Origin of the sequence: Pseudoduganella violacea, from assembly GCF_014191875.1 — a bacterium.
GTDB classification, from domain to species: domain Bacteria; phylum Pseudomonadota; class Gammaproteobacteria; order Burkholderiales; family Burkholderiaceae_D; genus Rugamonas; species Rugamonas violacea_A.
This window is the reverse complement of record NZ_JACHXD010000013.1, coordinates 1-57,671: the sequence shown is the minus strand read 5'-3', so window position 1 is coordinate 57,671 and position 57,671 is coordinate 1. Positions and strand designations below refer to the sequence as shown.

At 64.2% G+C, this 57,671-nt stretch carries 46 protein-coding genes and 2 tRNA genes (1 of these 48 running past the window's edge); 33 read left to right on the top strand and 15 right to left on the bottom strand.

Annotated elements, in window-relative coordinates; genetic code table 11:
* On the bottom strand, window positions 1–1,377 hold the 5' end (the start) of the coding sequence (locus FHS03_RS20475; RefSeq protein ID WP_229426319.1) for a TonB-dependent receptor. Its footprint begins 1,407 nt before the window's first position; the window shows 1,377 of its 2,784 coding nt (coding positions 1–1,377); its start codon is at window positions 1,375–1,377; its stop codon lies off the left edge, out of view.
* A gap of 427 nt (window positions 1,378–1,804) precedes the next feature.
* On the opposite strand from FHS03_RS20475, the gene FHS03_RS20470 reads away from it, so the two are divergent.
* From FHS03_RS20470 to FHS03_RS20450, 5 genes are all read left to right on the top strand, one after another.
* Complete coding sequence (locus FHS03_RS20470; RefSeq protein WP_183442789.1) at window positions 1,805–2,743, top strand: ABC transporter permease; 939 nt, start codon at window positions 1,805–1,807, stop codon at window positions 2,741–2,743.
* A gap of 2 nt (window positions 2,744–2,745) precedes the next feature.
* Window positions 2,746–3,768, top strand: a complete 1,023-nt coding sequence (locus FHS03_RS20465) for an ABC transporter permease (RefSeq protein ID WP_183442788.1) — start codon at window positions 2,746–2,748, stop codon at window positions 3,766–3,768.
* Window positions 3,768–5,483 (top strand): ABC transporter ATP-binding protein, encoded by a 1,716-nt coding sequence (locus FHS03_RS20460; RefSeq protein WP_183442862.1) that lies wholly within the window; start codon window positions 3,768–3,770, stop codon window positions 5,481–5,483. Before FHS03_RS20465 ends, FHS03_RS20460 begins: the two co-directional genes overlap by 1 nt.
* 24 nt (window positions 5,484–5,507) lie before the next feature.
* The gene (locus tag FHS03_RS20455) at window positions 5,508–6,455 is read left to right on the top strand and encodes a VTT domain-containing protein (protein ID WP_183442787.1); all 948 of its coding nucleotides are present in this window, start codon (window positions 5,508–5,510) and stop codon (window positions 6,453–6,455) included.
* A gap of 290 nt (window positions 6,456–6,745) precedes the next feature.
* The gene (locus tag FHS03_RS20450; RefSeq protein ID WP_183442786.1) at window positions 6,746–7,762 is read left to right on the top strand and encodes a glucokinase; all 1,017 of its coding nucleotides are present in this window, start codon (window positions 6,746–6,748) and stop codon (window positions 7,760–7,762) included.
* 10 nt (window positions 7,763–7,772) lie between these two features.
* Here FHS03_RS20450 and FHS03_RS20445 read toward each other — a convergent pair whose 3' ends face one another.
* Window positions 7,773–9,290 carry an MFS transporter gene (locus FHS03_RS20445; RefSeq protein ID WP_183442785.1) on the bottom strand — a complete coding sequence of 506 codons (1,518 nt, stop codon included), beginning with the start codon at window positions 9,288–9,290 and terminating at the stop codon, window positions 7,773–7,775.
* A 99-nt stretch (window positions 9,291–9,389) separates the two neighbouring features.
* Here FHS03_RS20445 and FHS03_RS20440 point away from each other — a divergent pair, with 99 nt between their 5' ends.
* From FHS03_RS20440 to truB, 8 genes are all read left to right on the top strand, one after another.
* Window positions 9,390–10,274 carry a LysR family transcriptional regulator gene (locus FHS03_RS20440; RefSeq protein ID WP_183442784.1) on the top strand — a complete coding sequence of 295 codons (885 nt, stop codon included), beginning with the start codon at window positions 9,390–9,392 and terminating at the stop codon, window positions 10,272–10,274.
* 181 nt (window positions 10,275–10,455) lie between these two features.
* The gene (scpB, locus tag FHS03_RS20435) at window positions 10,456–11,202 is read left to right on the top strand and encodes an SMC-Scp complex subunit ScpB (protein WP_183442783.1); all 747 of its coding nucleotides are present in this window, start codon (window positions 10,456–10,458) and stop codon (window positions 11,200–11,202) included.
* Window positions 11,189–13,267, top strand: coding sequence for a 23S rRNA pseudouridine(2605) synthase RluB (gene rluB, locus FHS03_RS20430; protein ID WP_183442782.1), 2,079 nt, complete (start codon window positions 11,189–11,191; stop codon window positions 13,265–13,267). The genes scpB and rluB overlap by 14 nt, the downstream gene beginning before the upstream one ends.
* 248 nt (window positions 13,268–13,515) lie before the next feature.
* Window positions 13,516–14,004 carry a ribosome maturation factor RimP gene (rimP, locus tag FHS03_RS20425; protein ID WP_183442781.1) on the top strand — a complete coding sequence of 163 codons (489 nt, stop codon included), beginning with the start codon at window positions 13,516–13,518 and terminating at the stop codon, window positions 14,002–14,004.
* On the top strand, window positions 14,001–15,566 hold the full coding sequence (gene nusA, locus FHS03_RS20420; protein ID WP_183442780.1) for a transcription termination factor NusA: 1,566 nt from the start codon (window positions 14,001–14,003) through the stop codon (window positions 15,564–15,566). The genes rimP and nusA overlap by 4 nt, the downstream gene beginning before the upstream one ends.
* 46 nt (window positions 15,567–15,612) lie before the next feature.
* Complete coding sequence (gene infB / locus FHS03_RS20415) at window positions 15,613–18,522, top strand: translation initiation factor IF-2 (RefSeq protein ID WP_183442779.1); 2,910 nt, start codon at window positions 15,613–15,615, stop codon at window positions 18,520–18,522.
* Between the two features lie 92 nt (window positions 18,523–18,614).
* Window positions 18,615–19,025 carry a 30S ribosome-binding factor RbfA gene (rbfA, locus tag FHS03_RS20410; protein WP_050409135.1) on the top strand — a complete coding sequence of 137 codons (411 nt, stop codon included), beginning with the start codon at window positions 18,615–18,617 and terminating at the stop codon, window positions 19,023–19,025.
* Window positions 19,026–19,027: 2 nt separating this feature from the next.
* Window positions 19,028–19,957, top strand: coding sequence for a tRNA pseudouridine(55) synthase TruB (gene truB, locus FHS03_RS20405; RefSeq protein ID WP_183442778.1), 930 nt, complete (start codon window positions 19,028–19,030; stop codon window positions 19,955–19,957).
* Window positions 19,958–19,969: 12 nt separating this feature from the next.
* On the opposite strand, the gene FHS03_RS20400 is transcribed toward truB, so the two are convergent.
* From FHS03_RS20400 to FHS03_RS20385, 4 genes are read right to left on the bottom strand one after another with little or no spacing between them, the layout of a single operon-like run.
* On the bottom strand, window positions 19,970–20,884 hold the full coding sequence (locus FHS03_RS20400) for a LysR family transcriptional regulator (protein ID WP_183442777.1): 915 nt from the start codon (window positions 20,882–20,884) through the stop codon (window positions 19,970–19,972).
* Window positions 20,885–20,906: 22 nt separating this feature from the next.
* On the bottom strand, window positions 20,907–22,457 hold the full coding sequence (locus FHS03_RS20395) for an efflux transporter outer membrane subunit (RefSeq protein WP_183442776.1): 1,551 nt from the start codon (window positions 22,455–22,457) through the stop codon (window positions 20,907–20,909).
* A complete protein-coding gene (locus tag FHS03_RS20390; protein ID WP_183442775.1) occupies window positions 22,454–23,515 on the bottom strand; it encodes an HlyD family secretion protein in 1,062 nt (353 codons plus the stop codon). Before FHS03_RS20390 ends, FHS03_RS20395 begins: the two co-directional genes overlap by 4 nt.
* 17 nt (window positions 23,516–23,532) lie before the next feature.
* Window positions 23,533–25,047 carry an MFS transporter gene (locus FHS03_RS20385; RefSeq protein WP_183442774.1) on the bottom strand — a complete coding sequence of 505 codons (1,515 nt, stop codon included), beginning with the start codon at window positions 25,045–25,047 and terminating at the stop codon, window positions 23,533–23,535.
* A 297-nt stretch (window positions 25,048–25,344) separates the two neighbouring features.
* Between FHS03_RS20385 and typA the strand changes: the two genes are divergently transcribed.
* The 12 genes from typA (at window position 25,345) to FHS03_RS20325 (ending at window position 38,249) form a co-directional block, all read left to right on the top strand.
* On the top strand, window positions 25,345–27,180 hold the full coding sequence (gene typA, locus FHS03_RS20380) for a translational GTPase TypA (RefSeq protein WP_050409130.1): 1,836 nt from the start codon (window positions 25,345–25,347) through the stop codon (window positions 27,178–27,180).
* Window positions 27,181–27,496: 316 nt separating this feature from the next.
* Window positions 27,497–29,761, top strand: a complete 2,265-nt coding sequence (locus FHS03_RS20375; protein ID WP_229426318.1) for a DUF3141 domain-containing protein — start codon at window positions 27,497–27,499, stop codon at window positions 29,759–29,761.
* Entirely contained in the window at window positions 29,758–30,711 is a 954-nt protein-coding gene (locus FHS03_RS20370; protein ID WP_183442773.1) for a phosphate acetyltransferase, read from the top strand. Before FHS03_RS20375 ends, FHS03_RS20370 begins: the two co-directional genes overlap by 4 nt.
* 2 nt (window positions 30,712–30,713) lie before the next feature.
* Window positions 30,714–31,925 (top strand): acetate/propionate family kinase, encoded by a 1,212-nt coding sequence (locus FHS03_RS20365; protein ID WP_183442772.1) that lies wholly within the window; start codon window positions 30,714–30,716, stop codon window positions 31,923–31,925.
* Entirely contained in the window at window positions 31,922–32,698 is a 777-nt protein-coding gene (gene fabI / locus FHS03_RS20360) for an enoyl-ACP reductase FabI (protein WP_183442771.1), read from the top strand. Before FHS03_RS20365 ends, fabI begins: the two co-directional genes overlap by 4 nt.
* Before the next feature lie 8 nt (window positions 32,699–32,706).
* Window positions 32,707–32,973, top strand: coding sequence for an RNA-binding protein (locus tag FHS03_RS20355; protein ID WP_183442770.1), 267 nt, complete (start codon window positions 32,707–32,709; stop codon window positions 32,971–32,973).
* Window positions 32,974–33,098: 125 nt separating this feature from the next.
* Entirely contained in the window at window positions 33,099–34,130 is a 1,032-nt protein-coding gene (gene dusA / locus FHS03_RS20350; protein WP_183442769.1) for a tRNA dihydrouridine(20/20a) synthase DusA, read from the top strand.
* 361 nt (window positions 34,131–34,491) lie between these two features.
* Window positions 34,492–36,225 (top strand): methyl-accepting chemotaxis protein, encoded by a 1,734-nt coding sequence (locus tag FHS03_RS20345; protein WP_229426317.1) that lies wholly within the window; start codon window positions 34,492–34,494, stop codon window positions 36,223–36,225.
* Window positions 36,226–36,291: 66 nt separating this feature from the next.
* Window positions 36,292–36,624 carry an energy transducer TonB gene (locus FHS03_RS20340; protein WP_183442768.1) on the top strand — a complete coding sequence of 111 codons (333 nt, stop codon included), beginning with the start codon at window positions 36,292–36,294 and terminating at the stop codon, window positions 36,622–36,624.
* 29 nt (window positions 36,625–36,653) lie between these two features.
* A complete protein-coding gene (locus tag FHS03_RS20335; protein ID WP_050409122.1) occupies window positions 36,654–37,001 on the top strand; it encodes an energy transducer TonB in 348 nt (115 codons plus the stop codon).
* A gap of 241 nt (window positions 37,002–37,242) precedes the next feature.
* Window positions 37,243–37,812 (top strand): hypothetical protein, encoded by a 570-nt coding sequence (locus FHS03_RS20330; protein ID WP_183442767.1) that lies wholly within the window; start codon window positions 37,243–37,245, stop codon window positions 37,810–37,812.
* 83 nt (window positions 37,813–37,895) lie between these two features.
* The gene (locus FHS03_RS20325; protein WP_183442766.1) at window positions 37,896–38,249 is read left to right on the top strand and encodes a hypothetical protein; all 354 of its coding nucleotides are present in this window, start codon (window positions 37,896–37,898) and stop codon (window positions 38,247–38,249) included.
* Window positions 38,250–38,499: 250 nt separating this feature from the next.
* On the opposite strand, the gene FHS03_RS20320 is transcribed toward FHS03_RS20325, so the two are convergent.
* The 4 genes from FHS03_RS20320 to FHS03_RS20305 all read right to left on the bottom strand — a co-directional run bounded on the left by FHS03_RS20320 (window position 38,500) and on the right by FHS03_RS20305 (window position 45,158).
* Entirely contained in the window at window positions 38,500–38,946 is a 447-nt protein-coding gene (locus tag FHS03_RS20320) for a hypothetical protein (protein ID WP_183442765.1), read from the bottom strand.
* Window positions 38,947–39,031: 85 nt separating this feature from the next.
* The gene (locus FHS03_RS20315; protein WP_183442764.1) at window positions 39,032–40,177 is read right to left on the bottom strand and encodes a sensor histidine kinase; all 1,146 of its coding nucleotides are present in this window, start codon (window positions 40,175–40,177) and stop codon (window positions 39,032–39,034) included.
* Between the two features lie 80 nt (window positions 40,178–40,257).
* Window positions 40,258–41,967 (bottom strand): chemotaxis protein CheB, encoded by a 1,710-nt coding sequence (locus FHS03_RS20310; RefSeq protein WP_183442763.1) that lies wholly within the window; start codon window positions 41,965–41,967, stop codon window positions 40,258–40,260.
* On the bottom strand, window positions 41,964–45,158 hold the full coding sequence (locus FHS03_RS20305) for an ATP-binding protein (protein WP_183442762.1): 3,195 nt from the start codon (window positions 45,156–45,158) through the stop codon (window positions 41,964–41,966). The genes FHS03_RS20310 and FHS03_RS20305 overlap by 4 nt, the downstream gene beginning before the upstream one ends.
* 397 nt (window positions 45,159–45,555) lie before the next feature.
* Between FHS03_RS20305 and FHS03_RS20300 the strand changes: the two genes are divergently transcribed.
* Together FHS03_RS20300 and FHS03_RS20295 are read left to right on the top strand one after the other, a co-directional pair.
* A complete protein-coding gene (locus FHS03_RS20300; protein WP_183442761.1) occupies window positions 45,556–47,763 on the top strand; it encodes a hybrid sensor histidine kinase/response regulator in 2,208 nt (735 codons plus the stop codon).
* Complete coding sequence (locus tag FHS03_RS20295; RefSeq protein ID WP_183442760.1) at window positions 47,747–48,226, top strand: hypothetical protein; 480 nt, start codon at window positions 47,747–47,749, stop codon at window positions 48,224–48,226. The genes FHS03_RS20300 and FHS03_RS20295 overlap by 17 nt, the downstream gene beginning before the upstream one ends.
* Before the next feature lie 114 nt (window positions 48,227–48,340).
* Here FHS03_RS20295 and FHS03_RS20290 read toward each other — a convergent pair.
* The 4 genes from FHS03_RS20290 to FHS03_RS20275 form a co-directional block, all read right to left on the bottom strand.
* Window positions 48,341–48,416 (bottom strand) — tRNA-His (locus FHS03_RS20290).
* A 128-nt stretch (window positions 48,417–48,544) separates the two neighbouring features.
* Window positions 48,545–49,387 (bottom strand): glutamate racemase, encoded by an 843-nt coding sequence (murI, locus tag FHS03_RS20285; RefSeq protein WP_183442759.1) that lies wholly within the window; start codon window positions 49,385–49,387, stop codon window positions 48,545–48,547.
* A 7-nt stretch (window positions 49,388–49,394) separates the two neighbouring features.
* Entirely contained in the window at window positions 49,395–50,921 is a 1,527-nt protein-coding gene (locus FHS03_RS20280; protein ID WP_183442758.1) for a fumarate hydratase, read from the bottom strand.
* A 24-nt stretch (window positions 50,922–50,945) separates the two neighbouring features.
* Window positions 50,946–51,554, bottom strand: coding sequence for a YqhA family protein (locus tag FHS03_RS20275; protein WP_176349585.1), 609 nt, complete (start codon window positions 51,552–51,554; stop codon window positions 50,946–50,948).
* Window positions 51,555–51,721: 167 nt separating this feature from the next.
* On the opposite strand from FHS03_RS20275, the gene FHS03_RS20270 reads away from it, so the two are divergent.
* The 6 genes from FHS03_RS20270 to FHS03_RS20245 all read left to right on the top strand — a co-directional run bounded on the left by FHS03_RS20270 (window position 51,722) and on the right by FHS03_RS20245 (window position 57,024).
* Window positions 51,722–52,873, top strand: coding sequence for an acyltransferase family protein (locus FHS03_RS20270; RefSeq protein WP_183442757.1), 1,152 nt, complete (start codon window positions 51,722–51,724; stop codon window positions 52,871–52,873).
* Window positions 52,874–52,996: 123 nt separating this feature from the next.
* Window positions 52,997–54,994 carry an acetate--CoA ligase gene (acs, locus tag FHS03_RS20265; protein WP_183442756.1) on the top strand — a complete coding sequence of 666 codons (1,998 nt, stop codon included), beginning with the start codon at window positions 52,997–52,999 and terminating at the stop codon, window positions 54,992–54,994.
* A 111-nt stretch (window positions 54,995–55,105) separates the two neighbouring features.
* A tRNA-Ser gene (locus FHS03_RS20260) sits at window positions 55,106–55,196 on the top strand.
* A 459-nt stretch (window positions 55,197–55,655) separates the two neighbouring features.
* Window positions 55,656–56,156, top strand: coding sequence for a Panacea domain-containing protein (locus FHS03_RS20255; RefSeq protein WP_183442755.1), 501 nt, complete (start codon window positions 55,656–55,658; stop codon window positions 56,154–56,156).
* Entirely contained in the window at window positions 56,153–56,656 is a 504-nt protein-coding gene (locus FHS03_RS20250) for a hypothetical protein (protein ID WP_183442754.1), read from the top strand. Before FHS03_RS20255 ends, FHS03_RS20250 begins: the two co-directional genes overlap by 4 nt.
* Before the next feature lie 11 nt (window positions 56,657–56,667).
* A complete protein-coding gene (locus FHS03_RS20245) occupies window positions 56,668–57,024 on the top strand; it encodes a hypothetical protein (RefSeq protein ID WP_183442753.1) in 357 nt (118 codons plus the stop codon).
* A gap of 22 nt (window positions 57,025–57,046) precedes the next feature.
* Here FHS03_RS20245 and FHS03_RS20240 read toward each other — a convergent pair whose 3' ends face one another.
* Window positions 57,047–57,433, bottom strand: a complete 387-nt coding sequence (locus FHS03_RS20240; protein ID WP_183442752.1) for a hypothetical protein — start codon at window positions 57,431–57,433, stop codon at window positions 57,047–57,049.
* Between the last annotated feature and the right edge of the window lie 238 nt (window positions 57,434–57,671).

Sequence of the window (57,671 nt, the reverse complement as noted above, 5' to 3'; positions counted from 1 at the left end):
ATCGCCCAGCGCGGCTTGCAGCACGCGCATATTCAGCATATTGCTCCATTCCAGGCCCAGTTTGGACTCGGAGTGGGTGAAGCCGGTTTCATAATCCCAGCCGGCGTACGTGCCTTTCAGGCCCACCACGAAGCGGGTGAACTTGTTCTCGGCGCTACGCGTGCTGGCGCCCACGTCCCAGGCCGAGTAGCGCACGCGCACTGGCACGCCATACGGATTCTGCGGGTGGTTGGCGGCCATGGTGATGGCGTTGCCGTAGTTGATCAGCTGGTTGGCGCCGCCGTTCTGGCCGGGGAACACCACGGTGCTCGAGGAGCCGCCCGGGGTCATGGTGAAGTCGGTATTGCGCTTCGAGTAGCCGATCTCGGTGTAAGCCTGGGTGTCGGCATTGATCTGCCAGGTGCCGCGGGTGTACAGATTGATCGAATCGATCTTCGGCTGCATGGCGCGGAACTGGTCGTGGTGCCAGAGGCAGGCGTTGGCCTGGTCTTGGCGCGAGGTCGAGAACTTGTCGCAGCCTGGCAGCGACACGTACTGGCCGGTGGCCGGATTCAGCAGCAGGCCGGTCGGCGCTGGGCTGCCGACGCCGTTGGTCAGCCAGCCGCCCGCGTACTGGGTGTTGTTGGCATAGCCCCAAGGACGCAGGTCGCCCTTGCCGATCCAGTCGCGGTCGCGGCGTTGGGACGCTTTCAGCTCGTCGGACTGGTTGAATTCGGCGTTGATCACCCAGTTGTATTTGTCCTCGTCCAGGGTGCCCTGGCCGTAGGTCAGGGAAGCCTTGTTCTGCTTGGCGTCGCTGTAGCGCGACGCGCCGGTTTCGCCGCGCACTTGCAGGCCGGTGAAGTCCTTGCGCAGGATGATGTTGACCACGCCGGCGATGGCGTCGGCGCCGTACAGCGAGGAAGCGCCATCCTTCAGCACCTCGATGCGCTCGACGATCTGCATCGGCACGGTGGACAGGTCGGTGAAGCTCTTCTGGCCGTCATCGGCACGGGCGAAAGGCGCCATGCGGCGGCCGTTCAGCAGCACCAGGGTCGACGTGGCGCCCAGGCCGCGCAGCGAGATCGCGGTGGAACCGGCGGCGAAGCCGGAGCCGAAACCAGTCGGCAGCGAGCCGGCGCCATCGACCGGCAGGGTTTGCAGGTACTCGGCCACGGTGGCCTTGCCCGATTTCAGCAGCTCGTCGCGGCCGATCACTTGGACGGGCGATGCGGTTTCCGCCGTCGCGCGCTTGATGCTCGAACCAGTGATTTCAACACGCTGAATGTTCGCGTCTTGCGCGAAGGCGGTCTGGCTCAGCATGCTCATGCCGATCACGGCCATGCCGCCGGAACAGATCATGCGTACGGAACGGGATAAAACCTTCTCCATCATCATTACTTCTACTCCTACTATGGGTGAATCAAGACGACGCATGACCGCTACTGCTCCTCCAAGGTGGCTGCGCCGACAGCTGATCCCGATTAGCCTGTGAGAAAAGGATATTCGGGATCAGCATGGAAACATTTCCACTTATTTTGTGTCAATCACAAACTGCTTAATCTTTGCGCAGATACAACAAGGTATTGTCGATTTAGTCACGGTTACAACTTTTACTGCTGCGCCGCAGCAAAGCAAAGTTTTTCCTGCTTGATAACTTGTTTATATGCGAAAAATGCAGAATAAAATGTCCTGACGATGCGGCAAAATAGGGAAATGTTGCGCTGCACTATAGAATAGGGCTTGCAGGGCGCAAGGCTTTCTGCCTGGGCCGGCAAGAATTGCGTTATCGTTACGCCTTTCCCGTCTTGCGAGTAGAAACCAATTGAGCGCCTATCTCCTGCGCCGCCTGTGGCAGATGCTGCCCACCATGCTCGGCGTGGTGCTGCTGGTCTTCCTGCTGTTTAACTGGGTGGGCGGCGACCCGGCCTATATCCTGGCCGGCAAGATGTCCAGCGCCGACAGCATTGCCAATATCCGCCGCCAGCTGGGCGTGGACCAGCCGTATTATGTTCAGCTCGGCATTTTCCTGAAGCAGGTGCTGACCTTCGATTTCGGCCAGAGCTGGGCCACGGGCGAGAGCGTGGCCAGCATCCTGGGCAGCCGGCTCGGTCCCTCGCTGACCGTGCTCTTGCCGCTGACCGTGCTGGAAACCGTGCTCGGCATTGCGCTGGCGCTGGCCGTGGCCTTCGTGCGCGGCTCGCTGGGCGACCGGGCCGTGATGGTGGTGTGCACCGTCGGCATGTCGGTCTCGATTCTGGTGTATATCATCGGCCTGCAATACGGGCTGGCGTATAAGCTGGGCTGGTTCCCGGTGCAGGGCTGGGGCGACAGCCTGGGCCAGAACCTGCTGCGCTACGCGGTCCTGCCCATCCTGATCGGCCTGGCCGTGTCGCTGGCGCCGACGCTGCGCCTGTACCGCAGCTTCATGCTCGACGAAGTGGGTCAGGACTATGTGCGCACGGCGCGCGCCAAGGGGCTGCGCGAGACGCACGTGATGTGGGTGCATGTGCTGCGCAATGCCGCCATTCCCGTCATCACCCATGTGATGGCCAGCCTGCCGGCCCTGCTGATCGGCGCCTTCCTGCTCGAACGCTTCTTCGGCATCCCCGGCATCGGGCGCGAAGTGATCCTGGCGGTCGAGCGCAGCGACTTCCCGGTGATCAAGGCCATCACCGTGTATGTGGCGGCCGCGACCATGCTGTTCAACCTGCTGGCCGACCTGCTGTACCAGGCGGTCGATCCGCGCGTGCAATTGAAATAAGGATGGCCATGCAGACTTCCTCCGCTTCGTCCGGCCTGTGGACGCTGGCCTGGCGCCGCCTGTGCGGCGATCGCATCGCCATGGCGGCGCTGGCCGTGGTGGCCGCCTTCCTGGCGCTGCTGGCGCTGTCGGCCGGCGGCCTGGTGGCGGCCGGCTGGGAACGCGAAGTGGGCGTCAATTACGCGCCGCCGAGCTTTGTCGCGCCAGCGCCGGCCGGTCCGGCCCGCGTGGTCGCCGTGGCTCCGGCGCCGGCCGCCGGCCAGAATGAATTCGACCCGCTGGCGGCCGATCTCGCCGCCCTGCGCGCCAGCCTCGGTGATAGTGAGCAGCAAGCGCTGGAGCGGCGCCTCAGCCTGCCGTTCGGCGCCGACAAATGGGGTCACGATATTCTGCTCAAAACCATCAAAGGCGGCGAAACCTCCGTCATCGTCGGCCTGGCGGCCGCGCTGTTGGCGGTCGGCCTGGGCACGCTGTTCGGCGCGCTGTCGGGTTATTACGGCGGTCTGGTGGACGATGCCTTCAACTGGTTTTACAGCGTGTTCACGGCCATTCCCGCGATCCTGATGATCCTGGCCGTGGCCGCCGTGCTGCAGCAGAAGGGCGTGCTGACCATCGTGCTGATCCTGGGCTTGACCGGCTGGACCGGCCCCTACCGCCTGATGCGCGCCGAATACCTGAAGCACAAGGCGCGCGAATACGTGCTGGCGGCCGACGCCATCGGCGCCTCGGCCTGGCGCAAGATGTTCGTGCATATCTTCCCCAACGTCAGCCATGTGGCCTTGGTCCAGCTCTCGATCCTCGTGGTCGGCTTCATCAAGGCGGAAGTCATCCTGAGCTTCCTCGGCTTTGGCGTGCCGGTCGGCGTGGTGTCGTGGGGATCGATGCTGAACGAAGCGCAAAATGAGCTGATCCTGGGTAAATGGTGGCAGATGACAGCCGCCGCCAGTGCCATGGCGCTGCTCGTCACTGCCTTCTCCCTGTTCGCCGACGGCTTGCGCGACGCGCTCGACCCGAAAATCAAATGATGTCCACCATGCCTTCTTCCGAACCGCTGCTCCAGGTGCGCGATCTGCGCATCGCCTTCCGTCTCGGCCGCCAGCAGCGCTTCGAGGCGCTCAAGGGGGTCTCCTTCGACGTGCCGCGCAATGCCACCGTGGCCCTGGTCGGCGAATCGGGCAGCGGCAAGTCGGTCAGCTCGCTGGCCGTGATGGGCCTGCTGCCCGAGCAGACCACCTTGACCGACCCGGCCAGCAGCATCCGCTTTGGCGGCCGCGAGCTGCTGCGCCTGTCGAAAGCCGAGCGGCGCGCCCTGTGCGGCAAGGACATCGCCATGATCTTCCAGGAGCCGATGTCCTCGCTGAACCCGGTGCTGACCGTGGGCTACCAGATCGGCGAAGTGCTGCGCCTGCACCTGGGCATGGACGCGCGCCAGGCGCGCGCGCGCACCTTGGCGCTGCTGGAGGAGGTTGGCATTCCCGATCCGGCCGCGCGCATCGACGCCTATCCGGGCCAGATGTCGGGCGGCCAGCAGCAGCGCGTGATGATCGCCATGGCCATCGCCTGCGAACCGCAACTGCTGATCGCCGACGAGCCGACCACGGCGCTCGATGTGACCATCCAGCAGCAGATCGTGCAACTGTTGCTGCGCCTGCAAAAGCAGCGCCAGATGTCCATGCTCTTCATCACCCACGACCTGGGCCTGGTGGCCGAGATCGCCGACGAGGTGATCGTCATGCGCCACGGTGAAATCCGCGAAGCGGGGCCGGCGGCGCGCGTGTTCGGCGCGCCCGAGGATGCTTACACGCGCGCCCTGTTGCATTGCCGTCCCACACTCGACGCCCGGCCGCTGCGCCTGCCGGTGATCGCCGATTATCTGGAGGGCAGGGTGGTGGCGCAGCCGCCGCAGCGCCAGCGCGGCTATGCCGCAGACGATGAAAACGTGCTGGTGGTGAAAAATCTGAGCAAGAGCTTCTGGCAGCGCGAAGGCTGGTTCGGCAAGCGCGAATTCAAGGCCGTGCGCGACGTCTCCTTTACCCTGCCGCGCGGCAAAACGCTGGGCGTGGTGGGCGAATCCGGTTCGGGCAAGACCACCATGGGCCTGACCCTGCTGCGCCTGCATGAAGCCAGCGGCGGCAGCGCCTTCTTCGACGGCCGGGATCTGCTGGCGCTGTCGGCGCGCGATTACCACGCGTATAAGCGGCGCATCCAGATCGTGTTCCAGAATCCCTATGCCTCGCTGAACCCGCGCTTCACGGTCGGCCAGATCCTGCTGGAACCCATGCGGTTGCACGGTATCGGCGCCAACGACGGCGAACGTGTCGCGATGGCGCTGCAACTCCTCGATAAAGTCGGTTTGCCGGCCGCAGCCTACCAGCGCTACCCGCACGAGTTTTCCGGCGGCCAGCGCCAGCGCATCGCCATCGCGCGCTGCCTGACCATGCGGCCCGAAGTGCTGGTCTGCGACGAATCGGTGTCGGCGCTCGACGTCTCGGTGCAAGCACAGGTGCTGAACCTGCTGCAGGATCTGCAGGATGAGTTCGGCCTGTCCTATATCTTCATTTCGCATGACCTGGCCGTGGTCAAATACATCGCCGACCAGGTGATGGTGATGCGACAGGGCGAGGTGGTGGAGCAGGCCAATGCCGACGAGCTGTACCGCAATCCCCGGCATCCCTACACGCGCAGCCTGCTGGCCGCGATTCCGCGCGGCGCGGGGCGGACTAGCTCCTTGGAAGCCTGAGTTTTGCGTTAAGATACAAGGATTATGGCGAATTTAATTTCTCTGCTTCACCAGTATGGCATCCTGATCGTGTTTGGCGTGGTCCTGATCGAACAAATGGGCTTGCCGATTCCCGCCTTCCCCATCCTGATCGTTTCCGGCGCCCTGGCCATGGAAGGCGGCACGCCGCTGCCGGTGGTGCTGGCGGTATCCATGCTGGCCTGCCTGCTGTCCGACCTGTTCTGGTTCCGCGCCGGCCGCCGCTACGGCAAGCGCATCCTCAAGCTGCTGTGCCGCATCTCGCTCTCGCCCGACTACTGCGTCAGCCAGACCGAAGACAACTTCAAGCGCTGGGGACCGAAAGCAATGGTGGTCGCCAAATTCATCCCCGGCTTCAACACCATCGCCCCGCCCATGGCCGGCGCCATGGGGACCGGCGTGCCGACCTTCCTCATCTTCGCCCTGCTGGGCGGCCTGGTCTGGAGCTCGGTCGGCATCGGCATCGGCGTCTACTTCCACTCCAGCGTCGACCAGGTGCTCGAGATCCTCTCTACCATGGGCAGCACGGCGTTGATGGTGCTCGGTAGCCTGCTGGCCCTGTTCGTCCTGTTCAAATACATCGAACGCAAGCGCTTCGAAAAAGCCACGCAAACCGAGCGCATCACCATCGACGAGCTGAAAGAGCTGCTCAGCACCGGCCAGGAGCATGTCCTGGTCGACGCCCGCAGCCTGACCGCCCAATCGCTGGAACCGGCCGTCCCCGGCGCCCTGCTGGCCAATGGCGACCCGGTGGCGGCCCTGGCCGCGCTGCCCAAAGACCGCATCATCATCGTCTACTGCAGCTGTCCCAACGACGTCACCGCCGCCCATGTCGCCAAACAGCTGCACACCCACGGCTACAAGCGCGCCCGCCCCCTGCATGGCGGCCTCGACGCCTGGAACACCGCCTTCCGTCCCTCCGACCCCAGCCTCACCCCCGCCCCCGGCCGCTAAACCCCGCGTTTGATCTTCCTCAACAAATGTCCCACCCTGGTGTCAGGCACCGGAGTAGGACATTCCTTGATAAAGATCAAAGAATGTCTAACCCTAGTGCCTGACACCAGGGTTGGACATTGTTTGATTTGGCGCAAACGGGATGGTAGTCATACTACCAATTTGTTTTGCTTGGTTTTGCGGCATTTGATGCGGTTATTTGTTGTTGTGTACTCAAACTACATTTATTTCCTTGCGTGGGCGATAAGAAATCCTTTAGGATAAGGGGGTCAATTTCTTTTCTGTCCGCCATGACTGTTCCGCTTTCTTCTGCTCCGTCCCCGACCTTTGCCGGCCCGCGTTTGCTGGCGGATGTGGGCGGTACCAATGCCCGCTTTGCGCTGGAGACGGCGCCTGGGAACATTGGCTTGGTGCATGTGCTGGCCTGCGCGGCGTATCCAACGCTGGCGGCGGCTTTGCAAGCCTATCTGGCGCTGCCGGATGTGGCGGCCGCGGCGGCGGGGCAGGGCATCCGCCATGGCGCGATTGCCATTGCCAATCCGGTCACGGGCGATCTGGTGCGCATGACCAACCATCACTGGGAGTTTTCGATCGAGGCGCTGCGGCGCGAGTGCGGCTTCGCGCTGCTGGCGGTGGTGAACGATTTCACGGCGCTGGCGCGCTCGCTGCCGTTGCTGTCGGACGCGCAAAAGCTGCAGGTCGGCGGCGGCACGGCGCTGGCGGGCGCGCCGCTGGGCTTGATCGGCGCGGGCACCGGGCTGGGTGTGTCGGGCTTGATTCCGTCGGCGGCGGGCTGGACGGCTTTGCTCAGCGAGGGCGGCCACGTCAGCTTCCCGCCCATGGATGAGACGGAAATCGCCATCCTGCGTTTCGCCTGGCGCGAGTTCGAGCATGTGTCGGCCGAGCGCCTGCTGTCGGGCGTCGGCATCGAACTGATTTACCGCGCGCTGGCCGAGCAGCGCGGCGTGGCGGCCGAACCGCTGCCGGCGCCGGAGATCGCGCGCCGCGCGCTGGCCGGCGAATGCGCGCTGTGCGATGCGGTGATCGAGGCGTTCTGCACTATGCTGGGCACGATCGCCGGCAATCTGGGCGTGACGCTGGGCGCCCAGGGCGGGATTTATATCGGCGGCGGCATCGTGCCGCGCCTGGGCGAACGCTTCGCCCGTTCCGGCTTCCGCGCCCGCTTCGAGGCCAAGGGCCGCTTCCGAAATTATCTGGCGGCGGTGCCGACCTTCATCATCACGGCCGAGTACCCGGCCTTCCTTGGCGTGTCGGCGATTCTGGCCGAGCGCCTGGCCGCCGCCTGAGCGCCCCCCTTTAGGCGGCCGGGTCCGCCACGCCGGCGGCGCTGGCCGCACCGCGTCCCATGAAATACCAGATCACGCCCGCCGTGGCCACCGTAATCGCCGCCAGGATGTGCAGCAGGCTGCGGAACGCCGCGCCATAAGCTTGCACTAGCGGCGCCGCCTGTTCGCGCCCCTGTCCCAGCAATTGCAGCGCCGAGTCGAGCTTGCCGACCGCCAGATGCTGGGCGGCCTGCATGGCCGGTTCCGGCGCCAGCCCGGCGTCGACGCCCAGGCTGTGCCGCGTCAGCGTCGCCAGCAGCGCGGCCACGATGGCCAGCGCCACGCCTTCGCCGGCCACGCGCGTCGTGCTGAAAATGCCGGCCGCCATGCCCGCTCTTTCCTTCGGCACCACGCTCACCGCTATGCCGTCCATCAAGCCCCAGGGCAGGCTGATGCCCGTGCCGATCAGTAGCATGGGCCATAGCATGGCGCCGGCCTGGCCCGGCGCGCAGCTACTCAACCAGAGCAGGCTGGCCGCCGTCGCCAGCAAGCCGCCGGCGGCCAGCCGCGCCGGCGCGATGCGGTGCGAGACCGAGGCGGCCAGAAACGGCAGCACCAGCAGCGGCGCCGACAGGCCCAGCATGGCCCATCCCGCGTCCAGCTCGCTCATGCCCTCGATGCCGATCAGCCGTTCCGGCAGCAGCACCAGCAGCACGACAAAGGAATAGGCCGGGGCGGCGGCCAGGAACTGCACGCCGGTAAACGCCGGATAGCGGAACAGGCTCAGATCCAGCATGGGCCGCGCCACCCGGCCTTCGATCCGGATGAAGACGGCCAGCAGCGCGCCCGCCGCCAGCAGCGCGCCGAGCGTGGGTAGGCTGGCCCAGCCATATTGCGGCGCCAGCAGGATGCCGCAGGTCAGCAGGCTGAGCGCGCCGGTAAAGCTCAGCAGTCCCGGCCAATCCAGGCGCCGCGCCTGGGGATCGCGCGATTCCCGCATGCGGGCCGCGCCCAGCAGCACGGCGCCCACACCGGCCAGGCCGGCGGCGTAGAACAGCGCCGGCCAGCCATGATGTTTGAGCAGATAGCCGCACAGCAGCGGGCCGAAGGCGAGGCCGACGCCGAAGGTGGTGCCGACCAGGCTGAAGGCGCGCGCCCGGCCGGGGCCGTCGAATTCCTGGGCCAGCGCGGCCATGCTGGAAGCCAGCGTCAGCGCGCCGGCCAAGCCCTGGGCGCCGCGCAGGCCATTGAAGGCCACGATGTCGGGCGCATGGGCCAGCGCCAGCGAGCACAGGGCGAAGGCGCTGGTGCCGAGCAGGAAGACGCGCTTGCGGCCGAAACGGTCGGCCAGGGTGCCGGCCAGCATCAGGCTGCTGCCGAAGGTGAGCATGAAGGCGTTGCTGATCCAGTTCATGGCCAGCGGTCCGCCGCCGAGCTCGCGGCCGATGGCGCCCATGGCCACGGCCGGGCCGGTGAAGCAGAGTGGAATCGCCAGCGCGGACAGGCAGACAGCGCCCAGCACCAGCAGTTTGTTGAAGGTTCGGTTCATGGTCCATCCGAAAGAGAAACGGATTTACATGATAGGATGGCCGTAATCGAAGAAAAACAAGGTAAAAATCCGCTTTTAGCGGACAAAAATTCCCTAATCATGGATGGTCTGAGCAGCATCGCCGCCTTCGTGCGCGCCGCCGAAACCCTGAGCTATGTGGCCGCCGGCCGCCAGCTCGGCATTTCCGCCTCGGCCGTGGGCAAGGGCGTGATGCGGCTCGAAGCGCGGCTCGGCGTGCGCCTCCTGCAGCGCAGCACGCGCCGCATCGGCCTGACCGACGCCGGCGCCCTGTTTTACGAGCGCTGCCAGCGCATCCTGGCCGACCTGGGCGAGGCCGAAGCCGAGATGCTGCACCTGATGGATGCGCCGCGCGGCAAGCTGCGCGTGAGCACGCCGGCCGTGTATTACCGCGTGCTACTGCCGCTACTGGCCGAGTTCATGCAGCGCTATCCCGAAATCGAGCTGGAGCTGGACTTCAACGACCGCCGCGTCGATGTCGTGGCCGATGGCTTCGACGTGGTGGTGCGCAGCGGCGAGCTGCACGATTCGGGCTTGACGGCGCGCCGCCTGAGCGGCTACCGCCACCTGATCGTGGCCGCGCCCGCCTATTTCGCACGCCACGGCCAGCCGCGCGCGCCCGCCGATTTGCTGGAGCACGCCTGCTTGCACTACCGTTTTCACGGCAATGGCAAGCTGCGCGAATGGCAGGTAGACGCCCCCGCGCCGCTGCCGGCCCTGCCGCAGACCCTGGTCTGCAACAATATCGAGGCGCTGATCGGCGCCGCCCTGCGCGGCCTGGGCCTGGCGTATCTGCCCGATTTCCTGGTCAACGATTATCTGCGCGATGGCCAGTTGCAAGCCGTGCTGGGCGAGCATGTGGACGATGGCGGCCAGTTCTGGCTGCTGTGGCCGTCGAGCCGCCAGATGGCGCCCAAGCTGCGCGTGTTTGTCGATTTTCTATGCGAGCGCCTGCAGGCCGGCTGAAGCCAAATTCGGCTTTTTGCGCTATTCGCGGTTTTATCAGGTACAATTGGTGTAGTTGGAAGAAACGGCACCCATCGTTTCACATGGCCGCGCGGTGTTCCCCACGAGACACTCACTCCATCTGTAATGCCCCAGCCCCGCCGCATCGGCCCCGGGCTCTGTCCCAAACACAAGAAAAGCTATGGATACAGCTGAGGCGAAAAAAGTCCTCGAAACTGCGCTGCTATGCGCGCGTGAGCCCCTATCGATACACAGTCTGAAAAAACTGTACGTGGAAGTCGATGAGCAAGGCCGTCCCCTGGGAACGGGCGTGGGCGCCGACACCATCAAGCAATTGCTGGAAGAGCTGCGCCAGGATTGGCAGGGACGCGGCATTGAAGTGGTGGGTTTGTCCAGTGGCTGGCGCTTCCAGAGCCGGCCGGAAATGAAGCAGTATCTGGATCGCCTGAGTCCGGAAAAGCCGCAGAAATACTCGCGGGCGACGCTGGAAACGCTGGCCATCATCGCGTACCGCCAGCCCGTGACGCGCGGCGATATCGAAGAAATCCGCGGCGTGGCCGTGAATTCGCAGACGATCAAGATGCTGGAAGACCGCGGCTGGGTCGACGCAGTCGGCTACCGCGATGTGCCGGGCCGTCCGGCCCTGCTTGGCACGACCAAGCAATTCCTGGACGACCTCGGCCTGAACGCGCTATCCCAGCTGCCGCCCCTGCAGCAGGTTGGCGATATGCAGGAAGCCAATTCGATGGAAGTGCTCGAAGCGGCCCTGCAAGAGAATTTTGACAAGGCAGCGCCTGGCGCCGCCCTGGCAGACAACGAAGACGAAGCAGCGCCTGGTCCAGAAGACGCAGCGCCTTTCGACGACCCCGCGCCCGACGTCATGGTTGACGCTGAGCCCAAGCAAGATACGAATAATGAACAATACTGATACCCCTGAGACCGTTGCCGCGACCGCGGCCGACGCCGTTGCCAAGCCAAAACGCCGTACCAAGGCGCAAATCGAGGCGGACAAAGCTGCTGCCGCCGCCGCGCCGGTCGACACGGCCGCAGCGGCCAAACCGAAGCGCAAGACCAAGCCTGCCGCCGACGCACCCGCCATCGAAGCGGGCGCCGATGCTGCCGTGCCGGCGAAAAAGCCGCGCGCCAAGCCGGCCGCCAAGGCCAAGGCCGACGCTGGTGCTGAAGCCGCCGCCGAAGCCGTCGCCCAGCCCCTTGCAGAGCGCAAGCCGGTGGCCCGCAAGCCGAAAGCTGCCGCAGGCGCCGCGCCGGCCGAGGCGCCTGCGGCCCGCGCCGTCGCCGAGACCGCCGCTGACGCCGCCGTGAGCGCCGAAGCCGGCGCCGAACGCAAGCAAGGCGGCTCGCGCACCCCGCGCGGCCCGCGCCAGATGCGCGAACAGCGCGCCCTGCGCCACGCCGAGAAGGCCGAGCGCGACGCGTCCCGTCCGGCCGGCGAGGTGCTTGAGACCGCCGCCGCCCCGGCGGCCGAAGCTGGTGACGCCGCCGGCCACGCCGCCGCGCCGCAGGAGCGCGCGCCGCACCAGGAAGGCCGCAACGGCAAGCAGGGCAAGCACAAAGGCAAGAACAAGGGCGGCAAGCCGCAAGGCCAGCCGGGCGGCCAGCAGCGCGTGCATGGCGCGTTCGGCAACCAGACCCGCATGTCGGACGCCGACGCCGTCTTCTCCTACGTGACCTCGGACGCTTTCGACAGCGACGAGCCGGGCAAGGGCAAGCAGGCGCAGAAAGCCGTGCGCCGCGACCTCACCGCCGACGATGACGCGCCCAAGCTGCACAAGGTGCTGGCCGAAGCCGGTCTCGGTTCGCGCCGCGATATGGAAGAGCTGATCGTCGCCGGCCGCGTCTCGGTCAACGGCGAGCCGGCCCATATCGGCCAGCGCATCCTGCCGACCGATGCCGTGCGCATCAACGGCAAACTGATTCAGCGCAAGGTGAGCAAGAAGCCGCCGCGCGTGCTGGTCTACCACAAGCCGGCCGGCGAGATCGTCAGCCACGACGATCCGGATGGCCGTCCTTCCGTGTTCGACCGCCTGCCGAACATGAAAGTGGGCAAATGGCTGGCCGTGGGCCGCCTCGACTTCAACACCGAAGGCTTGCTGCTGTTTACCACCTCCGGCGATCTGGCCAACCGCCTGATGCACCCGCGCTACAACATCGACCGTGAATACGCGGTGCGCACGCTGGGCGAGCTGGAAGAGGGCATGCGCCAGAAACTGCTGGCCGGCGTCGAGCTGGAAGACGGCCTGGCGCAGTTCTCCAAGATCGCCGACGGTGGCGGCGAGGGCATCAACAAATGGTATCGCGTGGTGATCGGCGAAGGCCGCAACCGCGAGGTGCGCCGCATGTTCGAAGCCATCGGCCTGACCGTGTCGCGCCTGATCCGTACCCGCTACGGCGCGATGACGCTGCCAAGCAGCCTGAAACGCGGCCGCTGGGAAGAGATGGAAGAGAACACCGTGCGCGACCTGATGGCCGCCTGCGGCATCGAGAAGAAACAGCCGGCCGGCGACGCCGCCGCCAAGGGCAAGGGCGGCGCAAAACAAGGCCAGGGCCAAGCCCAGGGTCAGGCTCAAGGTCGTGACCGCGAACGCGAACGCGAACCGAACGGCAACCGCATGGACTTCAGCAACAAGAACGCCGATCCGTTCCCGCAGCCGCAGCGCGGCGGACGTGGCGGCGCCGGCCAGGGCAATTACTTTGGCGCCGGTGCTGGCGGCTCCGGCCGTCCGGGCGCGGGTGGCCAGGGCCGCGGCGGTCGTCCGCAAGGCCAGGGCCAGGGCCAAGGCCAGGGCGGTTTCGGTGGCGGCCAGGGTGGCCGTGGCCAGCAGGGCAAGGGCGGTGGTGGCGCCGGACGCGGTCCGCGCCAGCCCGATCCGCTGCAAACGACTTTCGGCTTTGCCGGCGCTGCCCAACCGCGCCGCAGCCAGCCGCGCGGCGGCGCCATCGACCATGGCATGCCGCGCCGCCGCAAGGGTTGAGCCCCGGCTGCAGGCCTTGCGGACACTGTTGTAAGCGTGTCCACAAGGCCATGCGGCATTGCAGCGAAGTCAAGAAGGCGTTATAATGACCAGCCTAATAAAAGTTGTTCTTCGCAAGGTTTGTTTGCTGAGAGTGCTTTCATCTGGCTGGAATGACAAAAAGATGGGCAAATGCCCATTTTTTTTTTGGTGAACCGTTTTAAGCGGCCTGTGTCCATGGGATGCGGGCCAGGATCTGGAGATTTTCCTTGCAACTGCCGGAATTAATTGAGACGACCGTCACAGGTCTGGGCTACGAGCTGGTTGATTTCGAACGGGCCGAGCGCGGACTGCTGCGCGTATACATCGATTTCACGGCGGAAGACGCGGAAGAAAAAGGCCCGATCACCGTTGAAGACTGCGCCACGGTCAGCCATCAGCTGAGCCATGTGCTGACGGTCGAAAACGTGAATTACGAGCGCCTCGAGATCTCGTCGCCCGGCCTGGATCGCCCGCTGCGCAAGCTGGGCGACTTCGCCCGCTTCGCCGGCTGCGAAGTCATCGTCAAGCTGCGCATCGCCTTGCCCGGCACGGCCAACCGCCGCAGCTACCAGGGCTTGCTGCAAGCGCCCGAAGGCGATCAACTGGGTTTGGAATTTGAAGGTAAAGATGGTCCTGCGCTGCTGAATTTTACGCTCGCGGACGTGGATAAGGCCCGTTTGGTGCCACAGGTGGATTTTAGGAGTCGCAAAGCATGAGTCGCGAAGTTTTGTTATTGGTGGACGCGCTTGCGCGTGAAAAGAACGTCGACAAGGACGTGGTCTTCGGCGCGCTCGAATTCGCATTGGCGCAAGCCACGAAGAAGCGCTATGAAGGCGAAGTGGACATTCGCGTTTCGATCGACCGTGAGTCGGGCGAATTCGAGTCCTTCCGCCGCTGGCACGTGGTGCCTGACGAAGCCGGCCTGCAACTGCCCGACCAGGAAGTCCTGCTGTTCGAAGCCAAAGAGCAGATCCCCGATATCGAAGTCGATGAATACATCGAAGAGCCGATCGAATCCGTGGAATTCGGCCGCCGCTTCGCGCAGGACACCAAACAGGTCGTGCTGCAGCGCGTGCGCGACGCCGAGCGCGAACAGATCCTGGCCGACTTCCTCGAGCGCGGCGACTCGCTCGTGACCGGCACCATCAAGCGCATGGAACGCGGCGACGCCATCGTCGAATCGGGCAAGATCGAAGCGCGCCTGCCGCGCGACCAGATGATCCCGAAAGAAAATCTGCGTATCGGCGACCGCGTGCGCGCTTACATCCTGCGCGTGGACCGCAATATGCGCGGCCCGCAGGTGATCCTGTCGCGCACCGCGCCGGAATTCATCATGAAGCTGTTCGAGCTGGAAGTGCCGGAAATCGAACAAGGCATGCTGGAGATTAAATCGGCCGCCCGCGACGCCGGCGTGCGCGCCAAGATCGCCGTCTACACCGCCGACAAGCGCATCGATCCGATCGGCACCTGCGTCGGCATGCGCGGTTCGCGCGTGCAGGCCGTGACCGGCGAACTCGGTGGCGAGCGCGTGGACATCGTGCTGTGGTCGGAAGATCCGGCCCAATTCGTGATCGGCGCCCTGGCCCCGGCCAATGTGTCCTCGATCATGGTGGACGAAGAGAAGCACGCCATGGACGTGGTGGTGGATGAAGAGAACCTGGCGATCGCCATTGGCCGTTCCGGCCAGAACGTGCGCCTGGCTTCCGACCTGACCGGCTGGAAGATCAACATCATGACGGCCGAGGAATCGGCCGACAAGTCGGCCCAGGAAACGGCGGCAGTGCGCGCGCTGTTTATGGAGAAACTGGATGTGGACCAGGAAGTGGCCGACATCCTGGTGGAAGAAGGCTTCTCCAGCCTGGAAGAAATCGCCTACGTGCCGATTTCGGAAATGCTGGAAATCGACGCTTTCGACGAAGACACCGTCAACGAACTGCGCACCCGCGCCCGTGACGCCCTGGTCACCGAAGCCATCGCTTCGGAAGAAGGCCTGGAAGGCATGGACGAGGCGCTGGTTGGACTGGAAGGCATGGACCGCATCACCGCGGGCAAGCTGGGCCTGGCCGGCATCAAGACCGTCGAAGCATTTGCCGGTCTGGCGTATGACGAGTTTGGCGCGATCCTGGCCCTGCCGGCCGACCGCGCCCGTGAACTGATTAAAACTGAATTTGAAGATGTGACCGACGATGAGATGAAACTCGTCGATGCGAAGTACGACGACCGTGCCAAGGCGCTGCAAGCCAAGGCATGGACGGCGGCCGAATCCGCAAAGGCTTGATTTGAGCATCTTTATCATCTACGCGACACATAGAAAAGAGGACTGAATGGCGAGTAACAACGTAGCCCAATTTGCCACCGAACTGAAGATGCCTGCAGATTTGCTGCTGACGCAGCTGCGTTCTGCCGGCGTCGAGAAAAGTTCGACGTCAGATCCATTGTCGAAAGATGATAAGGACAAGCTGCTGGATCACCTGCGCCGCACCCACGGCGCGGGCGCGGATACGGAAAAGAAAAAGATCACCCTGACCCGCAAGGAAACCACGGAGATCAAACAGGCCGACGCCACCGGCAAGTCGCGCACCATCCAGGTGGAAGTGCGCAAGAAGCGCACCTTCGTCCAGCGCGACGATCTGGTGACCCCGGCCGCCGCCGCCAAGGCCGCGCCGGTGATCGATGAAGCCGAGCGCGCCCGCCGCGAGGAAGAGGCGCGCCGCCAGGCCGAGCTGATCGCCCGCCAGGAAGCGGAGTTGCGCGAGAAGCAGGAACGTCTGGCCAAGCTGGACGCTGAAAAAGAAGCCCAGGCGAAAGCCTCGGCCGCCGCCGAAGCGGAAGCGAAGAAAGCCGCCGAAGCCGAAGCGCAGAAGATCGCCGCTGAAAAAGCCGCCGAGAAAGCCGCCGCCGAGAAGGCCGCCGCTGCCGGCGCCGCCTCGGCCGCCGACGCCGCCGCCGCCGCCGAAGCCGCCGCCGCCGCCGAGAAAAAGCGCCAGGCCGACGCCGAAGAGAGCAAGAAGAAAAACGAAGCCGCCGCCAAGGAAGCCGCTGAACGCGCTGCCGCCACCGAGCGCGCGCGCCAGGCCGTGGCCGACGAAGTGGCGCAGATCAAGGCCATGATGAACGCGCCGCGCCGCGTGGTGAAGGCGCCGGAACCGGCTCCAGCCCCAGCGGCCAAGCCGAAAACCGCCGAAGGCACGCTGCATAAACCGGCTGACAAGAAGCCGGCAGCCGGCGCCGCGACGGACAAGAAAGACGACAAGAAACCAGGCGACAAGAAGTCGATCAAGTCGGCCAATGTTTCCTCCACCTGGCAGGACGACGCCAAGAAGCGCGGCGCGCCGGGCGGTGGTGCTGGCAACAATAAAGGCCGTGGCGGCAACGCCGGTGGCCGTGATGGCGGCTGGCGCAGCGGTGGCAAGGGCGGTCGCCGCTCTTCGCACCACGACGACCGCGAATCGAACTTCCAGGCGCCGACCGAGGCGATCATCAAGGAAGTGCACGTACCGGAAACCATCACCGTGGCCGAACTGGCGCACAAGATGTCGGTCAAGGCTTCCGAAGTCATTAAACAGCTGATGAAGCTGGGCCAGATGTGCACCATCAACCAGGTGCTGGACCAGGAAACCGCGATGATCGTGGTGGAAGAGATGGGCCACAAGGCCTTCCCTGCCGCCGTGGACGATCCGGAAGCGCTGCTGGCCGACCAGGGCGAACACGCCCACTTCGAAGCGACTCCGCGCGCACCGGTGGTGACCGTGATGGGTCACGTCGACCACGGTAAGACCTCGCTGCTGGACTACATCCGCCGCGCCAAAGTGGCGTCGGGCGAAGCCGGCGGCATTACCCAGCACATCGGCGCGTACCACGTGGACACCCCGCGCGGCACGATCACCTTCCTGGATACGCCGGGCCACGAGGCGTTCACCGCCATGCGTGCCCGCGGCGCGAAAGCGACCGACATCGTCATCCTGGTGGTGGCGGCCGACGACGGCGTGATGCCGCAGACGAAGGAAGCGATCGCCCACGCCAAAGCGGCCGGCGTGCCGCTGGTGGTGGCGATCAACAAGATCGACAAACCGGGCGGCAATCTGGAGCGCGTGACCCAGGAACTGATCGCCGAGCAGGTGGTGCCGGAAGAATACGGCGGCGATTCGCCGTTCGTGCCGGTGTCCGCCAAGACCGGCCAGGGCATCGACGCCCTGCTGGAAAACGTGCTGCTGCAGGCCGAAGTGCTGGAACTGAAAGCGCCGGCCGAAGCGCCTGCGCGCGGCCTGGTGGTGGAAGCCCGCCTGGACAAGGGCCGCGGCCCGGTCGCAACGATCCTGGTGCAATCCGGTACGCTCAAGCGCGGCGACGTGGTGCTGGCTGGTTCCTCCTATGGCCGCGTGCGCGCCATGCTGGACGAAAACGGCAAACCGATCACCGAAGCCGGTCCATCGATCCCGGTCGAAATCCAGGGTCTGACCGAAGTGCCGGCCGCCGGCGAAGAAGTGATGGTCATGGCCGACGAGCGCAAGGCGCGTGAAATCGGTCTGTTCCGTCAAGGTAAATTCCGCGACGTGAAGCTGGCCAAGCAGCAGGCCGCGAAACTGGAAAACATGTTCGACCAGATGGCCGAGGGCGAGGTGAAGAACCTGCCGCTGATCATCAAGACCGACGTGCAGGGTTCGCAGGAAGCGCTGGTTGGTTCGCTGCAGAAGCTGTCGACCTCCGAAGTGCGTGTGCAGATCGTGCACGCGGCGGTGGGCGGCATCTCGGAATCGGACGTCAATCTGGCGGTGGCCTCGAAAGCGGTCATCATCGGCTTCAACGCCCGTGCCGATGCACAGGCGCGCAAGCTGGCCGAAGCCAATGGCGTGGACATCCGCTACTACAACATCATTTACGACGCGATCGAAGAAGTCAAAGCGGCGCTGTCGGGCATGCTGGCGCCGGAGAAGCGCGAGCACGTCACCGGCCAGGTGGAAATCCGCCAGGTCATCCTGGTGTCGAAAGTGGGCGCGATTGCCGGCTGTCTGGTTACCGATGGTGTGGTCAAACGTTCTTCCTCGGTACGCCTGCTGCGCAACAACATCGTGGTGTGGACCGGCGAAATCGACTCGCTCAAACGCTTCAAGGACGACGCCAAGGAAGTGCGCGCCGGTCTGGAGTGCGGCCTGTCGCTCAAGGGCTACAACGACATCGAGGTGGGCGACCAGCTGGAAGTCTTCGAAGTACAGGAAATCGCCCGTACGCTGTAAGAGCGGCTGGCAGCGATACGTGGCGGGTGCTTCCCGCTCCGCGCATGGCGCGGGGCAGGTGCACCCGCCATACTTTTTATTGGTAACACATCATGGCAAAACACAGTAAATCCATCCCAGCGCGCGGCCTGCGCGTGGCCGATCAGATCCAGAAGGACTTGTCCGAGCTGATCGCCTTCGAACTGAAAGACCCGCGCGTCGGCATGATCACCCTGGCCGAAGTGCAGCTCACGCCGGACTACGCCCACGCCAAAATCTACTTCACCACGCTGAAGGATGACGCGGAGTCGGTGAAGAACACCCTGGCCGGCCTGAACGCGGCCGCCGGCTATCTGCGCAACCAGCTGGGCAAGCGCCTGCACATCCACACGCTGCCGCAGCTGCACTTCGTGCACGACACCTCGACCGCGCGCGGCATGGAAATGTCGGCCCTGATCGACAAGGCCAACGCCAGCCGCGCCGCCGACGCCGACGAAGACAGCGGCGAAGACGGTAAGAACTGAGCATGACGCAGCCAAAAGTAAAGCGCGTCCGCGATCTGGTGGACGGCGTGCTGCTGCTCGATAAGCCGGTCGGCCTGTCCAGCAACGATGCGCTGATCAAGACCAAGCGCGTGCTGAACGCGAAGAAGGCCGGCCACACCGGCACCCTCGATCCTTTCGCCACCGGCCTGCTGCCGCTGTGCTTCGGCGAGGCCACCAAGTTCTCGCAGGACTTGCTGGAGGCCGACAAGACCTATCTGACCACCGTGCATCTGGGCCAGCGCACCGATACCGGCGACACCGAGGGCGAAGTGATCGAAACGCGCGAGGTGAATGTTACGCGCGAACAGATCGAAGCGGTGCTGGCGCAGTTCCGTGGTCCGATCGCCCAGGTGCCGCCGATGTATTCGGCGCTCAAGCGCGACGGCAAGCCGCTGTACGAATACGCGCGTGCCGGCATCACGCTGGAACGCGAAGCGCGCAATGTGGTGATCCACAAGCTGGAACTGGTCGACTACGAGGCGCCTTTCCTCAAGCTGGAAGTCACCTGCAGCAAGGGCACGTATATCCGCGTGCTGGGCGAGGATATCGGCGCGGCCCTCGGCTGCGGCGCGCATTTGAACGCCTTGCGCCGCACCCAGGTTGGCGCGCTGACGGCTGAGCATATGATCACGCCGGAACAGTTGCTGGCGCATGCCGCGCCGCTGGAGCTGCTGTCGCCGGTCGATGCGCTGCTGTCGTCCTTTCCGGCCGTGCAACTGACGCCCGAACTGGCCAAGCGCTTCCTGCAAGGCCAGCGCCTGCCGCTGGGCAAGGAGCCGGCGGTGACGGTGCCGGCCGCGCCGGGCCGCGTGCGCGTCTATCTCGATGCGAAGCTGTTGGGGACGGGGCAGTTGCAGGAATACTCGATCCTGGCGCCCGAGCGCCTGATCGCCGCCGCCCAAGCCCAGTAAGCCCGGACGCGGCTACAAGGCGCGCTTGTCGCTGCTGCAGGTTTGCTTGATGGTTTGCCGCAGCCAGCGGTGGGCGTGGTCGTTGTCCAGGCGTGGATGCCAGGCCTGGACGATGGTGACGGGCGTGAGCGGCAGCGGCAATTCGAAATGCCGCAGCTTCATGCTCAGCTTCTCGATATTGTGCAGCATGGCGCGCGGCAGCAGCGGCAACACCAGGTCGGAATCGGCCAGCGCGAAAATCGCGGAGTGGAAGTTGGGTGCGATCAGCGCCACCCGCTGCTGCAGCTTGTGCTCGGCCAGCATGGCCGCCGTCGGTCCGTAAGCGCGGCCACGGCGCGAGACGCTGATATGGTCGTAAGCCACCAGCCGCGCCGCGTCGATGGGCGCGTCGAAGATGGCGTGATCCTCACGCGCCAATCCCACGAACGTCGTATTGAATAGCGTCTGCACCTTGATATCGGCGCCGAAATCGCGCGTCGCGCTGATGTAAAGGTCGATGCGGCCCTCGCGCAGCGCGCCGTCGTCGATATCGCCCTCCGGCACGAAACGCAGCACCGCATTCGGCGCCTTGGCACGCATCGCCTCGCGCAACTGGCCGCCGTAGGTGCCGACGAAGACATCGTTGGCGCGGATGCTGAAGGTACGCTCCAGCGTCGCCAGATCCACCTCCCGCCCCGCATGAAAGACGGCATGCGCCTGTTCCACCAGGCCGCGCACCTGGTCGCGCAGTTCCAGCGCGCGCGGCGTCGGCGTCAGGCCGCGCCCCGCGCGCACCAGCACCGGGTCGCCGATCGCTTCGCGCAGGCGCGACAGGGTGCGGCTCATGGCGGGTGCGCTCAGATGCATGCGCTGGGCGGCGCCCACGACGCTGCCTTCTTCCAGCAGGATGTCGAGGGCGACCAGCAGGTTCATATCGGGCATTTGCATGCCCCGCAGCTTATCATGCCGCTCATGGCCGCGCCGCTGCCGCCACGGTATTGCCTGTTGCGGGCTGGCCTGCCGTTTCGGCCCAGCTTTGCCAGCCGCCGCCCAAGGCCTTGTACAGATCGACCAGGGCCAGCGACACGGAAGCCGTGCTTTCGGCCAGCGCGGCTTCGTTGGCCAGCAGCGCATCCTGCACGCTCAACACATTCAGGAAGTCGACTGTGCCCGCCACGTACTGCTGCTGGGCGTTGTTCAGTGCGATGCGGCTTTGCGCCACGGCTTCGTGCAGGCGCTCGCGGCGCTCCTGTTGCGCGCGGCTGGCGGCCAGCGCATCGTCCACCTCATGCCAGGCGCGCAGCACGGTTTGCTGGTAGCCCAGCGCCGCTTCCTGCTGGCGCGCTTCGCTCAGTTTCAGCATGCCGCGCAGATGACCGCCGTCGAACAACGGCAGGCTGAAAGCCGGGCCAAAACTGAACTGGCGGCTGCTCCAGCTGCCGAAGTCGGATAGCTGCGTCGCCTGGAAGCCCAGGTTGCCGGCCAAGGTAATGCGCGGATAGAAGTCGGCCTTGGCCACGCCGATCGAGGCGGTGGCCGCATGCAGCAGGGCCGAGGCGCGGCGGATATCCGGCCTGCGCTGCGCCAGCTCGCTCGGCAGTCCCAGTGCGGCGACGGCCGGACCCGCCGGCACGGCGTAGGCGGACGCGCCCTGTTTCGCCGCGGCGCCGGTGTTGGTCTCCGCGTCCAGTTCCGCGCGCAGCGCCTGCGGCGGTTGCGCCAGCAGCAGGCCAAGCGCGTTGACGCCGGCCGCTTCGCGCTGGCGCAAGCCGGGCAGGCGCGCTTCGATGGCGGCCACCTGGGCGCTGGCGCGCGCCACGTCCAGCTCCGTCGCCACGCCTTCGCGGTTGCGGATGCGCGTCAGCTCCAGGCTACGGCGCGCGATGGACAAGTTCTGTTCCGTGATCGCCAGCAGGCTTTGCGTCGAGCGCAGGCGGATATAGTGCTGCGCCGTTTCCGCTGCAAGCGAGAGCAGGGCGGCGTGGCGCTGTTCCTGCGCCGCTTCGACCTGGGCGTCGGCCGCTTCCACCGTGCGCCGCACGCGGCCCCAGAAGTCCAGCTCCCAGGAAGCATTGAAGCCGCCTTGCGCCAGCGTATACGCCGACTCGCCCTTGCGGCCGGACGGATCGCCCAGCCCCACCTGGCTGGCGCGCGCCCGGCTGATGCCGCCCGCCGCGTTGAGCTGCGGCGTTTCGGCCGCACCCATGCTTCGGCGGATGGCGCGGCTTTGCTCCAGGCGGCTGGCGACGATCCGCAGATCGAGGTTGCCGGCCACGGCGCGCTGGATCAGGGCCGCCAGCTTCGGATCGTCAAAGCTGCCCCACCACGCCAGCTCCACCGCGCCCGGCGCGCTTTGTTCGTTCGCTAGCCACTGCTGCGGCAGGGCGGCTTGGGGCGCCTTGAAGTCGGGACCAAGCGCGGCGCACCCCGACAGCAGAAGGGGCGCCAGCAGCAGGGCTAAGGCGGACTTCCGCAACTGCTTGCCGCGCAATGACTGGCGGCCGATGGCATGGGCTTTCATCGTGCTTCTCCCACCTGTGCGATGCGCGGCTGCACCGAGGTATCGACGTTGGCCGTGACCGACATGCCCACGCGCAGCTTGCCGCGCAGCGGCTGGCCAGCATCGAACACGATGCGGGTCGGGATGCGTTGCACGACCTTGGTGAAATTGCCGGTGGCGTTGTCCGGCGCGATGGCCGAGAAGGTGGCGCCGGTGGCCGGCGCGATGCTTTCCACCTTGCCGCGCAACTGCTCGCCGGGCCAACCGTCGACCGTGATGCTGACCGGCTGGCCGGCACTCACATGGCTTAGTTGCGTCTCCTGGAAGTTGGCGACCACATAGGCCTGCTCCACCGGCACCACGGCCAGCAGGGCCGCGCCGGGCGCGACGTGGGCGCCGACGCGCACGCTGCGCCGCGCCACCACGCCATCGATGGGCGCGCGCAGCTGGGTGTGGGACAGGTCGAGTTCGGCCTGCTCCTGGCTGGCGCGCGCCTTTTGCAGCATGGCCTCGGCTACCGCGTGCTGGGCTTGCAGCACGGTGTTCTGCTTGACGGTGGCGCCCAGCGCGGCGCGGTTCTGTGCCTGGCGCGCCTGCAGGGTGTCGTGGCGCGCCTTGGCCTGCTGCGCGTTCTGCGCCGTGCCGGCGCCTTGGTCGGCCAGATTGGTATAGCGTTCCAGTTCGGCCTTGGCCAGCGTGAGGTCGGCGCGGTCGGCCATCGAGGTGGCTTCTGCCTGCTCGATCAGATAGCGCTGACGCTCCAGCGTGGCGGCGCTGTTGGCCACCTGGGCTTCGGCGTTGGCCACGCCGGCGCGTGCTGCTTCCAGCGCGGCCAGGAAATCGCGGTCGTCGATGCGCACCAGCAGCTGGCCGGCTTTCACCGCCTGGTTGTCGGCGGCCAGCACTTCGGCCACGATGCCGCCGACCTTGGGCGAGAGCAGCATGAAGTCGGCGGCGACGAAGGCGTCGTTGGTGCTTTGCGCTTCGGCGGCCACCAGCAGTTGGCGGCCGCCATAGGCGGCGCCGCACAGCAGCAGGGCGGTCATGGCGATGGCGGAATTACGGGACAGGTATTTCATATTCTTTTCCTTTATGGTTAAGCGGCGGCGCGCGGCGGATAGATGCGCTGCGCGACCAGCGGGATCAGGACGATCATGGCGGCGGCCATCACGGCCATTGCCAGGTAGAGATCGCGGGTGGTGAGGGTGGCCACCTGGTGCTGGAACTGGCGCGCCAGCAAGGCGGGCAGGGTGCCGCTCATGGTCAGCGGCGCATTGCCCAGATGGTCGGCCAGGGCTTGGGCGTGGAAGTGCGAACGCTCGCCGCCCATGAAATCGAGCACGCCCCCGGCCAGCACGGCGGCAAAGCCCTTGATCGTGTTGAACCAGGCCGAGGCGAAGGGACCGTCCTGCGGCGCCAGGCCGGAAGTGGCCAGCATCAGCAGCGGAATCACGGCCATGGGCTGGGCCAGGATCTGCAGCGATTGCAGCAGGTAGAAGTTCTCGCGCGTCCATTCCGGCGTGGCGGCGGCGCCCAGCAGCTTGGACACGGCCAGCAGAGCGAGGCCGCCCGCCAGCACCCAGCGGCAGTCGACGCGGCGGATATTGCACAGCGCCGCCACCAGCACCAGGGCCAGCAACTGCGGCAGGGCCACCATCAGCATCAGCGGCGCCGTTTGCAGCGGACGGTAGCCGTGCACCTGGGCCAGGAAGGACGAGGGCAGGCGCGTTGCCGCCACCAGCACGAATAGCACGCCGGCCAGGGTGATCAGCGCATGCGTCAGATTGCGGTTGGCCAGCAGCTGGATCTTGAAGAAGGGCAGGGGATGCGACCACTCGTTGACCAGGAAGGCGGCCAGCAGCAGGCAGCCGCCGATCAGCAGGAAGGCGATCAGGCTGGACTCCATCCAGTCCATGCGCTCGCCCAGCGACAGGCCCAGCACGATCATGCTGATGGCGGGCAGGCCAAGCAGAAGGCCCAGCCAGTCGAATTGGCGGAAGCGTTCCAGCTTGAGCGGATCTTGCGGCAGCCCCCAGGCCACGGCGGCCATCGACAGCAGGCAGGGAGGAATGATCTGCCAGAAGGTCCACTGCCAGGGCGTGTACTCGGTCCATAGCGCGGCCAGCGGCGTGCCCAGGGTCGGGCCGACGGTGGCGGTCAGCGCGTAGCTGGCCAGGCCATACAGCTTGATATGCGGTGGCAGGAAGCGCAGCGCCACCGTCATCAGCATGGGCGGCAGGGCGCCGCCGGCCAGCCCTTGCAGCGTGCGCAGGACCATCAGCGAGGACAGGTTGGGCGCCAGCGGACACAGGGCGCCGAACAGGATGAAGGCCGCCAGCATGGCCAGCGTGAAGCGGCGCAGCGAGAACGTGGCCGAACACCATGGCGCGAAGGCCATGGCGCAGACCGAGGCCGCCGCGTACACGGCCAGCAGCCAGCTGCCCTCGTCGGCGCCGATGCCCATGGCGCCGCGGATATCGGCCAGCGCCACCTTGGTCACGTTCTCGTTCAGGCCCGCCATCAGCACCGCCAGCAGCACGCCGGCCAGGCCGGTGGCGATGCGCAGACCGAAAGTCGGTGGCCCTGGGGGCTTGGGCGCTGCGGCGCTCATGGCCGCCTCCCGGCGCGGGAAAACAATAGGAATTGCATATAAAGCTCCACTAAAAAACCATGTGGGCAGTATATGAAGCGCTATCGATTGCGAAAATTGATAATTGGGAAATCGTGAATTGCGTCGTATGCAGCAATCGAGGCCGGCGTCCGATGTTTCAAAAAAACCGTGCTCTACACCCGCTGTGTGGGAAATTCGCTAGGTTGCGGCGCAGCATGCTATACTAGTGGGTTCCAGTGACGCGCAGTATGGCTTTCACTGCACGTCCTTCGCAGTTTTTCTGTAAATATAACGACCATGTCTAATACTAAACGCGCTATCCGCAATATCGCCATCATCGCTCACGTTGACCACGGCAAAACCACCCTCGTCGACAAGCTGCTGCGCCAATCCGGTACCTTCCGTGAGAACCAGCAAGTTGAAACCCGCGTGATGGACTCCAACGACCTCGAAAAGGAACGTGGCATTACCATTCTGGCGAAGAACTGCGCCGTTGAGTATGAAGGCACCCACATCAACATCGTCGACACCCCAGGCCACGCCGACTTCGGCGGCGAAGTGGAGCGCGTGCTGTCGATGGTCGACTCCGTGCTGCTGCTGGTCGATGCGCAAGAAGGCCCGATGCCGCAGACCCGTTTCGTGACCCGCAAGGCGCTGGCCCTGGGCCTGAAGCCTATCGTCGTGGTCAACAAGATCGACCGTCCAGGCGCCCGTCCTGACTGGGCCATCAACGCTACCTTCGAACTGTTCGACAAGCTGGGCGCAACCGACGAGCAGCTGGACTTCCCCGTGGTGTACGCGTCGGCCCTGAACGGCTACGCCTCGCTCGACGACACCGTGCGCGAAGGCGATATGAAGCCGCTGTTCGAAGCCATCCTGAAGCACGTGCCAGTGCGCGACGACGATCCGGACGGTCCGCTGCAGATGCAAATCACCTCGCTCGACTACTCCTCCTACGTCGGCAAGATCGGCGTTGGCCGTATCAGCCGCGGCCGCGTGAAAGCCGGCCAGGACGTGATCGTGCTGAACGGCCCTGAATCGACCCCGATCAAGGCCCGCATCAACCAGGTGCTGAACTTCAAAGGCCTGGAGCGCGTGCTGGTGGACGAAGCCATCGCCGGCGACATCATCCTGATCAACGGTATCGAAGACATCGGCATCGGTTCCACCCTGTGCGCCCCGGACACCCCGGACGCGCTGCCGATGCTGACCGTCGACGAGCCGACCCTGACCATGAACTTCATGGTCAACAGCTCCCCGCTGGCCGGCCGCGAAGGCAAGTTCGTGACCTCGCGCCAGCTGCGCGACCGTCTGGACAAGGAACTGAAAGCCAACGTGGCGCTGCGCGTTGCCCCGACCGACGACGACACCGTGTTCGAAGTGTCCGGCCGCGGCGAGCTGCACCTGACCATTCTGATCGAAAACATGCGCCGCGAAGGCTTCGAGATGGCCGTGTCCCGTCCGCGCGTGGTGTTCAAGATGGTTGATGGCGTGCGCCATGAGCCGTACGAACTGCTGACCGTGGACGTGGAAGAAGTCAACCAGGGCGGCGTGATGGAAGAACTGGGCCGCCGCCGTGGCGACCTGCAGAACATGGAATCCGACTCCAAGGGCCGCGTGCGCCTGGAGTACCGCATTCCTGCGCGTGGCCTGATCGGCTTCCAGTCCGAGTTCATGACCCTGACCCGCGGCACCGGTCTGATGTCCCACATCTTCGACGCTTACGCGCCGGTCGATAACTCCAAAGGCGAACTGGCCGGCCGCCGCAACGGCGTGCTGATTTCGCAGGACGACGGCGCCGCCGTGGCCTACGCCCTGTGGAAGCTGCAGGATCGCGGCCGCATGTTCGTGGTGCACAACGACCCGGTGTACGAAGGCATGATCATCGGCATCCACTCGCGCGACAACGACCTGGTCGTGAACCCGATCAAGGGCAAGCAGCTGACCAACGTGCGCGCTTCCGGCACCGACGAGGCAGTGCGCCTGGTACCGCCGGTCCAGCTGTCGCTGGAATACGCGGTGGAATTCATCGAGGACGATGAGCTGGTGGAAATCACCCCGAAATCGATCCGTCTGCGCAAGCGCTTCCTGAAAGAGCACGAGCGTAAAAAGGCGTCGCGCGAAGGCGCGTAATCGCAGCGCGATTCGCCAAAACCGCCGGACCCGCAAGGGCCGGCGGTTTTTTTATGCGCAAACCGGGGACAGACCCCATGCGGGGTCTGTCCCCTTGCCGTCTTAAGCCTGCCAAAAGTTTCGCGGTGACTTTTGGTGCGTCGCAGCATTTATACTTGGAATCGATAGCAAATTCGGTATTGTTATATGAAGCTTGATGCACAAAACACCATTGGATCGCCAAGGCAATATGGGGCATGATGGGCGGCGGGGCTTGCAATGTTGAGGCAGCTCCAGATTTGTGCGGCGCACACCGCAGGCCCATGATGGAGGAAACATGACTGAAATGACCGTTCCCGCCCAGCCCGCAACGGCCGACGCCGGGAAGCAAGCCCTGGGCCTGTATTCGGCCTGGCTGGGCGCCATGCCCAACCTCGCGCAGCAGGCGCAAAGCTATTGGACCGATGCCATGCAGCGCTCGGTGCTCTTCCTCGATGTGCTGCGCCAGCGCGGCAACGAGCGCAATGAGCGCCTGCTGGACCTGGCTCCCCATGTCCTGAGTTTCGACTTCGAGCCGCTGATCGATGGCCGCACGCTGGAACGCCCCGTCAATTACAGTCTGTTGCGCATCATCCCGCCCAAGGGCTGGGAGATCGACGAGAACAAGCGGCCCTTCATCGTCTTCGATCCGCGCGCCGGCCACGGTCCCGGCATCGGCGGCATGAAGCAGGACAGCGAGATCGGCGTCGCCCTGAAGGCGGGCCACCCCTGCTACTTCGTCACCTTCCTGCCCAATCCCGTGCCGGGCCAGACCATCGAGGACGTGTGCCGCGCCGAGGCGCATTTCATCGCCCAGGTGGGCGCCTTGCACAGCCACGCCGACGGCAAGCCGGCCCTGATCGGCAACTGCCAGGCCGGCTGGCAGATCATGATGACCAGCGCGCTGCGGCCTGACCTGACCGGCCCTCTGCTGCTGGCCGGCGCGCCGCTGTCGTACTGGGCCGGGGTGCGCGGCAAGAATCCGCTGCGCTACCTCGGTGGCGCCATGGGCGGCACCTGGCTGACCTCTCTCTCGGGCGATCTGGGCCACGGCCTGTTCGACGGCGCCCTCCTGGTCAGCAATTTCGAGAACATGAACCCTTCCAACACCTTGTGGAAGAAGAATTACAATGTCTACTCCCGCATCGATAGCGAGGGACCGCGCTTCCTGGAATTCGAAAGATGGTGGGGCACGCCGGTGCTGCTGAACGCGGGCGAGATCCAGTACATCACCGATAATCTCTTCGTCGGCAACCGCTTGAGCCAGGGCGCCATGCACGACAGCGCCGGCCGCCGCATCGACCTGCGCAATATCACCTCGCCCATCGTGGTGTTCTGCTCCTGGGGCGACGACATCACGCCGCCGCAGCAAGCACTGGGCTGGGTGCTCGATCTGTACGAGGACGACGAGGCGCTGGCCACCGGCGGCCAGACCATCATCTACTCCATGCACCAGAGCATAGGCCACCTCGGCATCTTCGTTTCAGCCTCGGTGGCCAACAAGGAGCACGAGGAGTTCACCCGCTCGATGGACTTGATCGATGTGCTGCCGCCCGGCCTGTACGAAGCGGTCTTCATCGAGAAGGACGAGAACCTGGCCAACCCCGAGCTGGCCGACGGCAAATACGTGCTGCGCTTCGAACACCGCTCGCTGGAAGACCTGCGCCAGCTGGGCGGCAACGACGAAGCCGACGAGCGCCGCTTCGCCACCGTGGCCCGCTTGTCGGAAATCAACCAGGGCCTGTACCGCACTTACGCCAGCCCGCTGGTGCGCGCCTTCGCCAGCGAGGCCGGCGCCGACATGCTGCGCACGCTGCATCCCTACCGCCTGCGTTACGAACTGTTCTCGGACAAGAATCCCTTCATGCAGGGCGTGGCCCAGCTGGCCGAGAAGGTGCGCGCCGAACGCAAGCCGGTGGCGCAGGACAATGTCTTCCTGGCGCTGCAGGACACCATCTCGGCGCAGATCACCACCACGCTCGATATGTACCGCGACCTGCGCGACATGGCCGAGGAAAACTTCTTCGTGCATATGTACGGCCAGCCGCTGCTGCAAACCCTGGTCGGCCTGCGCGCCGACCACGTGCTGGCCAAGCGCCGCATCGGCCGTGACATCGCGCGCGAATCGGCCGTCGCCAAGCGCAACGAGCATCTGGCCACGCGCATGGCCGAAGGCGGCTCGCTGGAAGCGGTGGTGCGCGCCATGCTCTACATCGGCCGCAGCCAGGAACTGCGCGCGGCCGACGAGCGTGCCTTCGCCATCCTGCGCGAGCTGCGCCACCAGGTGCCGGCCGACGAGCGCCTGTCGCTGTACCGCTTCAAGGAAGTGGTGCAGGAGCAGCACATGATCCTGCAATTGAATGAAGAACTGGCCGTGCTCGACCTGCCGCAGCTGCTGCCGCGCGACCCCGCCGAACGCGCCCGCGATCTGGATGCGGTACGCCGCACCGTCACCGCGGCCGGCGCGCTGGAAGGCGAGGCCGCCCAGCGCATGGCCCGCATCGAAGCCCTGTTCGGCTCCGCTCCGCTGGAGCTGGCCGCCACCGTGAAGGAACACGTATGAGTGCAAGTCCCCGCACTGCCCACCTGCATTACGACCGCCTGATCGCCGCCGCCCGCAGCGCCACGCCGCCCGCCGTGGCCGTGGCTCATGCCTGCGACCGCTACGCGCTGGAATCGGCGCTCGACGCGGCCCGTCTCGGCCTGATCGCGCCGATCCTGGTCGGCCCGGCCGAACGCATCCGCCAGGCCGCGCTGGAAGCCGATCTGAATATCGCGTCCCTGCCCATCGTCGATACGCAGCACAGCCACGCCTCGGCCGAATGCGCCGTCGATCTGGTGCGCGAAGGGAAGGCCGCCGCGCTGATGAAGGGCAGCCTGCACACCGATGAGCTGATGGGCGCCGTGGTGCGCAGCGAAGGCGGCTTGCGCACGGCGCGCCGCCTGAGCCACTGCTTCGTGATGGACGTGCCGGGGTATGCCGAGCCGCTCATCATCACCGACGCCGCCGTGAATATCGCGCCCACGCTGGCCGAGAAGGTCGACATCGTGCAGAACGCCATCGACCTGGCGCACATCCTCGCCTTCGAAGAGGTGCGCGTCGCCATCCTGGCGGCGGTGGAAACGGTGAATCCGAAAATGCCGTCGACCATCGAAGCGGCGGCCCTGTGCAAGATGGCCGAGCGCGGCCAGATCACCGGTGGCCGCCTGGATGGCCCGCTGGCGCTGGACAACGCCGTCAATCTGCAGGCGGCGGCGGTGAAGAACCTGACCTCGCCGGTGGCCGGCCGCGCCAATGTGCTGCTGGTGCCGGACCTGGAGGCGGGCAATATGCTGGCCAAGAGCTTGAGCTTCATGGCCGATGCCGACGCCGCCGGCATCGTGCTCGGTGCGCGCGTGCCCATCATCCTCACCAGCCGCGCCGATTCCGTGGCGGCCCGCCTGGCTTCCTGCGCCGTGGCCTCGCTGATCGCCAGCAGCAAGCTGTCCGGCGCCAAAGTGCTGGGAGGCTGAGGATGCAGGCCGCTGAAACGATTGTCGTCGTCAACGCCGGTTCCTCCAGCATCAAATTCTCCCTGTATGGCGAGCGCGAAGGCGAGCTGGCCCTGCTCATGAAGGGCAAGGTCGAAAAACTCTACACCGGCGACGCCTACTTCGTCGCCACCGGCGAGGATGGCGTCAGCGTCGCCGAGCACCGCTGGCAGGGCGCGGCGATCAGCCACGAGACGGCGATGCGCTTCCTGTTCGACTTCGCCCACACCCATCTCGATGGCCGCACCGTGGCCGCCATCGGCCACCGCATCGTGCATGGCGGCACGCTGTTCTCGGCCCCGGTGCGCCTGGACGCGGACGTGCTGGCCCAGTTGGAGCGGTTGATTCCATTGGCGCCGCTGCACCAGCCGCATAATCTGGCGCCGGTGCGCAGCGTGCTGGAGATGGCGCCCGAGGTGCTGCAGATCGGCTGCTTCGACACCGCCTTCCACACCGCCCAGCCGGAACTGGCCCAGGCCTTCGCGCTGCCGCCCTCGATCACCTCGCTCGGCATACGCCGCTACGGTTTCCACGGCCTGTCCTATGAATACCTGGCCAGCCAGCTGCCCGAGCTGGACCACTCGCTGGACAAGGCGCGCGTGGTGGCGGCCCATCTGGGCAATGGCGCCAGCATGTGCGCCATCCACGCCGGACGCAGCGTGGCCAGCACCATGGGCTTCACCGCCGTCGATGGCCTGCCCATGGGCACGCGCTGCGGCAGCGTCGATCCGGGCGTGGTGCTGTTCCTGCAAAGCGAATTGAAGATGGAGCAGGGCGAGATCGAACGCCTGCTGTACCAGCAATCGGGCTTGCTCGGCGTGTCCGGCATCTCTTCCGATATGCGCACGCTGGAAGCGAGCAGCGATCCGCGCGCGCGCCTGGCCATCGACCTGTTCGTATACCGCATCGGGCGCGAACTCGGTTCGCTGGCGGCGGCGCTGGGCGGACTTGACGCCCTGGTGTTCACCGGCGGCATCGGCGAGAACAGCGCCCGCGTGCGCGCCGCCGTCTGCCGCGACGCCGCCTGGCTCGGCGTGCGGATCGATGCCGCCGCCAACGAGTCGGGGCAGGCCTGCATCAGCGCGCCGGACAGCGCGGTGCCGGTCTGGGTGCTGCCGGCCAACGAGGAATTGATGATCGCCCGCCACGCGCTGGAGATGCAGCGGAAGGCGCAGCAGAAAGGCGGGCGCGCATGAATGCCCCCCATCGCATCCTCGAAGGGCGGCGCGCCCTGATTGTCGGCGTCGCCAACGAGCATTCGATCGCCTACGGCTGCGCCAAGGTGTTCCGCGAACTCGGCGCCGAAGTGGCGCTGACCTATCTGAACGAGAAGGCGCGGCCGCATGTCGAACCGCTGGCGCGGGAGCTGGGCGCCGCGCTGCTGCTGCCGCTCGACGTGTCCCAGCCCGGCCAGCTGGAAAGCGCCTTCGCCGCCATCGCAGAGCGCTGGGACCGGCTCGACATCCTGGTGCATTCGATCGCCTTCGCGCCGAAAGAGGATTTGCAGGGCGGCCTGCTGCACTGCTCGGCCGAAGGCTTCCTGCAAGCCATGGACGTTTCCTGCCACTCCTTCGTGCGCATGGCGCGCCTGGCCGCGCCGCTGATGACGGAGGGCGGCGCCATGTTCGCCATGAGCTATCACGGCGCCGACAAGGTGGTGCCCAACTATAACGTCATGGGGCCGGTCAAGGCGGCGCTGGAAGCGTCCTGCCGCTACCTGGCGTATGAGCTGGGGCAGCAGGACATCCGCGTGCATGCCATCTCGCCCGGCCCGCTGCAGACGCGCGCCGCCTCCGGCCTGAAAGACTTCGACCTGCTGCTGAGCGACGCCGTGGCGCGCGCCCCGATCGGCGAGCTGGTCGATATCATGGACGTGGGCAGCACCTGCGCCTACCTCGCCTCGCCCTATGCCCGGCGCCTGACCGGCAGCACCGTGTACGTGGACGGCGGCCTCAACATCATTGCCTGAGGAGGCATATGCAAATCATCCTGTCCGGTCTGCGCGGCGACGATAAGGAGCAAGAAGTCGAGGCGGAGCTGAAGCGCTACTTCAACGTCGTCAGCGTGCACTTCGTGCGCGAGGGCGATCCCGACAGCCCTTGGGCCCTGGTCGAAGTCAACGACAGCTATCCCAAGGTGTGGGAAGTGACCAACCGCCTGCGCGGCGCCTACCACCGCGGCAAGCGCCTGCGCTTCTACGTTCCCGTGCACCAGCCCCATCCTTTTTTTAAGCGCTGCGCCTGAGCGCCCGGCCGCCGGCCGGGCGGCCCGCTCGCGGCGCGGCGGCCGGTGCGCGCATGGCCGGCGGCAGCCAGGCCGGATGCCTGTATAATGTGCGGCCCCGCTTCCTTGCCTAGTCTGTTGCCGTCATGACCACGATTTCTGCGCCTACCTCCGACACTTCCGCGACCGCTCCTGTGCGTGGCCGCCGCCTGTCCGTGGCGCCGATGATGGATTGGACGGATCGCCATTGCCGCGTCTTCCACCGCCAGATCACGCGCCACACCTGGCTGTATACGGAGATGGTGACGACCGGCGCCCTGGTCTACGGCGACGTGGAGCGCCACCTGCGTTTCAACGAGGAAGAGCATCCGGTCGCCCTGCAGCTGGGCGGCAGCGATCCGGCCGACCTGGCCACCAGCGCCAAACTGGGCCAGCAATGGGGCTACGACGAGATCAACCTGAATTGCGGCTGCCCGTCGGAGCGGGTGCAGAAGGGCGCTTTCGGCGCCTGCCTGATGGCCGAACCGCAACTGGTGGCCGATTGCGTGAAAGCCATGCGCGACGCCGTCACCATCGACGTCACGGTCAAGCACCGCATCGGCATCGACCAGAGCGAATCCTATGACTTCGTGCGCGACTTCGTCGGCACGGTGGCCGACGCCGGCTGCACCACCTTCGTCGTGCATGCGCGCAACGCCATCCTGAAAGGCCTCTCGCCCAAGGAAAACCGCGAGATTCCGCCGCTCAAATACGACTTCGCCTACCGCCTGAAACGCGATTTTCCTGACTTCGAAATCATCATCAACGGCGGCATCAAGACCGAGGCCGAAATCGACCTGCATCTGCAGCACGTCGATGGCGTGATGCTGGGCCGCGAGGCTTACCACAACCCTTATCTGATGGCGACCTTCGACCAGCGCTACTATGGCGCCGATACGCCGGTGAAAAGCCGCGAAGACGTGCTGCGCGCCATGATCCCGTATATCAGCGCCCAACTGGCCAAGGATGGCGGCAAGGGTTTGAAGCTGAACACCATCACGCGCCATATGCTGGGCTTGATGCAAGGCTTGCCGGGCGCCCGCCAATTCCGCCAGACCCTGTCCGACGCGCGCCAGCTGGCCGCCGGCGACCCGCAGCTGCTGTTACGCGCCCTGCAGCGCCACCCGCTCGCCGCCTGATTTTCCACACCTTCGCAGTATATTCTTCAGCGCAATACGTATTTCCACGTAGAAATCACGGTTGTGCAAATTCCCTACAGCAAATGATTGCCCTGTGGCAAAATTTGCCTCTATAATTTCAGAATATACACACTATTTAGCAGTTTTACAGCGGTGTGTACGCGCTGAGTCGCGGTCCGTTCGGCGCTTCGAAAAAACGACAGATTCCTGCATCGTCAGACCGCAAATTTTTGCATTCGCAGTCATTGTTTGCTACTGTCATTACTTGCGTAGCAGCAAGGGTCAGTGAATGTTGTCAACGTACACACGTTGCATTCCTGGGCAATCTAAATAAGTAATAAACACTTTACGAAGAGCCGAAATGAATTTAGCAAAAATGAAGGTGGGGACGCGTCTGGGTCTCGGATTTGCGCTGGTGCTGGTGTTCCTGGTCGCCGTGACGGCGGTGGGTATTTTGCGCATGGGCCAGATTCAGGACCGTCTCGATCACGTGGTCAGCTTCAATAATGTAGTGACCCGCCTGGTGATCGATATGCGCAACAACGTCGCTGACCGCATTACTTCGCTGCGCGTGCTGACCCTGATGTCCGATGCCTCCGATATGGAGCCGGAAGTAAACCGCATCAAGGCCCAGGCCGACAAATACGAAGGCGCGCTGAAAAAGCTCGAAGCGCAATTCGCCATCGAAGCGACGCCGGAAGAAAAAGCCCTGCTGGCCCAGATCAAGGAACACGAAGCGGCCACGCTGCCGGCGGTGAAGAAAGCCATCGATCTGTGGATGGCCAATAACGCCGTCGACGCCACCAAGGTGATGATCAAGGAAATCCGTCCGGCCCAGAAGAAGTGGATGGAAGCGCTGGACCAGCTGGCCGCCCTGGAAGACAAGCTGAATGCGCAAGTGCAGGTGGATGCCGCCGAAGGCTTCTCCAGCGCGCGCACCTTCATGATCCTGATGGGTACCCTGGCCGTGATCATCAGCGTGATCGCCGCGTATGTGATTACCCGCGGCCTGCTGAAACAACTGGGCGGCGAGCCTGACTACACCGCCTCGATCGCCGGCAGCATCGCCAACGGCGACCTGTCGATCGTCATCGACACCGATGCCACCGACAAGAACAGCCTGCTGTCCGAGATGCGCGAAATGCGCGACTCCCTGGTTGGCATCGTCGGCCAGGTGCGCAACGGCACCGAAACCATCGGCACCGCCTCGCGCGAAATCGCCGCCGGCAATATCGACCTCTCCTCGCGCACCGAGATGCAGGCGTCCTCGCTGGAGAAAACCGCTTCCGCGATGGAAGAACTGACCTCCACCGTGAAACAGAATGCCGACAATGCCCGCGAAGCGAACCAGCTGGCGGCCAATGCCTCCGACGTGGCGCGCAAGGGCGGCGCCGTGGTCTCGCAAGTGGTCGACACCATGAGCTCGATCAACGAATCGGCCAACAAGATCGTGGACATCATCGGCGTCATCGACGGCATCGCCTTCCAGACCAATATCCTGGCGCTGAACGCCGCCGTGGAAGCGGCGCGCGCCGGCGAACAAGGCCGCGGCTTCGCCGTGGTGGCTTCCGAAGTGCGCAACCTGGCCCAGCGCTCCGCTGGCGCCGCGAAAGAAATCAAGGCCCTGATCGGCGACTCCGTGGAGAAAGTCGAACGCGGTTCGAAACTGGTGGGCCAGGCCGGCGTGACGATGGATGAAGTGGTCGCCTCCGTGCGCCGCGTCACCGACATCATGGGCGAGATCGCCAACGCTTCGCAAGAGCAGAGCGCCGGCATCGAGCAGGTCAACCAGTCCATCATCGAGATGGACAGCATGACCCAGCAGAACGCCGCGCTGGTGGAAGAAGCGGCCGCCGCCGCGCAAAGCCTGCAAGACCAGGCCGGCGAACTGGCGCGCGTGGTCAGCATCTTCAAGCTCGATCCCGCCGACGAGCGCGCGCTGCTGGCCTCGTTGCCGGCCGTGACCGCGGTGACCGTGGCCAAGCCGGTGGCAGCACCGCGTCCGGCGCCGAAAAAAGCCGTCGCCGCCGCGCCGGCCAAGCCGAAGAAAATCGCCGCCACGGCCAGCGCCGGCGACGAGTGGGAAGAATTCTGAGCGTAACGTTTTCAAGCAGTCTTTAACGGTTTCTAAACATTTCAACATTCGTAGGAAAGTAAAAACATGAACAAGCGTTTGATCGGTTTTGTCGCAGCAGCCCTGGTTTCCGGTACCGCCTTCGCCGGCGAAGTTCCTGCCACCTTCGATTCCAAGAACTGCAAGGCTGAATATCCCAAAGCCTCGCTGATGAATGAAGAGCAGGGCGCCGTGACCATGTCCTTCCTGGTCTCGGCCAGCGGCGACGTGGTGGAATCCAAAGTGGACAAATCCAGCGGCTTCAAAAACCTGGACAAGGCTGCCGTGAAAGCCATCAGCGCTTGCAAATTCAAACCAGGCACCAAGGACGGCGCCGTGGCGCAAACCTGGACCAAAGTGGACTACGTCTGGGCACTGTAATCTTTTCTTAGATACGATTGGGGAATCAGATGTCTTCGAACAAGCGTTGGTTGAGTGCGGCAGCCGTGGTGCTGCTGGCAAATGCGTCCCTGGCATACGCAGCGGAAGTGCCAGCCAGTTTCGATGCCAAGAATTGCAAGGCCGAGTATCCCAAAGCATCGCTGATGAATGAGGAGCAGGGCACGGTGTCGATGAGCTTCCTGGTTTCGGCCGGCGGCGATGTGATGGACTCCAAGATCGAGAAGTCGAGCGGCTTCAAGAACCTGGACAAGGCCGCGATCAAGGCCATCAGCGCCTGCAAGTTCAAGCCCGGCACCAAGGACGGCAAGCCCGACCAGACCTGGACCAAGGTCGACTACGCCTGGAAGCTCGACTGACTCTGCCTCCCCCGAAAAAACCGGTTCCCTGAACCGGTTTTTTTTCGCCCGCGTCCTTGCCATGGTTGAGCCCGTGTCCACCTTGGTGCCAGGCACCAAGGTGGACACGGGCTCAACTGGTGGGTGCAATTGGTTGGCGGGGGCTTGCGCGGCGTTGCGCGAGCTTAGGCCTTCATGAAGGGAAATGGATTCCTTGCTGCCGATCTGGTACTCTGTATCTATGGCTACTATCGAATCTCCGATGAAATATCTGCTTTGTCTGCCTTTGTCCGCGATTTTGCTGTCGGGTTGCTCGCTGATGCGCAGCCCGCACGATCCGGCGCGCGACAAGCAAACCGTGTCCGTGGTGAATGCCATGACCTGGACCAATCCCTTGAGCGGCAAGCGCGACGGTGTGCGCACCAGCTGGCCGCTGGAGGAGCTGGCGAACCATGAGGAAGTGTTTCCGCTGGCGCAGATCAAGCACTGCCCGCTGGGCGCGCAGGCGGACTGCAATTGGGGCGTGCTGAGCGCTTCGCGCAGCACGACGCGCTTTGGCTATCTGCCGGGCGGCATCACCCTGGATCTGGGCTTGCTGGTCGATGTGCACCGCCGCCAGCAAGACCGCCGCCGCAACCATCACACGGCGATGGCGATTCCAGCCGACGTGGGGGCTTTGAGCTACCGCAAGAGTTTGCAGCAGGCCATCAGTCTGCCTTATGGCAAGGTCTATCGTATTGAATTTGAATATGGCTTGCGCTTCGATATCTGCGCGCGCCGCCTCGATGCGCATGGCCAAGCCCTGGACCAGTGCGATATCCCCTTTATCTGAACCTTGCATGGTGTAACAAGCTGTAAATCTGCGGCGCCCGGCGCGGATTTTTCTTATAGTGACGGGGAGAGGAGTAGATTGCGATGAAAACTTTATTGGCTTTGGCCGGTGTCGTAGCCCTGAGCGGTTGCGCGGCGCCCGGTCCGCGGTATTACAGCAGCGCCCCCGTCAATCCCTACGAGTGGCATACCGTCTCGGTCCAGGATGTGGGGCCGGGCCGCAGCGGCCCGAACGTGGTGTACACCACGGAAGCGGCGCCGGTCTACCGCACGGTAATCGAGCAGCCGGTGGTCACCTATGTGGAAGCGCCCGTGTACCGGCCGGTCTACGCCCCGGTGTATGCGCCGGCGCCCGCGTATTATTATCCGCCCGTGTCGATCGGCCTGGACTTCGTGTTCAGCAGCCACCGCCACCGTCACTACCGCCACCGCCGCTGAGCGGTCAGCGCATCAGGAACAGGGCGGCGTCGTTCAGCACGTCGGCCGAACACAGCATATAGGTCGCCGCGCTTACCAGACCGAGCAGCAGCGCGCTTGAGGCGAGAGGAAGTTCGCGTAACATTGTAGGCTCCCATGCAAGTGGCATCGTCAGGAGCATGATAGGTTGAGCCAGGGCGGGCGCCCATAGTCCCCTGGTCCGTCCGCGTGTAGGAATATTGCCCGTCGGATCAGCTACGCGATTGCCAGCTTATTTGCTGCGCCAGACCACGATGGCGCCTTCGGGCGCGGTGTCGAGCGCATTCGAGATGCTCAGCCATTCCTGCAGGCGTTCCGGCTGCCTCAGCGTGATGCCGACGCCATCGATATAGCCGACCTGCTCCAGCAGGCGCGCATCCATCTTCGCTTTCGACACGGTCGGCGCGCCCATCACCATGCGGTCATACGCCTTGCGCGCCTTGTGCTCCCATTTGTGCAGCGCGCTTTCATCGAAGCGGTTCGCTTCGAAATACACGGTCAGGGAACCATCGGGATTGCCGAAGCCGACAATGCCGGCGCCCTTGCGGATGGTGCTGGTGTTGGCCAGGTCGAAGTCGGCGGTCGGCACGAAGACGGCGGCGCGGCCATCGATGTCGGGACGGCCGACGGGCGTGTCCTTGCTATAGGTGCTGAGTTCGGAGGATTTGTTTTCGGACATGGGGCGCTGCCATCGCTAAAGGGAGGTGGGACCAGCGCTTATTGTAGCGGTATTTAAGTTCCTTTGGGCAACGTTGATTGTGTCTTTATGAAGACGGTGGCGCCACCAGCGGCAGCACGATGAGGAAGGCCCTGCCGCCGTCGGGCGTGGCGCGCGCTTCGATGCTGCCGCCGAGCAGGCCGGTCACCAGGTTGTAGCAGATATTCATGCCCAGACCGCTGCCGCCCTTGCCCAGGCGCGTGGTGAAAAAGGGATCGAAGACGTGGGCGCGCACTTCCTCGCTCATGCCGCAGCCATCGTCGCTGTAGTGCAGGCGCACATGATGGGGGCCTTCCAGGCTGGCCTGCAGGCGCATCTGGCCGTGGTCGCGGCCCTGGAAGCCGTGCAGCACCGAGTTGTTGATCAGGTTCGATACGATCTGATCCAGCGGCCCCGGATAGCTATCCATATGCAAGCCTTCAGGGATGGCCAGCTCGATCTGGTAGGGGCTTTTGCGCAAGCTGGTCTTCATCAGCGCGACCACGCCGCCGATGGTTTCGCGCAGGTCGAAGCTGCGCCGCTGCGAGCTGGTATGGTCCACCGCCACCTGCTTGAAATTGGCCACCAGGTCGGCGGCGCGGTGCAGGCCGCGCATCATCAGCTGCAGGGCGGTGTGGCAGTTGGACAGGTAGTCCGACAACTGCGAGCGTTTCAGCGCCGGTCCCTGCGCCAGCACTTTTTCGAAATCGCCGACCTGGTCTTCCAGCGCCGAGGCCACCGTCATGCAATTGCCGATCGGGGTATTCAACTCGTGCGCCACGGCGGCCACGATGGCGCCCAGGGCCGCCAGCTTTTCCGACTGCACCAGCTTGTCCTGCGCCAGGTGCAGGCGGTTGAGCGCTTCCTGCAGCTGGTTGTTGGCCGCCAGCAGGTCGCGCGTGCGCCGTTCCAGCGCCATCTCGCGCTCGTGCAGGTACTGGTACTGGCGCACGCGGTTCAGCAGCAGATTGTCGTCGAGCGGCTTGACCAGGTAGTCGACCGCGCCCAGCGCATAGCCGCGGCCGATGAACTCATCGCTCATGAACACGGCCGTGATGAAGACGATGGGGATATTGCGCGTGCGTTCCGTCATCTGCAGATGGCGCGCCGTCTCGAAGCCGTCCATGCCGGGCATATGCACGTCGAGCAGGATCAGGTGGCAATCCTGCTCCAGCGTCAGCAGCAGGGTGGCCTCGCCCGATTCGGCTTCCATCACCTCGCAGCCGCGCCAGCAGGGCGCGCAAGGTCAGACGGTTGGCGGGATTGTCGTCGACCACCAGCACATTGAAGCGTTCACTCATGGCATGCTCCTCCACGCCGATAAATATAGCTGCCGGCGCGCCACGGCACAAAGCCTTGCGCCAGCGCGGCCTGGTTCAGTCCATCCTGCGGCCCGAGCACCAGGAAACCATCCACATGCAGGGAACGCGCGAAACGCTGCAGCACCTGGCGCTGCAGCTCGGCGTCGAAATAGATCAGCACATTGCGGCATAGGATCAGCTGGAATTCGTTGAAGATGCCTTCGCCGGTCAGCGAATGGCGGTGGAACAGCAGGCGCAGGCGCAGACGCTCGGGCGCGCGCAGATAGCGGCCCCCGGCCGGCAGATAGCTGTCGAAATCGAGCTTGCCGCCGCTGGCGCGGTAATTGGCGCGGTTGGTATCCAGGGTGGCGGCCGGGAACAGGCCGGCCTTGGCCAGCTCCAGCAGATAGGGGCTGACCTCGGTGGCGAACAGGTGGCTGCGCTCCAGCAGGCCCAGTTCATCGAGCATGATGGCCAGCGAATACGCTTCCTCCCCGGTCGAGCAGCCGGCCGACCACAGCTTGATCATGGGGAAGCTGGCCAGATAGGGCAGGATCTCGTCGCGGATCTGGCGCAGCTGGGGCGGATGGCGGAAGAAGCTGGTCACGCCCACCGGCAGCTCGGCCGTCAGGCGCTCGAACAAGGCGGCGTCGGACAGCACGGCGCGCTGGTAGTGCGCAAAGCTGTGGAAGCCGCAATGCAGCATCAGGCTGCGGATGCGGCGCTGCAGGCTGTCGCGCTGGTAGTTGCGGAAGTCGTAGCCGCACTGGCTGGTGACCGCTTCCAGAAACAGGTCGAGCAGCTCGCCCTCGGGCGCGGCGGCGTCGCCGGCCAGGGCCGCCGCCGCGACGCTGGTGATGGCGCTCAGGTTCAGCACATAGTCGAAGTGGCCGGCGTCGCGCGCCGCGTCGGGCATGGCGCGCGCGCCTTCGCAGTCGGCGCCGTCCTCCACGATGACCAGGGCGCCGGCCCGGCGCAACGCGGCGCAGCCGGCCACGCCGTCGCGGCCAAAGCCGCACAGCAGCACCGCCAGCGCGCCGCCGCCGTATTCGGCCGCCAGCGATTCGAACAGCACGTCGATCGAGGGGCGGGTGAACTGCACCTTGCGGTCGCGCGTCAGGTACACCATGCCGTGCGCCACCTTCATATGGTGGCCGGGCGGGGCGATATACAGGGTGCCGGGCTGCACCGGCATCAGGTGCTGCGGCATCAGCACGCAGTAATCGGTGCGCGTCTTGAGCAACTGGTCGAGCAGGTTGACCTGGTGCTCGTCCACATGCTGCACCACGAAGACGGCGGCGTCGGCCAGCGGCAGCTTGCCGACGATGTGCAGGATCTTGTCCAGGCTTTGCGCCGAACCGGCCAGCACCACGGCGCTGCAGGGCGCGGTGGCATGGTGCTGGCTGCGGTGCGAAACCTGGCGCACCGGCAGGCCGAGGCGCATCAGGCTGTGCGCCAGCAGGGCGTGGTAGGCGACGATCTTCAGGCCGGCTTCGCGCTCCAGCAGCTCGGACAGGACGTCGATGACGTCGCGCGGCAAGGTGTCGGCATCGTAGAAACTCAGCTCGATGCCGCCGGCTTCGGGCGCGGCGCGCGCTTCGCCCAGGGCGGCGCGCAGCTCGGCGCTGGCGGCCGCGCTTTCCTGCCGGCCCAGCACCGCGATGCGGCACACGCCATCGTGCCGGTGCAGCGTGATGCTCATGCGCTCCTCCCGCCGCTCCACTTGAGCACCTTGGCCACCAGCACGTCGTAATCGACCGGCTTGGCCAGATAATCGTCGGCGCCGGCGGCCATGATTTCGGCCTGGTCGGCCGGCGCCGCCTTGACGCGGCAGGGGGAGCGGCTGAGCGCCTGCTCCAGCGCGCCGTCCGGCGCGGCGGCCAGCACCGGGCCGCGCTCCGGCCCCACCACGGCCGCCACTTCGGCCGCGCTGATGCCGCCGTTCTCCACCACCAGGATGCTATTGCCCTCGCTGCGTTCGAGCGCCGCCAGCAGGGACGCTTCGGCCTGGGCCAGGCGGTGGTCGTCGGCCGGCTTTTGCAGGAAGCCGATGGCGCCCTGCTGCAGGAAGGCGTCGTCGCGGTCGCTCGCCGACACGATGTGCACCGGGATGCGCGCCAGTTCGCGCCGGCTCTTGATCTCGTGCAGCACCTGGGCCCCGTCCATGTCCGGCAAGCCCAGGTCGAGCAGGATGCCGTGCGGCCGGTGGCGCCAGGCCAGGTCCAGGCCTTCCTCGCCGCTGTGGGCCAGCAGGGTCTTGTAGCCGAGGCGGCGGTTCATCGCCAGCAGCGACTGGCAGAAAGCGGGATCGTCGTCGATCAGCAGGATCACCGCGTCCTCGCTGTGGATGGTGTCGCGGTCGTCGGCCACGCTGGGCGCGGGCAGGGCCAGGTGGCCGTCGCCGGAGGGCGCCGGCGCCGCGGCGATGGTGGGCGCAGCCGTTGCCGTCTCGGGCCGCGTGCTGGGCAGGGTGTCCGGCAGCAGCACCGTGAATTCGCTGCCCTTGCCAGGCTCGCTTTGCAGCTCGATGGTCCCGCCCAGCATCTGGGCGAAGCGCAGGCTGATGGTCAGACCCAGGCCGGTGCCGCCGAATTCGCGCGAGGTCGAGCCGTCGGCCTGCTGGAAGGCTTCGAAGATCACATTGCGCTTGTCGGGCGCGATGCCGACGCCGCTATCGCGCACGCTGAGGAAGATGGGCAGGGCGTGGCCGGGACGGCGGCCCACGGTGACGTGGATGCTGCCTTCGCGCGTGAACTTGACGGCGTTCGACAGCAGATTGCGCAGGATCTGCGATAGCTTGTCCCAGTCGCTGATGAAGTCCGCTTCGAGCTGGTTGACCACGCTCAGGCTCAGGCCCTTGTCGCGCGCCAGGTGCTCGAACATGCTTTGCAGTTCGGTGCAGATGTCGGCGCCGCTGACCGGCCCCGCATGCAGCTCCATGCGCCCGGCCTCCACCTTGGATAGGTCGAGCACATCGTTGATCAGGCGCAGCAGCTCCTGGCCCGAGCGGTGGATCACCTGCGCCCATTTGGCCGATTCGCCATCGAGCTTGCCATCCTCCTCGCTCAGCATCATCTTCGACAGCAGGATGATGGAGTTGAGCGGCGTGCGCAGCTCGTGCGACATATTCGACAGGAACTCCGATTTGTACTGGCTGGACTGCTTGAGCTGCTGGGTCTTAGCTTCCTGCAGGCGGCGCGCCTCGATCAGCTGCTCGTTCTGCGACTGCATGCGCTGCTGCTCCTCCATCTGCGCATTGCTCTGCCGCAGTTCCTCGGCCTGCTGCTGCAATTGCTGCTGCTCTTCCATCTGCGAATTGGTTTGCTGCAGCTCCTCGGCCTGCTGCTGCAACTGTTGCTGCTGTTCTTCCATCTGCGCATTGGTGTCGCGCAGTTGCTCGCTCTGGATGCGCAGTTCCTTTTCCGACGATTCGCTGGCGCTCAGCAGCTTGCGGATATGCACGCGCTGCTCGGCCACGTACAGCAGCGAAGCGAGCATGCCGCTGACGCCGGCCAGGAACTCGGTCTTCTTGTCGTCGAAGCGGGTGAAGCTGGCCAGCTCGATCACGCCCACCAGGTCGACTTCGTGCAGCAGGGGATAGGTGTAGGTGTAGCGCGGCGTGGCGCTGCTGGTGCCGGTGGTGATGGGCGGCGTGTTCTCGTCGCTGGCGTCGAGGGTGAGGATGATGGGCTTGCGCTCGCGCGCGGCCTGGCCCACCGCGCCTTCACCGAGCGCGAAACGGGCGCCGATGTGATTGCGCTCGGTGTACATATAACTGCCCACCAGCTCCAGTTGCTGGCTCGCTTCCACATACAGGTAGAACACGCCGCGCCCCGCTTCCAGATAGTGGCCCATCATGCCGATGGCGGCGTCGGCCAACTGCTCGGTACTGAGGTCGCCGGTCAGGCTGGCGGTGAGCTGGCTATAGCCGTCCTTCAGCCAGTTGCGCCGCTCATCCTCGGCGCGGCTGGCGCGCAGCATGCGGATCATATCGTTGATGGCCTTGCCCAGGCGGTCCTGCTCCGAGGCCAGCGCCACCTCGTCCTCCAGGTTGCCGCGGCCGATGGCTTCGGCGCGCGAGGCCAGGCGTTCCATGGTCTGGCTCAGGAAGTGCACGCGCGCCATCATGCTGGCGCTGTCGCCCGGCTTGAGGTCGATGCGTTCGCTCACGTCGCCGCTGGCCAGGCGGCTGACGATGGCCGTCGCCGCCGCCGGCTCGCCGCCCAATTGGGCGATGATGGAGCGCGCCGTCAGGAAACCGAGGCCGCCGATGGCCGCCAGCATCAGGGCGCAGGCGCCCAGGGTCAGGTACAGGGCATCGCTCTTGGTTTCCACCGCCTTCGCCGTTTCGCGCGTGGCGACGGCAGCGTTGTAGGCGATATGGTCGGTGATCAGGCGCGAGATCTGGTCGGCCAGCGGCGCGGTGGCGTTCAGCAGTTCCTGCGCGCGCGCGATGCCGGTCTGGCCCTTGTGCGTTTCCTGCAGAATGGGATCGAGCATGCTGTCGTAGCGTGCCCAGACGATTTTTTCCTCGGACAGGAAAGTCTTGTCCTTGGCGTCGGCAAAACAGTCGCTGCCCAGGCAGCCATCCGTCTCGTATTTGGTGATGGCCGTGGCCACGCCTTGGCGGTAGTTGGCCACCTGCTTTTCCGCCTCGGCGCGCGCCACGTCGTCGCTGCTGTTGAGCTGGCGTTGCAAGTTGGTGCCCAGCAGCAGGAAGTTGCGGCGCAGGGTGTCGAGCGCGATCAGGCTGGGCACGGCGTTGACGTTGCCGAAGTTGGCGCCCTCGTAGACCTGCTCCATTTCATAGCGCCCGAGGGCGGTGAGCAGGGCCAGGCCCAGCAGCGCCGTCGCCGTCAGCAAAGCCATCTTGCTTGCAACCGACCTCATCATTGCGAACTCCCGGAAAAGTCTTACCGTGGATGAGGAGATTGTGCCTGCAAACATTCCGCTGCGCCCGCCTTAAGTTGCATCCACGATACTGACGCTTACAAACAAGCTACATCGGCCTGAGCTTCTGGCTTGACGGTTATTGTTTTCAAAATACAAACAGGTGATAACTTTCAGTAATTTGCTTGTAATTCACATATATTTTGATGATTGACAGGCCGGGCAGCAACTGAATATAGTATTAGCAATTACACCAATACTTGCCGGCCGGATAGTTTTGGCCACGCCTCCCCCGCTCTGATGTCGCCGCCCGCCCTGTGCCGGGCGGCAGGGCTTTGACAGTCCCGGGGCGGACTCCATAGCCGCGGAAACGCGCCAGGCCGGCCCTGACGACCGATTGATGAATAGCGAAGCTGAAAACTGCGAAACGAGGCCGGACTTCCTTGCTGGAGGAGGGGAGTGCGGCGCGCGTCTGCGCGGCCTGGATTGGGCCAATACCTCGCTCGGTCGTCCCGAGCACTGGCCGGCCAGCCTGAAAGCCGTGGTGCGCACGGTGCTCGGCTCGCGCTTCCCGATGTCGGTGTATTGGGGGCCGGAGCTGCTCACCTTCTACAACGACGCTTTCGCCTTCACGGCCGGCAGCAAGCATCCCGGCCATCTGGGGCGGCCGGCGCAGGAATGGTGGTCCGAAGTGTGGGACGAGATGTCCCTGATCTTCGACTTCGTCTTCACCGGCGAGACTTACTATGTGGAGAACGCGCGCTACGCCACCGAGCGCGGCCACCTGCTGACGGAAAGCTATTTCACTCATTGCCACAGCCCGATCTGGAGCGAGGGCGGGGAAGTGGAGGGCGTGCTGCTGGTGCTGACCGAAACCACGCGCCAGGTGCTGGCCGAACGCGCGCTTGTCGCCATGAACCGCAGCCAGGCCTTTCAGCTGGAGCTGGCCGACCGCATGCGCGCCATGGACGACGGCCACGCCATCACCCATGCCGCCACCGAAGCCCTGGGCGGCTATCTGCGCGCCGCGCGCGTCTTCTACGTCGAGATCGACGCCCATGCGCGCACCGGCCAGCTGGTGGCGCAATGGTCGGCGCCCGGCCAGGGCGCGATGCCGTACACGGCCCGCATCGACGACTACAGTCCGCGCCTGCTCGACATCCTGCGCAGCGGCCAGCCCTTTGTCGTCGCCGACGTGGAAAACGACCCGCGCACGGCGCCCCATGCCGCCGCCTACCGCGAGCTGGGCATCGGCGCCATCGTGGTTGCCCCGCTGCTGCGCGGCGGGCAGCTGAGCTGCTCCCTGCACATCGCCTGCGGCGGCCCGCGCGAATGGGACCGCGACGATGTCGCCACCGCGCTCGACACCGTACAGCGCACCTGGGAAGCGGTGGAGCGCTCGCGCGCCGAAGCGGCCCTGCGCCTGGAGCACGAAAACAGCCTGCGCGCCGAAGCCGCGCTGCGCGAAGCCGATGGCCGCAAGGACGAATTCCTCGCCATGCTGGCGCACGAGCTGCGCAATCCGCTGGCCCCGATCAGCACCGTGTCCGACCTGCTGCAGCGCTTCCACTGCGACGAAGCCATGGTCCGTCGCAGCGCCGAAGTGATTGGCCGCCAGGTGCGCCATATGGCCAGCCTGATCGACGATCTGCTGGACGTCTCGCGCGTGGCGCATGGCAAGGTGGCGATTGAAAAGGCGGTGCTCGATATGCGCGACGTCGTGGCCGACGCCGTCGAACAGCTGCGCCCCATGCTGGCCGAACGGCGCCACCGCTTCGAGCAGCAGTTGCCGGAGCAAGCCGTGTGGGTCGAGGGCGACCGCAAGCGCCTGGTGCAGGTGCTGGCCAACCTGCTCAACAATGCCGCCAAATACACCCCCGAGCAAGGCCTGGTCGAACTGTTGCTGACCACGCGCGGCGAAAACCTGACGCTGACCGTCAACGATAACGGCGTCGGCATGCCGCCCGAACTGCTGGGCCGCGCCTTCGAACTGTTCACCCAGGACGAGCGCACCCTGGACCGCTCGCAAGGCGGTTTGGGCCTCGGCTTGGCCCTGGCCAAGCGCTTGGTCGAAGCGCATGACGGCAGCATCGCCGCCCACAGCGACGGCATCGGCAAAGGCAGCAGCTTCATCGTGCGCCTGCCGCTGGCGCGCGCCGCCGCTCCCGACGCCCCTGGCGGCGGCCATGGTCCGGTGGCCGCCGCCCGTTCGCTCGACATTCTGCTGGTCGACGACAATGTGGATGCTAGCGACATCCTCGCCACCATGCTGCGCAAGGCCGGCCACAGCGTAAGAGTGGAACACGATCCCCAGGCCGCCCTGGTGCAAGCCCGCCTGCAACCGCCGCAAGTGTGCCTGCTCGACATCGGCCTGCCTGGCATGGACGGCAACGAAGTGGCGCGCCGCCTGCGCAAGCAGCCCGAAAATGCCCAGACCGTGCTGCTTGCCCTGACCGGCTACGGCCAGCAGCGCGACCGCGAAACCGCCTTCCGCGCCGGTTTCGACTACCACCTGGTCAAACCGGTCGACACGGCCCGCCTGACACTTTTGTTGCAGGAAATTGCGCAATTCGGCAACTGGCTAAGTGAGCATGCGGGAAATAATTGAACGGGCATTTGGCGGGTGGGTTCGGCCCAATGAAATGATTGACGTGCCGGCGCCTTTAAGCGGCGATCATGAAGACGCATTATCGTTTGCCAGGCGGGATTGGCGCGATATCACGCGAGAGGACTGGGAGAAGCATTCCGGCGCCATCACCGCGTTTTCGCCTGCCGCTTTCAGGTATTTTCTGGGAAGCGTCATGTGCTTATCCGCGCAACGTCCGGATCAGTGGTTCTGGCCGGCGGATACCGTACTGGGTATGCTGGACAGAAGTCCGCTACCCGAGTACTGGAGCGAGTTTTTTTCGGAGCGTTTTATGGGGTTCTCCGAAGCCGAATATGAGGCGCTGTCGGAGTGGATTCTGTTGCTGAGTAATTATCAATCCGAAGCGTGGAACGATGCCTGTGACAGAGCCTTCGATACCATTCAACTTCTGAAAGAGGAATCGAGGCGCAGACTCAAATCATAAGGTAATAAGGATGGCGGCCGCGTGTGGATAATTGAAATACGCGGCACCTGAGAGGAAAAACAAAAAAGGTTGCAAGCGAAACGCTGGCAACCTTTTTATTTACTGCGAATTCTTTGGGGTGGCTGATGGGGCTCGAACCCACGACAACAGGAATCACAATCCTGGACTCTACCAACTGAGCTACAGCCACCACTGAAACTTCTTCTGTCACATCGTTGCTGCGACAGAGGCCGAATTATACTAGCTGATTCGGGAACTGGCAAACCCTTGTGGGCGATTTTTTGCAAATTTCTGCACTTGCCTGTTTTTGCGGCAAATTCAGGCGATCTTGACGGCTTCGACTTCGGGATGCTGGCCGAGCAGCTTGTCGAAGGCTTCGGTCAGGCCGGCGCGCGCGGCGGTGGTGTAGCCGCGCAGGTGCGGGACGGTGCCGCCCGGGCGCAGCAGGCCGGCGCCTTCCAGCAGTCTTGCCAGCTGGCGGGCGACGGCATCGCCGGTGTCGATCACGGTCACCGGTCCCTTGGCGTGGGCGGCGACGAGGCGCTCGATGCCCGCCTGCACGAAGGGATAGTGGGTGCAGCCCAGCACCAGGGTGTCGGCGCCTTGTTCCAGCAGCGGCAGGACATAGCGTTCCAGCATGGCAGCCGTCTCCGGCCCTTCCAGGTCGCCCGTGTTGATGCGGTCGGCCAGGCCGATGCAAGGCTGCAGCAGGAATTGCGCCTTGCTGGCGCTGGAAATCTGGTCGCGCAATTGCAGGAACTTCTCGCCGCGCAGGGTGTTATCGGTGGCCATCACACCCACCGTGCCGTTGCGGGTGGTGGCGGCGCCGGGTTTCAGGCCCGGCTCCACACCCACGATCGGCATGCCCGGCCAAGCGGCGCGGATGGCTTTGATGGCGGCGACGGTGGCGGTATTGCAGGCCACCACCAGCGCCTTGGCCCCATGTCCGATCAGGAATTCGGCCACCGCCAGCGCGCGCTGCACCACCGCCGCTTCCGGCTTGTCGCCATAGGGCGCAAAGCCGATGTCGGCGAAGTAGAGCACATGCTCTTGCGGCAGCTGCTGCTGGATATGGCGCAGCACGGACAAGCCGCCCACGCCGGAATCGAAGACGCCGATGGGGGCGTCGGCTCCGGCGGGCAGGGTAGGGGCTTTGCTCATCGCTTCCTTAGGCTGGAACGGCTGCTTTCAGCGATTCGATCTTCACTGCCCACTCTTTCGGGCCGGTGTTGTGCACCGAGGTGCCGGTGGAATCGACGGCCACGGTTACGGGCATGTCGACCACGTCGAATTCGTAGATCGCTTCCATGCCCAGGTCTGCGAAGCCGACTACCTTGGCGTGCTTGATCGCTTTCGATACCAGGTAAGCCGCGCCGCCCACCGCCATCAGGTAGGCCGATTTGTGCTTCTGGATCGATTCGATTGCGGTCGGGCCGCGTTCGGCCTTGCCCACCATCGAGATCAGGCCGGTCTTCTCCAGCATCATATCGGTGAACTTGTCCATGCGGGTGGCGGTGGTAGGACCGGCCGGGCCGACCACTTCGTCGCGCACCGGATCGACCGGGCCGACGTAGTAGATGACGCGGTTGGTGAAGTCCACCGGCAGTTGCTCGCCCTTGGCCAGCATGTCTTGGATGCGCTTGTGCGCGGCGTCGCGGCCGGTCAGCATTTTGCCGTTCAGGAGCAGGGTCTGGCCCGGCTTCCACGATGCGACTTCTTCCTTGGTCAGGGTGTTCAGGTCGACGCGTTTGGACTTCTCGGTGTCCGGCGCCCAGCTCACGTCAGGCCAGGTGGAGATCGCCGGCGGTTCGATATAGGCCGGGCCGGAGCCGTCCAGCACGAAGTGGGCGTGGCGGGTGGCGGCGCAGTTCGGGATCATGGCCACCGGCTTGGAGGCCGCGTGGGTCGGGTACATATTGATCTTCACGTCCAGCACCGTGGTCAGACCGCCCAGGCCTTGGGCGCCGATGCCCAGGGCGTTGATCTTGTCGCACAGTTCGATGCGCAGCTCTTCCAGCTTGTTTTGCGGGCCGCGCTTTTTCAGCTCGTACATATCGATGTCTTCCATCAGCGACTCTTTGGCCAGCAGCATGGCTTTCTCGGCGCTGCCGCCGATGCCGATGCCCAGCATGCCCGGTGGGCACCAGCCGGCGCCCATCAGCGGCACGGTCTTCAGCACCCAGTCCACCAGCGAGTCGGATGGATTCAGCATCACGAACTTGGTCTTGTTCTCGGAGCCGCCGCCTTTGGCCGCCACGGCCACGTCGACGGTATTGCCTTCCACCAGCTCCATATGCACCACGGCCGGGGTGTTGTCCTTGGTGTTCTTGCGCTCGAAGTGCGGGTCGGCCACGATCGAGGCGCGCAGCTTGTTGTCGGCGAAGTTGTAGGCGCGGCGCACGCCTTCGTTGACGGCGTCGGTCACGCTGCCGGTGAAGCCTTCAAAGCGCACGCCCATGCCGATCTTCAGGAAGACGTTGACCATGCCGGTGTCCTGGCAGATCGGACGCTTGCCTTCCGCGCACATGCGCGAGTTGGTCAGGATCTGCGCGATCGCGTCCTTGGCGGCCGGGCTTTGCTCGGCCTCGTAGGCGCGCGCCAGATGCTGGATGTAGTCGGCCGGGTGGTAGTAGCTGATGTACTGCAGGGCGGCGGCAACGGATTCGATCAGGTCGTCTTGCTTTATGATGGTCATGATGTTCTCGCTTACGAAGGCGGATTAATGGTGCTTTGATTCGTTGTGAGTGCTCGTCATCAGGCGGTCGGTATAGGCGATGGCCAGGGCCGACAGCAGGAAGACGACGTGGATAACGGTTTGCGCGATCAGTATCTTGGGCTCGTAAGCCTGCGCATTGATGAAAGTCTTCAGTAGATGGATCGAGGAAATGCCGATGATGGCCATGGCCAGTTTGGTCTTGAGGACCGAGGCATTCACATGCGACAGCCACTCCGGCTGATCCGGGTGGCCTTCCAGGTGCATGCGCGAGACGAAGGTTTCGTAGCCGCCCACAATCACCATGATCAGCAGATTGGAAATCATGACCACGTCGATCAGGCCCAGCACGACCAGCATGATGGTCGATTCATTGAGCTTGGTCGGCATGGCGGCGCCAGGCACGGCGACGGCCTGGAAGATGTGCTGCAGCGAGGCTTCGTTGCCGAGCGCGGCGCCAATCAGGTCTTTCAGTTCGACCCAGAAATGGAAGACATAGACGCACTGCGCCAGGATCAGGCCCAGGTACAGCGGCAGCTGCAGCCAGCGGGACATGAAGATAAAGGCGGGAATCGGGCTCAGTTTCTGGCCGTTCGGGCGGTAGGGATCGGTCATCTGTAAGTAGTCTCCGGGAAGCGGTGCAATAAAAACAGCCGACATTTTACACGCGTGCAAGCTCGGCAGCACCGCCGCCATGCGGGAAATCGCGTTGCTGCACCGCAATTCATGCTTGAACCACATGCTAAAATCCGCCGTTTAAGATGTTGGGTTATTGCTAATTCATGCAGAATCGAAAAGATCAGCTGGACTGGATCCAGGCCTTGCGCGGCATCGCCGTGCTGCTGGTGGTGTTGACGCATACGCGTCTGTATTTCATGGGCATGCCGCAATGGCCGCAGGTGAACGATTTGCTGATGTCGGGCGCCATCGGCGTCGACCTGTTCTTCATCATCAGCGGCTTCATCATGGTCCACACCACGGCCGGCCAGACAGGGCCGAAGGCGGCGCTGCTGTTCGGCATCAAGCGCTTCGTGCGGATCTGGCCGCCTTATGCCGTTGTGCTGCTGTGCTGGCTCGGGCTGGCGATGGGCGGCATGTCGTTTTTCCGGCAGCCGGGCAGTACCGGCGTTTTCCTGAAGTCGCTGGCCTTGCTGCCGGTTGACCTGGGGCATCCGCCGTTTTTTGGCCTGCTCTTCCCGCTGGCCTGGACTTTGATGTTTGAAATGTATTTCTATCTGGTGTTCGGCCTGAGCATGCTGCTGGGACGTTGGCGCTGGCTGGGCCTGGCCGCCTGGATGGGCTCGACGCTGGTGCTGTTGCCGCGCCTGCATGGCATGGCGGGCTTTGAGGTGATGGTGCCCAATCCTTATCCCGGCTATCTGAACCTGATGGTCAATCCCATCATTTACGAATTCCTGTTCGGCGTGCTGATCGGTTTGCTGTACCGCCAGCCCTGGGCGCGCATTCCGCACACCACGCTGACCTGGCAGTTGCTGCTGGTATCGACCGGTTACGCCCTGTGGTATCCCTTCTCGCACCCGGGCATTCTGCACGGCCCTTTGCAGTGGGGCGGGGCGCTGGCCCCGATGGTACTGGTCATGGCCCTGGCCAGCAAGACCGTGGCGTTCAATCCGCCGCGCTGGCTGGTTTGGACCGGCACTGTCTCGTATTCCATGTACCTGACCCATTACTTAGGCCAACTCGCACTGACGCGCTGGGGGCAGGCGAACAGCATCGATACCCACACCTGGGCGCAAGTTTTCCTGACCGTGCTGTGTGCCTTCCCGCTGGCGTGGCTGGCCCACCTTTGCCTGGAACGCGGTCTGGGCGAATGGACGCGGCGCGCGCTGATGCGCCTGTTCGCGCGCTGGCTGTCGGCGCCTGATACAGGCGTCCGCACTACGCCGGACGGAAATGCGGTTAGAATTGCCTAAATGACCAAGTTGCAAAAAAGCGCAAGAGAGCAAGCGGCCGGTAAAAAGAAGCCTGTAAGGACTTAGTAAGCGATCGGGTCTAACGTTGTTGGCAAACTAATTACCTCTTGGATGGAGACAAGCATGACCGCTACACCGCAAGGCACCGAGCAGCAAGGCCCAATGGAATCCCGTATTTTCGCACCGCCCGCTGCCTTTACCGACAAAGCCGCCATTTCCGGCATGGCCGCCTACCAGGCGCTGTGCGACGAAGCCGCGCGCGACTACGAAGGCTTCTGGGCCCGTCTGGCGCGCGAAAATGTCGAATGGAAGCAGCCCTTTACGCGCACCTTGAACGAAGACAATGCGCCGTTCTACAAATGGTTTGAAGACGGCAAGCTCAACGTGTCCTACAACTGCCTGGACCGCAATCTGAGCAACGGCAACGCCGAGAAGACCGCCATCATATTCGAAGCCGACGACGGCCAGGTCACCAAAGTCAGCTATAAAGAGCTGCATGAGAAAGTCAGCAAATTCGCCAACGGCCTGAAATCGCTCGGCATCAAGAAGGGCGACCGCGTCGTCATCTATATGTCGATGTCGGTGGAAGGCGTGGCCGCCATGCAGGCCTGCGCCCGCATCGGCGCCACCCACTCCGTGGTGTTCGGCGGCTTCTCCGCCAAGTCGCTGCAGGAGCGTATCATCGACGCCGGCGCCGTGGCCGTGATCACCGGTGACGAGCAACTACGCGGCGGCAAACAGCTGCCGCTCAAAGCCATCGTCGACGAAGCGCTGGCCATGGGCGGCTGCGACTCCATTAAAAACGTCATCGTCTACAAACGCACTGGCGGCAACGTCGGGATCACGGCAGGTCGCGACATCTGGCTACACGACCTGGTGGCGAACCAGTCCGCCGAATGCGAACCGGAATGGGTCGACGCCGAACATCCGCTGTTCATCCTCTACACCTCCGGCTCCACCGGCACCCCGAAAGGCGTGCAGCATTCGAGCGGCGGCTACCTGCTGTGGGCCGCGCTGACGATGAAATGGACCTTCGACATCAAGCCGAGCGACGTCTACTGGTGCACCGCCGACATCGGCTGGGTCACCGGCCACACCTATATCGCCTATGGCCCGACCGCCGTGGGCGCCACCCAGGTCATCTTCGAAGGCGTGCCGACCTACCCGAACGCCGGCCGCTTCTGGGAAACCATCGCCAAGCACAAGGTCAGCATCTTCTACACCGCGCCGACCGCGATCCGCTCGCTGATCAAGGCGGCCGACGTCGATCCGAAAGTGCATCCGAAGAACTACGACCTGAACTCCCTGCGCCTGCTGGGCACGGTGGGCGAGCCGATCAATCCCGAAGCGTGGATGTGGTACTACCGCAATGTAGGCCAGGAAAAATGCCCGATCGTCGACACCTTCTGGCAAACCGAAACCGGCGGCCACATGATCAGCCCGCTGCCCGGCGCCACGCCGATGGTGCCCGGCTCCTGCACCCTGCCGCTGCCCGGCATCATGACCGCCATCGTCGATGAATCCGGCGCCGACGTGCCGAACGGCCAGGGCGGCATCCTGGTGGTCAAGCGCCCATGGCCCTCGATGATCCGCACCATCTGGGGCAATCCCGAGCGCTTCAAGACCAGCTACTTCCCTGACGAGCTGGGCGGCCGCATGTACCTGGCCGGCGATGGCGCCATCCGCAACAAGGACACCGCCTACTTCACCATCACCGGCCGCATCGACGACGTGCTGAACGTGTCCGGCCACCGCATGGGCACGATGGAAATCGAAAGCGCCCTGGTGGCCAACCCGCTGGTGGCCGAAGCGGCCGTAGTCGGCAAGCCCGACGACACCACGGGCGAATCGATCTGCGCCTTCGTGGTCTTGAAGCAAGCGCGTCCGACCGGCGAAGAAGCCAAGAAGCTGGCGCTGGAGCTGCGCAACTGGGTCGGCAAGGAGATCGGCCCGATCGCCAAGCCGAAAGAAATCCGCTTCGGCGACAACCTGCCCAAGACCCGCTCCGGCAAGATCATGCGCCGCCTGCTGCGCGTGCTGGCCAAAGGCGAGGTCATCACGCAGGACGTCTCCACGCTGGAAAATCCGGCGATTCTGGAGCAGCTCAAAGAGACTGCATAAGGCAGGGAGGGGCGTGCCGAAGCAGGTATGACCCCTTTCTGGAAAAAAACTTTGCACTCTGCGGTATCCTTGCTATAATCTGCGCCTCTCGCAAGTACTGTGAGAGATGCAGGAGAGATGGATGAGTGGTTGAAGTCGCACGCCTGGAAAGCGTGTATAGGTTCATAGCCTATCGGGGGTTCGAATCCCCCTCTCTCCGCCAAGGACACAAAAAACGAAGCCGCCCATTGGGCGGCTTTTGTTTTTTGTGCCCTTGACGGAGAGAAGCATGTAACCTTCGACGAGCGTTCCGCAGGCGCAGGGCATTGCCCTGCGAATTCCCTGCTCCACCCCCCTGCGCGGGGGATTCGAAAGCGATCCGCCTAGCGGCGGTCGCGCGGTCGCGGGACGCGACCGAATCGCCCATTTGCTGCCCGCTGCGCGCGCAGCGCCGTGTGCCGAGGGCGCGCGTTGTATCTCTGATCAAGTTTTTCCTCAAATAAGCCGCCCTGTGTCCGAATAGTAGAAAATGGTATTCGGTTAGATTGTCCTGAAGCGCGTGCGGGCCTTGGCGGAGCCGAGTCTTGCACTCCAAACACTCTTGAAAAATAAGCAAAAATATCCAAGAATGAAGAGGGAAGCATCGAAATCAGCTATAGTTCGCGTACGGGAAAACGCGTAAATGAGATCAACTCCAGTCGTCAACCACCTTCTACGGCTAGGCTTTCGAGAGAAGGCCGACGATCTCACGCCCCTAAAAATCCAAAAGCTGCTTTATTTTCTCCATGGCTGGTACTTGGCCGTGACAGGCAAACCGCTGATCGAAGAGGGCTTTGAGAAATGGCAGTATGGTCCTGTGGCACGCGGAGTTTATGACGCACTGAAGCGCTACGGCTCCAATCCAGTTGACGACTATATCAAAGACTTCGATTGGGAAACTGGCGAAGAAACCGCTCACTTCATCAATCCCGAAACCGTTCCGCAGTTTTCAGATGTGCTCGAGGCCGTATGGAAAAAATACAGCCCACTGACGGGCGCGCAACTTTCCACGCTGACGCATCTGGAACAGACCCCGTGGTCCCTGACCGAGATGCGCGAGCGGATTGACGATGAACTCATCAGGAAATACTTTGTAGATCAGGCGAACGCCAAGCGCAATGCCAGTGCTGAAACGCCCACATGACCACGCCCTCAGCAAACTTAACAACAGAACAGACAGCAGGCGTTTCTCCTGCAAATTTCGGCGTATCGCCAGAAGTGAACCCTGGGCAGATCGCCCCAGAACGCACGGAGATCACTGAGGACAAGCTCTCAAAGCTGGAAGGCAGTTCGCCGGAAACGCGCGCGCAGCGCCTGGCCAATGATCTGGTCGAGCAGCGACATCGGCTCCAGCGTGAAATTTTCAGTGTTGCCATCGTTGCGATCTGCGTGTTCTATCTTGTGTTCCTGCTCATGGTGGTCCATTTGGTATGCGGTGGAACCATCCTGACCAGAGAGTTTCCGGTAACGGCAACCGTGCTGGTTGGCATGCTTGGGTCGATACCTACAATTCTTTCCGCTTGTCTCCTGTTTGGACTGTTCAGATCGAACGAGCCCAAAGACCAGGATGAAAAATCTGACTGGAACCCCTTGCTTAAAGGCTTGATGGAGATCGCAAGATTCATCAAGCCGCCAAGTCATTAATGGGCATAGATATGGCTTCACTACGAGTCGGCTTAACCCTCTTGCTGCTTGCACTTGCTGGCCTCGCAGGCGCAAGCAGCAACCCGCAAACCTATGCGCTTTCATGGTCAGGCAAAGGAGAGGTGCTGAGCTATCGTTCCTGCGGCTGTGCCGATGGATGCTGGGTCGCTGAGCTACGCAAACGCAAGACTAAACGGCTAAAAGCAAGCCTGCGCTGCGATTGCGAAAACCTGCTGTACACCTATCCCGCGAAGTCCGCCGAAAGAGCCATGGGGAAATCCTGCTCGGCCATCAATGACAGTCCCGGCAAGCAGGAAGCGATTTCAGAGACAATGAAGCATATCGTGCAAGAAGGTGGCATCAAATGACATGCTGCTGAAAGCTGCTGCGCTAATCGCCTGCGACAAAATACGTCATTCGCCATCCGTGTTCCGTTTTTTCGAAACCCGCTCGATAGTCATAGCCGGCGTTTGGTGGGCACTGTATATTTTCTTCGTTACTCGCGAAGGCGCATCGGTGGCCAGTGATCCGAAATAGTTCCTTCATTACCCTTGGATCGCGCCTCCAGGCGTCGATGGCCTGATCGGCATCGCCATCTCCGCCAAAGCTCCACGTGAATTCTGGGACCATCAGCTTTCTAAGCGTTGAAAAGTCTTTTCTCTTGGCTGCTGCGCGCACCTTCTGAATGATCAGGTGCGCTTCCGCTGGTATGGGTTTTTTCGCCAGAATATTGTCAGCAGCCATGCCAAGCGTGAAAGCGATAGTCAGAATTGGCATTTCTCATCCTTTGCAGAAGCCTAATTGAACTGGAAATGAAAGTGATTGTCGTGTTTCTGACGCGGCGTCACGCCGGTGATTTTGGTGTCATTGAAGAAAATCCGAATCGGCCCAACCGCGTTCGCCCGGAATAGTTCGATCAGCTTGCCGTGGTCTAATTTGCCCGGACACCTCAATAGGTGGAAAATCCACTATCTGAGGAGTTAAAGCATGACGACAAGAAAACGTAAAACATTTG

Excerpts from the sequence above, each read along its gene's own strand:
- FHS03_RS20280 (WP_183442758.1), bottom strand. The coding sequence starts at position 50,921 with ATGACCATCATAAAGCAAGACGACCTGATCGAATCCGTTGCCGCCGCC.
- FHS03_RS20255 (WP_183442755.1), top strand. The coding sequence starts at position 55,656 with ATGAGATCAACTCCAGTCGTCAACCACCTTCTACGGCTAGGCTTTCGA.
- infB (WP_183442779.1), top strand. The coding sequence starts at position 15,613 with ATGGCGAGTAACAACGTAGCCCAATTTGCCACCGAACTGAAGATGCCT.
- typA (WP_050409130.1), top strand. The coding sequence starts at position 25,345 with ATGTCTAATACTAAACGCGCTATCCGCAATATCGCCATCATCGCTCAC.
- scpB (WP_183442783.1), top strand. The coding sequence starts at position 10,456 with ATGGATACAGCTGAGGCGAAAAAAGTCCTCGAAACTGCGCTGCTATGC.
- FHS03_RS20295 (WP_183442760.1), top strand. The coding sequence starts at position 47,747 with ATGCGGGAAATAATTGAACGGGCATTTGGCGGGTGGGTTCGGCCCAAT.
- FHS03_RS20450 (WP_183442786.1), top strand. The coding sequence starts at position 6,746 with ATGACTGTTCCGCTTTCTTCTGCTCCGTCCCCGACCTTTGCCGGCCCG.
- murI (WP_183442759.1), bottom strand. The coding sequence starts at position 49,387 with ATGAGCAAAGCCCCTACCCTGCCCGCCGGAGCCGACGCCCCCATCGGC.
- FHS03_RS20375 (WP_229426318.1), top strand. The coding sequence starts at position 27,497 with ATGACTGAAATGACCGTTCCCGCCCAGCCCGCAACGGCCGACGCCGGG.
- FHS03_RS20325 (WP_183442766.1), top strand. The coding sequence starts at position 37,896 with ATGAAAACTTTATTGGCTTTGGCCGGTGTCGTAGCCCTGAGCGGTTGC.
- FHS03_RS20330 (WP_183442767.1), top strand. The coding sequence starts at position 37,243 with ATGAAATATCTGCTTTGTCTGCCTTTGTCCGCGATTTTGCTGTCGGGT.
- truB (WP_183442778.1), top strand. The coding sequence starts at position 19,028 with ATGACGCAGCCAAAAGTAAAGCGCGTCCGCGATCTGGTGGACGGCGTG.
- FHS03_RS20370 (WP_183442773.1), top strand. The coding sequence starts at position 29,758 with ATGAGTGCAAGTCCCCGCACTGCCCACCTGCATTACGACCGCCTGATC.
- FHS03_RS20440 (WP_183442784.1), top strand. The coding sequence starts at position 9,390 with ATGGATGGTCTGAGCAGCATCGCCGCCTTCGTGCGCGCCGCCGAAACC.
- FHS03_RS20345 (WP_229426317.1), top strand. The coding sequence starts at position 34,492 with ATGAATTTAGCAAAAATGAAGGTGGGGACGCGTCTGGGTCTCGGATTT.
- FHS03_RS20270 (WP_183442757.1), top strand. The coding sequence starts at position 51,722 with ATGCAGAATCGAAAAGATCAGCTGGACTGGATCCAGGCCTTGCGCGGC.
- FHS03_RS20335 (WP_050409122.1), top strand. The coding sequence starts at position 36,654 with ATGTCTTCGAACAAGCGTTGGTTGAGTGCGGCAGCCGTGGTGCTGCTG.
- FHS03_RS20300 (WP_183442761.1), top strand. The coding sequence starts at position 45,556 with ATGAATAGCGAAGCTGAAAACTGCGAAACGAGGCCGGACTTCCTTGCT.
- FHS03_RS20315 (WP_183442764.1), bottom strand. The coding sequence starts at position 40,177 with ATGGAAGCCGAATCGGGCGAGGCCACCCTGCTGCTGACGCTGGAGCAG.
- FHS03_RS20465 (WP_183442788.1), top strand. The coding sequence starts at position 2,746 with ATGGCCATGCAGACTTCCTCCGCTTCGTCCGGCCTGTGGACGCTGGCC.
- FHS03_RS20455 (WP_183442787.1), top strand. The coding sequence starts at position 5,508 with ATGGCGAATTTAATTTCTCTGCTTCACCAGTATGGCATCCTGATCGTG.
- rluB (WP_183442782.1), top strand. The coding sequence starts at position 11,189 with ATGAACAATACTGATACCCCTGAGACCGTTGCCGCGACCGCGGCCGAC.
- FHS03_RS20320 (WP_183442765.1), bottom strand. The coding sequence starts at position 38,946 with ATGTCCGAAAACAAATCCTCCGAACTCAGCACCTATAGCAAGGACACG.
- FHS03_RS20310 (WP_183442763.1), bottom strand. The coding sequence starts at position 41,967 with ATGAGCATCACGCTGCACCGGCACGATGGCGTGTGCCGCATCGCGGTG.
- FHS03_RS20445 (WP_183442785.1), bottom strand. The coding sequence starts at position 9,290 with ATGAACCGAACCTTCAACAAACTGCTGGTGCTGGGCGCTGTCTGCCTG.
- FHS03_RS20355 (WP_183442770.1), top strand. The coding sequence starts at position 32,707 with ATGCAAATCATCCTGTCCGGTCTGCGCGGCGACGATAAGGAGCAAGAA.
- FHS03_RS20240 (WP_183442752.1), bottom strand. The coding sequence starts at position 57,433 with ATGCCAATTCTGACTATCGCTTTCACGCTTGGCATGGCTGCTGACAAT.
- FHS03_RS20245 (WP_183442753.1), top strand. The coding sequence starts at position 56,668 with ATGGCTTCACTACGAGTCGGCTTAACCCTCTTGCTGCTTGCACTTGCT.
- rbfA (WP_050409135.1), top strand. The coding sequence starts at position 18,615 with ATGGCAAAACACAGTAAATCCATCCCAGCGCGCGGCCTGCGCGTGGCC.
- FHS03_RS20395 (WP_183442776.1), bottom strand. The coding sequence starts at position 22,457 with ATGAAAGCCCATGCCATCGGCCGCCAGTCATTGCGCGGCAAGCAGTTG.
- FHS03_RS20460 (WP_183442862.1), top strand. The coding sequence starts at position 3,768 with ATGTCCACCATGCCTTCTTCCGAACCGCTGCTCCAGGTGCGCGATCTG.
- FHS03_RS20275 (WP_176349585.1), bottom strand. The coding sequence starts at position 51,554 with ATGACCGATCCCTACCGCCCGAACGGCCAGAAACTGAGCCCGATTCCC.
- FHS03_RS20385 (WP_183442774.1), bottom strand. The coding sequence starts at position 25,047 with ATGAGCGCCGCAGCGCCCAAGCCCCCAGGGCCACCGACTTTCGGTCTG.
- FHS03_RS20340 (WP_183442768.1), top strand. The coding sequence starts at position 36,292 with ATGAACAAGCGTTTGATCGGTTTTGTCGCAGCAGCCCTGGTTTCCGGT.
- FHS03_RS20390 (WP_183442775.1), bottom strand. The coding sequence starts at position 23,515 with ATGAAATACCTGTCCCGTAATTCCGCCATCGCCATGACCGCCCTGCTG.
- nusA (WP_183442780.1), top strand. The coding sequence starts at position 14,001 with ATGAGTCGCGAAGTTTTGTTATTGGTGGACGCGCTTGCGCGTGAAAAG.
- acs (WP_183442756.1), top strand. The coding sequence starts at position 52,997 with ATGACCGCTACACCGCAAGGCACCGAGCAGCAAGGCCCAATGGAATCC.
- fabI (WP_183442771.1), top strand. The coding sequence starts at position 31,922 with ATGAATGCCCCCCATCGCATCCTCGAAGGGCGGCGCGCCCTGATTGTC.
- FHS03_RS20305 (WP_183442762.1), bottom strand. The coding sequence starts at position 45,158 with ATGATGAGGTCGGTTGCAAGCAAGATGGCTTTGCTGACGGCGACGGCG.
- dusA (WP_183442769.1), top strand. The coding sequence starts at position 33,099 with ATGACCACGATTTCTGCGCCTACCTCCGACACTTCCGCGACCGCTCCT.
- FHS03_RS20250 (WP_183442754.1), top strand. The coding sequence starts at position 56,153 with ATGACCACGCCCTCAGCAAACTTAACAACAGAACAGACAGCAGGCGTT.
- FHS03_RS20365 (WP_183442772.1), top strand. The coding sequence starts at position 30,714 with ATGCAGGCCGCTGAAACGATTGTCGTCGTCAACGCCGGTTCCTCCAGC.
- FHS03_RS20400 (WP_183442777.1), bottom strand. The coding sequence starts at position 20,884 with ATGCAAATGCCCGATATGAACCTGCTGGTCGCCCTCGACATCCTGCTG.